The sequence below is a fragment of the Halalkalibacillus halophilus DSM 18494 genome (assembly GCF_000423105.1).
GTDB classification, from domain to species: Bacteria; Bacillota; Bacilli; order Bacillales; family Alkalibacillaceae; genus Halalkalibacillus; species Halalkalibacillus halophilus.
Genome location: NZ_KE383978.1, coordinates 171,209 through 221,134 on the forward strand (window position 1 = coordinate 171,209; position 49,926 = coordinate 221,134).

46 protein-coding genes (1 of these 46 running past the window's edge) are annotated in these 49,926 nt (G+C 38.6%); 39 read left to right on the plus strand and 7 right to left on the minus strand.

Annotated elements, in window-relative coordinates:
• From G532_RS0112675 to G532_RS0112685, 3 genes are all read left to right on the plus strand, one after another.
• Positions 1–1,010: the 3' portion of an MFS transporter gene (locus tag G532_RS0112675; protein WP_035513026.1), read on the plus strand. It extends 226 nt beyond the left edge of the window; 1,010 of the gene's 1,236 nt are visible here — the last part of the coding sequence; its start codon lies beyond the left edge, outside the window; the stop codon is at positions 1,008–1,010.
• A 100-nt stretch (positions 1,011–1,110) separates the two neighbouring features.
• On the plus strand, positions 1,111–2,937 hold the full coding sequence (typA, locus tag G532_RS0112680) for a translational GTPase TypA (protein ID WP_027965128.1): 1,827 nt from the start codon (positions 1,111–1,113) through the stop codon (positions 2,935–2,937).
• Between the two features lie 177 nt (positions 2,938–3,114).
• A complete protein-coding gene (locus G532_RS0112685) occupies positions 3,115–4,755 on the plus strand; it encodes a tetratricopeptide repeat-containing diguanylate cyclase (RefSeq protein ID WP_027965129.1) in 1,641 nt (546 codons plus the stop codon).
• 114 nt (positions 4,756–4,869) lie between these two features.
• Here G532_RS0112685 and G532_RS0112690 read toward each other — a convergent pair whose 3' ends face one another.
• Complete coding sequence (locus tag G532_RS0112690) at positions 4,870–6,666, minus strand: glutathione ABC transporter substrate-binding protein (RefSeq protein ID WP_027965130.1); 1,797 nt, start codon at positions 6,664–6,666, stop codon at positions 4,870–4,872.
• Positions 6,667–7,068: 402 nt separating this feature from the next.
• Between G532_RS0112690 and G532_RS0112695 the strand changes: the two genes are divergently transcribed.
• The 6 genes from G532_RS0112695 (at position 7,069) to G532_RS0112720 (ending at position 13,631) form a co-directional block, all read left to right on the plus strand.
• Positions 7,069–7,968 carry an ABC transporter permease gene (locus G532_RS0112695; RefSeq protein ID WP_027965131.1) on the plus strand — a complete coding sequence of 300 codons (900 nt, stop codon included), beginning with the start codon at positions 7,069–7,071 and terminating at the stop codon, positions 7,966–7,968.
• 18 nt (positions 7,969–7,986) lie between these two features.
• Positions 7,987–8,907, plus strand: a complete 921-nt coding sequence (locus G532_RS0112700; protein WP_027965132.1) for an ABC transporter permease — start codon at positions 7,987–7,989, stop codon at positions 8,905–8,907.
• Between the two features lie 24 nt (positions 8,908–8,931).
• Positions 8,932–9,966 carry an ABC transporter ATP-binding protein gene (locus G532_RS0112705; protein WP_027965133.1) on the plus strand — a complete coding sequence of 345 codons (1,035 nt, stop codon included), beginning with the start codon at positions 8,932–8,934 and terminating at the stop codon, positions 9,964–9,966.
• The gene (locus G532_RS0112710; RefSeq protein ID WP_027965134.1) at positions 9,935–10,972 is read left to right on the plus strand and encodes an ABC transporter ATP-binding protein; all 1,038 of its coding nucleotides are present in this window, start codon (positions 9,935–9,937) and stop codon (positions 10,970–10,972) included. Before G532_RS0112705 ends, G532_RS0112710 begins: the two co-directional genes overlap by 32 nt.
• A gap of 487 nt (positions 10,973–11,459) precedes the next feature.
• Positions 11,460–12,650, plus strand: coding sequence for a glycine C-acetyltransferase (locus tag G532_RS0112715; RefSeq protein ID WP_027965135.1), 1,191 nt, complete (start codon positions 11,460–11,462; stop codon positions 12,648–12,650).
• A 33-nt stretch (positions 12,651–12,683) separates the two neighbouring features.
• Positions 12,684–13,631 (plus strand): L-threonine 3-dehydrogenase, encoded by a 948-nt coding sequence (locus G532_RS0112720; RefSeq protein ID WP_027965136.1) that lies wholly within the window; start codon positions 12,684–12,686, stop codon positions 13,629–13,631.
• A gap of 261 nt (positions 13,632–13,892) precedes the next feature.
• Here G532_RS0112720 and G532_RS0112725 read toward each other — a convergent pair whose 3' ends face one another.
• Positions 13,893–14,372, minus strand: a complete 480-nt coding sequence (locus G532_RS0112725; protein ID WP_027965137.1) for a tetratricopeptide repeat protein — start codon at positions 14,370–14,372, stop codon at positions 13,893–13,895.
• 364 nt (positions 14,373–14,736) lie between these two features.
• On the opposite strand from G532_RS0112725, the gene G532_RS0112730 reads away from it, so the two are divergent.
• Complete coding sequence (locus G532_RS0112730) at positions 14,737–16,311, plus strand: BCCT family transporter (RefSeq protein ID WP_027965138.1); 1,575 nt, start codon at positions 14,737–14,739, stop codon at positions 16,309–16,311.
• 112 nt (positions 16,312–16,423) lie between these two features.
• Positions 16,424–16,954 (plus strand): acyl-CoA thioesterase, encoded by a 531-nt coding sequence (locus G532_RS0112735; protein WP_027965139.1) that lies wholly within the window; start codon positions 16,424–16,426, stop codon positions 16,952–16,954.
• Positions 16,955–16,972: 18 nt separating this feature from the next.
• On the opposite strand, the gene G532_RS0112740 is transcribed toward G532_RS0112735, so the two are convergent.
• Positions 16,973–17,905: a sensor domain-containing diguanylate cyclase gene (locus G532_RS0112740; protein ID WP_027965140.1), complete on the minus strand. Its 933-nt coding sequence runs from the start codon at positions 17,903–17,905 to the stop codon at positions 16,973–16,975.
• Positions 17,906–18,064: 159 nt separating this feature from the next.
• Here G532_RS0112740 and hutP point away from each other — a divergent pair, with 159 nt between their 5' ends.
• The 12 genes from hutP (at position 18,065) to G532_RS0112800 (ending at position 29,045) form a co-directional block, all read left to right on the plus strand.
• Positions 18,065–18,517: a histidine utilization transcription antiterminator HutP gene (hutP, locus tag G532_RS0112745; RefSeq protein ID WP_027965141.1), complete on the plus strand. Its 453-nt coding sequence runs from the start codon at positions 18,065–18,067 to the stop codon at positions 18,515–18,517.
• 93 nt (positions 18,518–18,610) lie between these two features.
• Positions 18,611–20,101 (plus strand): histidine ammonia-lyase, encoded by a 1,491-nt coding sequence (gene hutH, locus G532_RS0112750; RefSeq protein ID WP_084500779.1) that lies wholly within the window; start codon positions 18,611–18,613, stop codon positions 20,099–20,101.
• Positions 20,098–21,765, plus strand: coding sequence for a urocanate hydratase (hutU, locus tag G532_RS0112755; protein ID WP_027965143.1), 1,668 nt, complete (start codon positions 20,098–20,100; stop codon positions 21,763–21,765). The genes hutH and hutU overlap by 4 nt, the downstream gene beginning before the upstream one ends.
• Positions 21,766–23,022: an imidazolonepropionase gene (gene hutI, locus G532_RS0112760; protein WP_027965144.1), complete on the plus strand. Its 1,257-nt coding sequence runs from the start codon at positions 21,766–21,768 to the stop codon at positions 23,020–23,022. It begins immediately after the preceding gene.
• On the plus strand, positions 23,015–23,959 hold the full coding sequence (hutG, locus tag G532_RS0112765; RefSeq protein WP_027965145.1) for a formimidoylglutamase: 945 nt from the start codon (positions 23,015–23,017) through the stop codon (positions 23,957–23,959). The genes hutI and hutG overlap by 8 nt, the downstream gene beginning before the upstream one ends.
• Positions 23,960–24,055: 96 nt before the next feature.
• Positions 24,056–24,580 (plus strand): hypothetical protein, encoded by a 525-nt coding sequence (locus tag G532_RS0112770; protein ID WP_027965146.1) that lies wholly within the window; start codon positions 24,056–24,058, stop codon positions 24,578–24,580.
• Between the two features lie 118 nt (positions 24,581–24,698).
• Positions 24,699–24,881: an SE1832 family protein gene (locus G532_RS0112775; RefSeq protein ID WP_027965147.1), complete on the plus strand. Its 183-nt coding sequence runs from the start codon at positions 24,699–24,701 to the stop codon at positions 24,879–24,881.
• Positions 24,882–25,443: 562 nt separating this feature from the next.
• Positions 25,444–26,088 carry a TasA family protein gene (locus tag G532_RS0112780; RefSeq protein WP_027965148.1) on the plus strand — a complete coding sequence of 215 codons (645 nt, stop codon included), beginning with the start codon at positions 25,444–25,446 and terminating at the stop codon, positions 26,086–26,088.
• 131 nt (positions 26,089–26,219) lie between these two features.
• Entirely contained in the window at positions 26,220–27,158 is a 939-nt protein-coding gene (gene tapA, locus G532_RS0112785; RefSeq protein WP_027965149.1) for an amyloid fiber anchoring/assembly protein TapA, read from the plus strand.
• Positions 27,127–27,732: a signal peptidase I SipW gene (gene sipW / locus G532_RS15325; RefSeq protein ID WP_035513027.1), complete on the plus strand. Its 606-nt coding sequence runs from the start codon at positions 27,127–27,129 to the stop codon at positions 27,730–27,732. The genes tapA and sipW overlap by 32 nt, the downstream gene beginning before the upstream one ends.
• 28 nt (positions 27,733–27,760) lie before the next feature.
• A complete protein-coding gene (locus G532_RS0112795; RefSeq protein ID WP_027965150.1) occupies positions 27,761–28,411 on the plus strand; it encodes an LPXTG cell wall anchor domain-containing protein in 651 nt (216 codons plus the stop codon).
• Entirely contained in the window at positions 28,401–29,045 is a 645-nt protein-coding gene (locus G532_RS0112800) for a class D sortase (protein ID WP_027965151.1), read from the plus strand. Before G532_RS0112795 ends, G532_RS0112800 begins: the two co-directional genes overlap by 11 nt.
• Before the next feature lie 29 nt (positions 29,046–29,074).
• Here the strand turns inward: G532_RS0112800 and G532_RS0112805 are convergent, their stop codons facing one another.
• Positions 29,075–29,404: a helix-turn-helix domain-containing protein gene (locus tag G532_RS0112805; protein ID WP_027965152.1), complete on the minus strand. Its 330-nt coding sequence runs from the start codon at positions 29,402–29,404 to the stop codon at positions 29,075–29,077.
• Positions 29,405–29,637: 233 nt separating this feature from the next.
• Here G532_RS0112805 and G532_RS0112810 point away from each other — a divergent pair, with 233 nt between their 5' ends.
• Both G532_RS0112810 and lipA read left to right on the plus strand, forming a co-directional pair.
• Positions 29,638–30,456, plus strand: a complete 819-nt coding sequence (locus G532_RS0112810) for a lipoate--protein ligase family protein (RefSeq protein ID WP_027965153.1) — start codon at positions 29,638–29,640, stop codon at positions 30,454–30,456.
• Between the two features lie 269 nt (positions 30,457–30,725).
• Positions 30,726–31,658 carry a lipoyl synthase gene (gene lipA, locus G532_RS15330; RefSeq protein ID WP_035513028.1) on the plus strand — a complete coding sequence of 311 codons (933 nt, stop codon included), beginning with the start codon at positions 30,726–30,728 and terminating at the stop codon, positions 31,656–31,658.
• Between the two features lie 136 nt (positions 31,659–31,794).
• Here the strand turns inward: lipA and G532_RS0112820 are convergent, their stop codons facing one another.
• Both G532_RS0112820 and G532_RS15335 read right to left on the minus strand, forming a co-directional pair.
• Positions 31,795–32,100 carry a DUF3243 domain-containing protein gene (locus G532_RS0112820; RefSeq protein WP_027965154.1) on the minus strand — a complete coding sequence of 102 codons (306 nt, stop codon included), beginning with the start codon at positions 32,098–32,100 and terminating at the stop codon, positions 31,795–31,797.
• A gap of 102 nt (positions 32,101–32,202) precedes the next feature.
• The gene (locus G532_RS15335; protein WP_051189178.1) at positions 32,203–33,813 is read right to left on the minus strand and encodes an FMN-binding glutamate synthase family protein; all 1,611 of its coding nucleotides are present in this window, start codon (positions 33,811–33,813) and stop codon (positions 32,203–32,205) included.
• A gap of 222 nt (positions 33,814–34,035) precedes the next feature.
• Between G532_RS15335 and G532_RS0112830 the strand changes: the two genes are divergently transcribed.
• From G532_RS0112830 to G532_RS0112865, 8 genes are all read left to right on the plus strand, one after another.
• Positions 34,036–35,820: a cation:proton antiporter gene (locus G532_RS0112830; RefSeq protein ID WP_027965155.1), complete on the plus strand. Its 1,785-nt coding sequence runs from the start codon at positions 34,036–34,038 to the stop codon at positions 35,818–35,820.
• 441 nt (positions 35,821–36,261) lie between these two features.
• A complete protein-coding gene (locus tag G532_RS0112835) occupies positions 36,262–36,867 on the plus strand; it encodes a TRAP transporter small permease (RefSeq protein ID WP_051189179.1) in 606 nt (201 codons plus the stop codon).
• A gap of 24 nt (positions 36,868–36,891) precedes the next feature.
• Positions 36,892–38,157: a TRAP transporter large permease gene (locus tag G532_RS0112840; protein WP_027965157.1), complete on the plus strand. Its 1,266-nt coding sequence runs from the start codon at positions 36,892–36,894 to the stop codon at positions 38,155–38,157.
• 36 nt (positions 38,158–38,193) lie between these two features.
• Complete coding sequence (locus G532_RS0112845; protein WP_027965158.1) at positions 38,194–39,360, plus strand: DctP family TRAP transporter solute-binding subunit; 1,167 nt, start codon at positions 38,194–38,196, stop codon at positions 39,358–39,360.
• A gap of 375 nt (positions 39,361–39,735) precedes the next feature.
• Positions 39,736–40,545 carry a TerC family protein gene (locus G532_RS0112850; RefSeq protein ID WP_027965159.1) on the plus strand — a complete coding sequence of 270 codons (810 nt, stop codon included), beginning with the start codon at positions 39,736–39,738 and terminating at the stop codon, positions 40,543–40,545.
• Between the two features lie 64 nt (positions 40,546–40,609).
• Positions 40,610–41,701: a hypothetical protein gene (locus G532_RS15340; protein WP_035513029.1), complete on the plus strand. Its 1,092-nt coding sequence runs from the start codon at positions 40,610–40,612 to the stop codon at positions 41,699–41,701.
• 76 nt (positions 41,702–41,777) lie between these two features.
• Positions 41,778–43,016, plus strand: a complete 1,239-nt coding sequence (locus tag G532_RS0112860) for an aminopeptidase (protein ID WP_027965160.1) — start codon at positions 41,778–41,780, stop codon at positions 43,014–43,016.
• Between the two features lie 70 nt (positions 43,017–43,086).
• Entirely contained in the window at positions 43,087–44,322 is a 1,236-nt protein-coding gene (locus G532_RS0112865) for a helix-turn-helix domain-containing protein (RefSeq protein WP_027965161.1), read from the plus strand.
• A gap of 49 nt (positions 44,323–44,371) precedes the next feature.
• Here G532_RS0112865 and G532_RS0112870 read toward each other — a convergent pair whose 3' ends face one another.
• Positions 44,372–45,727: a YjiH family protein gene (locus tag G532_RS0112870; RefSeq protein ID WP_027965162.1), complete on the minus strand. Its 1,356-nt coding sequence runs from the start codon at positions 45,725–45,727 to the stop codon at positions 44,372–44,374.
• A 266-nt stretch (positions 45,728–45,993) separates the two neighbouring features.
• On the opposite strand from G532_RS0112870, the gene G532_RS16315 reads away from it, so the two are divergent.
• The 6 genes from G532_RS16315 (at position 45,994) to G532_RS0112900 (ending at position 49,616) form a co-directional block, all read left to right on the plus strand.
• Positions 45,994–46,122 (plus strand): hypothetical protein, encoded by a 129-nt coding sequence (locus G532_RS16315; protein ID WP_281170543.1) that lies wholly within the window; start codon positions 45,994–45,996, stop codon positions 46,120–46,122.
• A gap of 213 nt (positions 46,123–46,335) precedes the next feature.
• Positions 46,336–47,691, plus strand: a complete 1,356-nt coding sequence (locus tag G532_RS0112880) for a sodium-dependent transporter (RefSeq protein ID WP_027965163.1) — start codon at positions 46,336–46,338, stop codon at positions 47,689–47,691.
• Positions 47,692–47,746: 55 nt separating this feature from the next.
• Positions 47,747–48,052 (plus strand): YwdI family protein, encoded by a 306-nt coding sequence (locus G532_RS15345; protein WP_035513030.1) that lies wholly within the window; start codon positions 47,747–47,749, stop codon positions 48,050–48,052.
• 22 nt (positions 48,053–48,074) lie between these two features.
• Positions 48,075–48,446, plus strand: coding sequence for a DUF423 domain-containing protein (locus G532_RS0112890; RefSeq protein ID WP_027965164.1), 372 nt, complete (start codon positions 48,075–48,077; stop codon positions 48,444–48,446).
• A 153-nt stretch (positions 48,447–48,599) separates the two neighbouring features.
• Positions 48,600–49,010, plus strand: coding sequence for a hypothetical protein (locus G532_RS0112895; protein WP_027965165.1), 411 nt, complete (start codon positions 48,600–48,602; stop codon positions 49,008–49,010).
• A gap of 72 nt (positions 49,011–49,082) precedes the next feature.
• On the plus strand, positions 49,083–49,616 hold the full coding sequence (locus G532_RS0112900) for a YwhD family protein (protein ID WP_027965166.1): 534 nt from the start codon (positions 49,083–49,085) through the stop codon (positions 49,614–49,616).
• Positions 49,617–49,926 lie beyond the last annotated feature (310 nt).

The following is a 49,926-nucleotide window of genomic DNA, read 5'->3' on the forward strand; positions in this document are numbered from 1 at the left end:
GGGTGAATAAAGCGAGCATCATGTTTCTGTCTGATTTCACCAAAGCGTTACTCTTAATTGGGGTTGTCATCTTACTGATTGTCGGTGTTTTGAATATTTGGGTGTTAGTTGGTCTCGCCTTTTTATTTGGTTTATTAGATGCATTCTTTTGGCCGGCAAGTAATTCACTATTTCCAAGTTTAGTCGACCGCTCACAACTAACTCGAGCAAACTCCATCATACAAACAACGCAACGTTTTTCTGTAATTATTGGACCAGTCATTGCTGGTGCAGTGATTGGATTTGGTAGTTATGAAGTAATGTTCGGGCTCGTCAGTTTAATGCTTTTGGTTGCAGCAGTTGTCGACGTTTACTTAAAACGTGCGACGACAATAGAGGTGATGGACGAAGAGGAACCATCTACTGTTTGGCAGTCGATTACCTCTGGATTCCGGTATGTAAAAGAATCACCATTTCTTCTTACACTGATGATGACGTCCGTATCGATTAATTTATTTATAAGCGGTCCGTTACAAGTTGGACTGCCAATCTTTGCTCGTAATATTTTAGATGGAGATGAATTCACGTACAGTATATTAAGTGGAACATCTGGAGTAGGGATGCTCATTGGCTCAGTTACAATTGGAATTTTAAACGTAAGAAACAAGCGCGGGGTCGTGGCTATTGTTGGCATCGTGTTTTTAAGTATCTTCTTTGTAGCTTTTAGTCTATCGGGTGTTTTATGGTTGAGCATGTTATTTGTAGGGTTAATTGGAATCACTTTATCTGTGATTGATATTCCGCTCATATCTGCCATTCAGGCCCATACAGAAGAGAAATTTATTGGAAGAATCATGAGCTTACTAGCTTTCGCCTCCATTGGTCTGGTGCCTGTATCCTATTTATTAACCACTTCATTCATTTCACTCGGATTTGATATCAATGAAATTATGCTCGTATCATCGCTTTGTTTACTTGTGGTTGGGTTTACTGTGCTTCTGTTTGCGAAATCTTTAAGAACGATTGATTAAGGGATAATAGAGCTATTAACCGCTAAAACTATACAGTAGCGCTTATCTAATATATAATGACTAAGGCAGTAATTTTAATAACAGAAATGGAGCGGCTCTTATGCAACAACTAAAAGATATACGTAACATCGCGATTATCGCGCACGTTGACCACGGAAAGACGACGTTGGTTGACCAAATGCTACACTATTCAGGGACATTCCGTGATAACGAACATGTGGATGATCGTGCGATGGATACGGATGACTTAGAGAAAGAACGCGGGATTACGATCCTTGCGAAAAACACAGCGATCAATTATGAAGATACACGTGTGAATATTTTAGATACACCTGGTCACGCAGATTTCGGTGGCGAAGTAGAACGTATCATGAAAATGGTAGACGGAGTACTTCTAGTCGTTGATGCGTATGAAGGTTGTATGCCTCAAACGCGCTTTGTTTTAAAGAAGGCGCTTGAGCAAAACTTAAAACCAATGGTCGTTCTTAATAAAATTGATCGTCCAAATGCCCGTCCAGCAGAAGTAGTAGATGAAGTATTAGACTTATTTATTGAACTAGGTGCGGATGATGAGCAATTAGAATTCCCAGTAGTTTATGCTTCGGCTCTACAAGGTACTTCAGGTGATGAGGCAGACGAGCAAACAGAAACGATGGATCCAATTTTTAAAGCTATTTTGAAGAACATCCCAGCTCCAAAGCAGGATATCGAAGGTTCTTTACAGTTCCAAGTAACTTTACTTGATTATAATGACTATGTTGGTCGTATCGGTGTAGGTCGTATTTATCGTGGCCGAATGAAGGTAGGCGATCAAGTAGCAGTTATGAAGAAAGATGGTTCGGTTAAAAACCAACGTATTACCAAATTATTTGGTTTTATTGGACTGAAGCGTACGGAAATTGAAGAAGCACAAGCTGGTGACATTGTAGCGCTTGCTGGACTAGAAGATCTAAACGTAGGGGAAACAGTTTGTGACGTGAATGATCACGATCCATTACCAATCCCACGTATTGATGAACCAACACTTCAAATGAAGTTTGTTGTAAACAATAGCCCGTTCGCTGGGAAAGAAGGAAAGTATATCACTTCACGCCGAATCGAAGAACGTTTATTAACGCAACTTGAAACGGATGTAAGTTTACGTGTCGAACCAACAGAATCTCCTGATGCATGGACGGTTTCTGGTCGTGGTGAATTACACTTGTCTATTTTAATTGAGAACATGCGTCGTGAAGGCTATGAGCTACAAATCTCTAAGCCTCAAGTTATTATCAAAGAAATCGATGGCGTAAAATGTGAGCCATACGAGCGTGTTCAAATCGACGTTCCAGAAGATTATACTGGTACAGTTATGGAATCGCTTGGGGAACGTAAAGGTGAAATGCTAGATATGGCTAACCAAGGGAACGGTCAAGTTCGAATTGAATTCAAAGTACCTTCTCGTGGTTTAATCGGGTATTCAACAGAGTTCATGACTCAAACACGTGGTTATGGAATTCTAAACCACACATTTGAAGAGTATGGACCAATTGCTCAAGGGCAAGTTGGTGGTCGTCGTCAAGGTGTGCTTGTATCTCAAGAAAAAGGAAAAGCGACGAACTACAGTATCCTAGCATTAGAGGATCGTGGTGTCATCTTTATTGAACCTACTACAGATGTATACGAAGGTATGATTGTAGGAGAACACAACCGTGACAATGACTTAACTGTTAATATCACAAAAGAAAAAGCACTAACAAACGTTCGTTCCGCTAATAAAGATAATACAACGACGTTAAAAGGTACTCGTAAACTTACTTTAGAAGAAGCGATTGAGTATCTTAATGATGATGAATATTGTGAAGTAACACCTGATTCGATCCGCTTACGTAAGAAAATTTTAAATAAGAGTGAGCGCGAGCGTTCTCAGAAAAAAGCTAAGTTATAAATATATATCCTCATGTTCTGTGAAAGCAGGGTATGGGGATTTTTTTATGTAGGAAAACGTTCAAGTTATGCGAGCGCTCTTTTAACATATATAAAATATAAGTTGTATTTTGAATTTTTTGAAATTATAATTGTAGGTAATTATAATCATAAAATGGGTGGTTGGGGGGGTGGGTGTTTGATTTCAGTTGAGACAGAAATAGAAGAAGCTTTGGATCAAGCGAACGGAATCATTAAGAAGAATCCAAATGAAAGTTATGTGCTAGGGAAGAAAGCTTTAAAAATGGCTCGAGAGCATGGTTATGGTGAAGAAGAGGGACAAGCACTCTTAGTCTTAGCATTCGCCTGTCGTTCGATGACAGAGATGCAAGAATCATTCCAGTTTGCGCAAGAAGCAGTAACTATTTTTAAAAACATCGAACACCAAAGTGGGTTAGCCTCTGCTTATAATATAATTGGAATCGTTTATTTTTATAGTGCCATGTACGAAAAATCGTTAGAGTATTTCTTAAGAGGATTACATTTACTCGAGAAAACTGATGATGAAGCAACCATCAGTCGTGTAAAAAATAATTTAGGAGAGGTATATCGTGAAGCAGGTTACTATGAAGAGGCGCTTCAAGCGTATGAAGAAGCATTATTAATATGTGAAAGACACCAATTAATTACGAACAAAGCAGTTATATTAGAAAATATGGGAGAAGTATTTTTCACGCTGAATCATTTAGATTCAAGCTACGATTATTTTTACGAAAGCTATACCCTTTTATTAGAAAGAGAAGATCAGGTACCATTAGCAGAAGTGGAAAACAAAATAGGGAAAGTGTATTTTGCAAATGGGGATTATGAATCCGCTCTTCATTTTTATAAAAAGGCTTTGACACGGTTAAAAGAAGTTAATAATAAATTTTACTCTATAGACATATTGGTCAATCTCGCTTTATATGAAAAACAAACAGACCAGTCGAACTATTTAGATTACATTTACCAAGCTATTGGTTATGCGGAGGATATACAGGCGAGAAAACACCTTCTCCGGTTATATCATATATTATCGAATCACTATGAGGAGCAAAATCAGTTCGATTTAGCACTTGATTATTATAAGAAGTATCACCATGTGGAACTAGAAATAGAATCAGCCATCATTGCTCAAAAACTAGAGATTAGTAAGCTTGAACTTCAGCAAGTCCAAGCAGGAAAAGATGCCGAGGAAATGACAAAGGCAAATCAGAAGTTGAAAGACGAAATAGCCGTCCATAAACAGATGTTGGATGACTTAGAAAAAACGAATGAAAGTTTAAGTGGAGCTGTATATCAAGATGAACTGACCAGGCTTGCTAATAGAAGAGGGATACACGAACACTTAAATACGCTTTGGAAAGAGGGGCAGCAAGATTCCAAAAAAATTGCTTTCTTTATGCTCGATATCGATTTTTTTAAAAGATACAATGACTTTCACGGGCACATTGAAGGAGATCGCTGTCTGAAGCAGGTTGCGGAGTGTTTAAAGAACGTATTCAAACCTTATAAAGGTCTTACGGGTAGATTTGGTGGAGAGGAATTCGTCTGTTTAGTAGAGGACCTTTCTTTTCAAGATGCTGAAGAAATAGCTGAAAAAGCTAGAAATGAAATTGAAGAACTACCTCTTTGCTATAAGTGGGAAGGAGAATTTTATCCGGTCACCATTAGTATTGGTGGGACTTTTGGAGAAGTTAAACAATTTAATCACATGGGACAATTGTATGAGTTAGCAGATCTTGAACTGTATAGAGCGAAAGAAAGTGGAAGGAACCAGGTGCAATTGAAGGGAAAATAAAGAAAGCTTTTGGCTTAGTAAAAGTGGCCAAAAGCTTTCTTTATATGTTTAAGGAAAGTACAAAAATAGAGCAACAAAAAAACCGGCACAAGGCCGGTTTTTAAGATCGAATAATTATTCGATTGTTGCTTCGTGTAACTGGAAGATTCCTAATGGGTCTACAGAGAAACCAGAAACTTCATCACTAACACCAGTTAGGTAAGTTTGGTGGTTCAAGTAAGCCATTGGTGCCAATTCAGTTAATAATTCTTGTGCTTCAGAGTAAATTTCTTGACGTGCTTCTGGATCAGCCTCACGACGACCAGCATCAAGTAGTTCGTCTAGCTCGTCATTCTCTAGGAATGAACGGTCACCAGTAGAACCTACAGCACTAGAATGGAATAATGCATATAGACCGTAGTCCGCATCAGCAGTTACTGTAGACCAACCAAGGATGAACATGTCATGCTCTCCGTTAGCTGTACGGTCTAAGTAAGCACCCCACTCAAGTTCTTCAACTTCAACATCAATGTTGTACTCGCCAAGGATAGATTGAACGTATAGCGCAGTATCAACACGACGCTCGTTATCATTTGTCCAGATTGTAGTTTCGAAACCATCAGCGTAGCCAGCTTCTTCTAGAAGTTCTTGAGCACGCTCAGGATCGTGACCTAAACCATCAACATTTTCATCATAACCGAATACGTCTGGAGCAAGTGGCCCAATTGCAGGGATACCATTACCATCGTAAATTCCGTCAATAATTTCTTCTTGATTAATTAATAAGTTAACAGCTTGACGTACACGCTCATCATCAAATGGCTCTGATTGAACGTTGAAACCTACGTAGTTTAAGCTTACTGAGTCTTGCATATTTACGCTTACTCCGTCAGTTCCATCTACACGGTCTACGTTATCAGGACCAACATCTTGAATGATGTGAGAGTTACCAGTTTCAAGTTCTGCAATACGAGCAGATGTTTCTGGAACAACTTTGAATGAGATTGCATCAGCCGCAGCTGCTTCGCCCCAGTAATCATCATAACGAGAAAGTGTTAGACGTTCACCAGAAATACGCTCATCTACTTCAAAGTAACCAGTACCGGCAGCATTTTGAGCAACGTATTGCCCAATGTACTCACCAACTGCTCCAACAGCTTCATTGAATTCTTCTGCTTCTGCAGACTCTTCTTCAGCGCCTTCAGCAGCATCAGCTAATTCTTGTACTTCTTCTTCTGTGTAACCAGATTCTTCATATGCTTGTGCATAGTCTTCTTCAATAACATCCATACTCATCATTCCACCAGCATCGTGTGCAAGGTGTGAAAGTAGAGGAGCGAATGGATATTCAGTAGTTATGTGTAGTTCATAGTCACCAACTACTTCAACATCTGTAATCATTTCGTAAAGGAATGCACGCTCAGAAGCAACAACTGGATCTAAAATACGATCTAAGTTAGCTTTTGCAACTTCAGCTGTGAATTCTGAACCATCATGGAAAGTTACGCCTTCACGAAGTGTGAATGACCAAGTAGTTTCATCTACTTCTTCCCAATCTGTTGCTAAACCTTCAACGATTTCTAAGTCTTCGTTCTGACCAACTAATGTATCGTAAATATTAGAACGAGCATTAGATGATGGAACATCGTTAGAACCGTGTGGGTCTAGTGACACTACATCAGATGGTACTGCAATTACAAGATGGTTACCTTCTGTATCGAAGTCTGCATCTCCTTCAGCTTCACCTTCTGCGTCATCTTCTTCTGTACCTTCTTCATCATCAGTGTCTGAATCAGTATCAGTTTCTGTTGTATCTTCGCCGTCGTCGTCTCCGCCTTCCGGATCAACGTCGTCGTCGCTGGCACACGCTGCTAATACTAAAACGAATGAAAGCATTAGAGCGAAAAGCCATAACAATTTGTTTGACTTCATGTTGTGTTACCCCCTTAAAATAGTTAAAAGTTATTGAACCCTATCTTGTTTATTCGCAAGAAAGGAACTCAATATTAAATATATATTACATTTCGTTTTTTATCAAGTTAAAATTTTCTCAATAATCTTTACAAAAGGTATGTAAATATTTCCTATTAATAGTCATCTATAAAGTAGTATTATAGAATAGATAACAATACGGTTAAATAATCAAATTTTAATAACTTTTCTGAATAATATGTATACAGTAAATTTTGTTGTATTATTGAAATATACCGTTTATTATAATCCCAATAAGCACATCAACAATTGTTGAAAAATTTGCACGATAAATAGTGCGAAAAATTTAACTACATATCATATTATTATGTAGGATTCTTTTTAAATAAGGAGGTAATTAATGTGAATCAAACTGCAGGAGAAGCATCAGAGACATTAAAAGAGAAACAGGAAAATCCGAAGATTAAAAGTTTGAAAGATTTCTATAAACGTTTAAAGAAAAACATTCCAGCTTTAATAGGATTTTACACGATTGTCTTTCTAGTAATCGTTTCGATCTTTGGACCGATGCTCACAGTACATCCATACGATACTGTGAACTTATCTGATAGATTAGTTGGGCCATCTGCCGAATATTGGTTTGGTACAGACCATATGGGGCGTGATATTTTCACGCGAATCATTCATGGTATGTCATTAACACTTATGGTAGGTTTCTTCTCGGTCATACTTGGAGGAGTGGTAGGTGTTCCACTTGGAATCGTATCTGGTTATTATGGTGGAAGACTTGATAACTTAATTATGCGATTTATGGATGTTTTATTAGCTTTCCCTGGGATTCTGTTAGCGCTTGCAATTGTAAGTGTACTAGGAGGTAGCCTACAAAATGTGATTATTGCCGTAGCTATCTATGCTATTCCAGGATTTGCTCGTATTGCACGTGGTTCTACTTTAGCGACGAAAAAATTGGAGTATGTAGATGCTATTAAAGCATTAGGCGCGACGGATAACCGAGTTATTTTCAAACATATCATGCCAAATGTGCTATCACCTCTAATTGTTAACGCGACGCTTTATATCGCAACAGCAATTTTAACAGCTGCTGGACTTTCCTTCCTTGGAATGGGGGCACAGCCACCTACTCCAGAGTGGGGCGCGATGCTTAATGATGGACGTGATTATATGTATCAAGCTGGTCACATCGCATTCTTCCCAGGTGTAGCTATTGTTGTTGTTGTATTAGCGTTTAATATATTCGGTGATGGATTGCGTGATGCACTCGATCCGAAAATGAAAAAATAGAAAGTAGGTGCAATCGTCATGACAACGTTTATCATTCGTCGTTTACTCCAGTTGATACCGGTGCTAATAGGTGTAACAATTTTGGTGTTTTCTTTGATGCACCTTACTCCTGGTAACCCAGCTATGATTTTAGCAGGAGAGAACGCTCCTGACGCCACGGTTCAAGCAATTGAACAACGTCTGGGATTAAATGACCCTTTACCCATACAATATTTTAATTTTTTAGCTGATGCTATAAGATTAGACTTTGGTGTCTCCATGAGAGACAACTTACCCGTTGCAGACCATGTAATGCCTCGTTTCTGGGTAACTTTAGAGTTAGCGATTTATAGTACAATTTTCAGTATTTTCTTAGGGTTGATTGCAGGAATTGTTTCTGCAGTACGACAGTATACTATTTCAGATATTTCTATTATGATTGTTGCTTTATTCGGCCTATCCATGCCGAACTTCTGGTTAGGTTTAATGTTAATTCAGTACTTCTCTATAAATCTAGGTTGGTTCGATCCAACTGGTTGGGGAAGCCCGAATCAATTGGTTTTACCGATTATTACACTTGGCACAGCCGGGGCTGCAATCATAGCCCGTATGACCCGTTCCAGTATGCTTGATGTAATTCAACAAGATTATATTCGAACGGCTCGGGCAAAAGGTGTAAGGGAACGTTACGTTGTTTATAAACACGCCCTTAAAAATGCCTTAATTCCTGTAGTAACAGTTATCGGTTTGCAGTTCGGTGCACTTCTTGCAGGTACAGTTCTTACTGAAACGGTATTCGCAATTAACGGAATGGGACGTTTGCTAATTGATTCAATTCAGGCCCGTGACTTCCCAGTTGTGCAAGCCTGTGTACTAATTATTGCTGTAATCTTCGTACTTGTGAACTTAATTGTTGATATTTCGTATCGACTACTAAATAAACGTATTGATTTAGACTAAGCATAGAAAGCGAGGTGGCGTTCGATGAAACAAGAAGAGAATATTTTAGAGGTGAAAGATTTACGTACTTCCTTCTTTATAGAGGGAGAAGAAGTCAAAGCTGTTGATGGGGTAACTTTCGATGTACCTAAAGGGCAAACATTGGGAATCGTTGGGGAATCTGGTTCAGGTAAAAGTATTTCTGCCTTATCGATTCTTCAATTGATTGGTCACCCTGGTAAAATCGTTGGCGGTGAAATTAATTTTAAAGGAGAAAACTTGCTAGATTTCTCTGAAAAACAAATCCGTCAGATTCGTGGTAATAAGATCTCGATGATTTTCCAAGAACCAATGACTTCCTTAAACCCTACGTATACTGTAGGGCAACAAATTCGTGAAGCTTTGAAAATTCACCAAGGGCTAGGAAAACAAAAAGGAACAGATAAAGCAATCGAATTGTTGGAGCTAGTAGGAATTCCTTCTCCACAAAAACGTGTGACGCAATATCCATTTGAATTATCCGGTGGTATGCGTCAACGTGTCATGATTGCGATGGCATTAGCATGTAATCCAGAGCTTCTAATTGCAGATGAGCCAACAACGGCGTTAGACGTAACTATTCAAGCTCAGATTTTAGAATTAATTAAAGAATTACAACAAGAAATCGGTATGTCCGTTATTATGATTACGCACGACTTAGGTGTTGTAGCAGAGACATGTGATTATGTAGCTGTAATGTATTGTGGAAAAGTGGTTGAGTATGCAGACGTTCGCACGCTGTTCAAAAACCCACGTCATCCATATACCGTAGGGTTACTAAATTCACTACCACGTAGTGATGTGGACCAAGAGGAATTAATTCCAATTAAAGGAACGGTTCCTCCACCACATGATATGCCAGAAGGTTGTCGCTTTGCACCACGTTGTCCATTTGCGACAGATCTATGCCACAATCATCTACCTGAACTGAAAGATGTTGGAGATGGTGAACAAATTCGCTGTTGGATTTACACTGATGAGTGGGACGGCGATCCGGAGGTGAAAGTGTATGAGCCAGAAAGAACTTCTGAAAATAAATAATTTAAAACAATACTTCCCAATTAAAGGTGGAGTTTTTGGACGCACAGTAAATAACGTAAAGGCAGTAGATGATGTCACTTTCACAATATATGAAGGAGAGACAGTCAGTGTCGTAGGGGAGTCCGGGTGTGGTAAATCCACAACAGGCCGTGCCATCCTTCGTCTTGATGAACCGACTGCTGGAGAAGTAGAATTTGATGGAACGAATGTATTAGGTTTAAATAAAAAAGACATGCGTAAAATGCGTAAGGATATGCAAATTATATTCCAGGATCCATATGCTTCGTTAAACCCACGACAAACGGTAAGACAAACATTAGTGGAAGCAATGGACATCCAAAATGTAGTTCCTAAAAAAGACCGCGCAAACCGTGTTTCTGAATTGATGGAAACGGTTGGGCTACAGCCTCACCAAGCTGACCGTTTTCCTCACGAGTTCTCAGGTGGACAGCGTCAGCGTATTGGTATCGCACGTGCACTATCGGTTGATCCGAAGTTGATCATTTGTGATGAAGCTGTTTCTGCACTTGACGTTTCCATTCAAGCGCAAGTATTGAACCTATTGAAAAAGTTCCAGGATGAAATGAATCTTACGTATCTATTTATTGCTCACGACTTAGGTGTGGTTCGTCATATCTCTGATCGAATCATTGTAATGTATTTAGGAAAGATTGTAGAAATAGGAGATAAAAAATCTATCTTCAACAATCCACAACACCCTTATACAAAAGCATTGTTATCAGCGATCCCTGTTCCGGACCCAGATAAGAAAACGGAGCGTATCTTCTTACAAGGTGATGTACCTTCACCAATAGACCCACCTAGTGGCTGTCGTTTCCACACACGTTGTCCATTTGCAACAGAAAAATGTGTAGAAGAAACGCCAGAACTCCGTGATGAAGATTATATGGATGGTGGACACCAAGCTGCGTGTCACTATATTAGAGAAATCGAGTCTGGAGAACATAAACCAACTCGCGATACATCTAAAGTAAGACAAGTGTAACTATATAAACAGGGGGAGCAATCTCCCTGTTTTTGTTTTGGAATAAAGTTGAGGATATCTTAAGGATAATGAGGAATTATAGGTTGTAGAGGAGAGAGGATCGTTTATAGTGCTCACGCAGCAAGTTTCCTTTTTTATATAATTGCGTGCGATTAGCGGGTGAACTGATTTATGAAGTACTTGAAATTAAAATATATCCAGAAAAGTAGAGGTATATCCATAAATCTAAGCTCATATCCATAACATTTTTTATTTATCCAGAAATGTCTTGGATATATCCACGAAAGTCGAAGATATATCCAGAAGTTATAGCTTATATCCACAAAAGTCTACGGATATCCATAAATCTCATGTGTGAGCAATATTCCACTAGACTGCAAAGCAACCTGTCTCACTAAAAATCCCTTATGAAACATTCACAGCATCAATGTAAAACATGTTATGATAAAAAATGGAGAAATGATCAATAACCTTAGGAGGTCATACAATGCCAAGTAAAACATTAGAAAACTTTTTAAACGAGAATTTGCAAGAATTAAAAGACCAAGGATTATATAATGAAATCGATCCGGTGCAAGGCGCGAATGGACCGGTCATCACACTTAACGATCAAAAATTAATCAATTTATCCTCAAACAACTATTTAGGACTAGCTACAAACGACCGCTTAAGAGAAGTGGCGAAAAAAGCTATTGATACACATGGTGTCGGAGCAGGTGCTGTTCGTACCATTAACGGAACATTAGATGTCCACGTGGAATTAGAAGAGAAGATTGCTGAATTTAAAGGCACAGAATTCGCAATTGCATTCCAGTCAGGATTCAATTGTAATATGGCTGCTATTTCTGCAATTATGGATAAGAATGACGCGATCTTATCGGATGCTTTAAACCACGCTTCCATCATTGATGGGTGTCGTTTATCCAAAGCGAAAATCATTCCATTTGAACACTCTAATATGGAAGATTTACGTAAAAAGGCTAAAGAAGCAACGGAATCTGGTCAGTATAATAAAGTAATGGTTATTACGGATGGCGTATTCTCTATGGATGGGGATGTTGCAAAGCTTCCTGAAATCGTAGAGGTTGCTAAAGAATTCGATCTTATTTCTTATGTGGATGATGCGCACGGTTCAGGTGTCCTTGGAAAAGGTGCAGGTACTGTGAAACATTTTGGACTTCAAAATGATGTGGATATCCAAATGGGTACGTTATCTAAAGCAATTGGTGTCGTCGGTGGATATGTAGCAGGTAAGGAAAACTTAATCGACTGGCTAAAAGTTCGCTCTCGTCCATTCCTATTCTCAACTTCTCTATCCCCTGCAGATGTAACTGCTTGTACAGAAGCAATTAGCATGTTGATGGAGTCTACAGAACTTCATGATAAGCTTTGGGAAAATGGAGACTACTTGAAAAAAGGCCTAAAAGAATTAGGTTTTGATATCGGAGAAAGTGAAACACCAATTACGCCATGTATTATTGGAGAAGAAAAAACAACGCAACAATTTAGTAAGCGACTGCATGAAGAAGGTGTGTACGCAAAGTCGATCGTTTTCCCAACGGTACCTCGTGGGACTGGACGTGTGCGTAATATGCCTACAGCCGCTCACACGAAAGAAATGCTAGATGACGCAATTAAGATTTATGAAAAAGTAGGTAAGGAAATGGGAATTATATAGAGAGATTGAAAAGGGATTGGGGGAAACGAGTCAATGAAGAAGATTTTAATTACTGGTGCATTGGGGCAAATCGGTTCAGAGTTAACCACCAAATTGCGTGAGATTTATGGAACGGATAACGTGGTTGCAACCGATATTCGTGAAGCCGATAGTCCAGTGGTAACTGGTGGACCATTTGAAATATTAGATGTAACCGATTATGAAAAGATGTTGATGATTGCAAAGAAGTACCAAGTGGATACGGTAATTCATTTAGCCGCACTACTTTCAGCAAAAGCAGAAAATAATCCACAATTAGCATGGAATCTAAATATGAATGGACTAATGAATGCCCTAGAAGTTGCGAGAGAATTGGATACGAAATTCTTCACCCCAAGTTCAATTGGTGCATTTGGTCCGAACACACCTAAAGACCTTACTCCTCAAGACACGATTCAGCGTCCAACGACGATGTATGGAGTTAATAAGGTAGCTGGAGAACTTTTGTGTGATTATTACTATAATCGCTTCGGAGTTGATACAAGAGGAGTTCGCTTTCCTGGATTGATCTCTTATGTAACAGAACCAGGTGGAGGAACGACGGATTATGCAGTAGAGATCTATTACGAAGCACTTAAAAAAGGTAGCTATACCTCCTATATTGCAGAAGGAACCCAAATGGATATGATGTATATGCCAGACGCTGTGAATGCAATTATCCAATTGATGGAAGCTGATTCTGAAAAGCTTGTTCACCGAAATGCTTTTAATATTACAGCAGTAAGTGCTTCACCAGAAGATTTTGAAGCGGCAATCAAAAAGCAACTTCCAGAGTTTACGATGGACTATAAGGTCGACCCTGTCCGTCAAAAAATCGCTGAAAGTTGGCCGAATTCCATTGACTGTGCAGCAGCGAAAGACGAATGGGGCTTTGAAGCCAAATATGATATCGATAAAATGACAACAGATATGTTAGAAAAGTTACGAGAGAAATTAGGATAAAGAATAAAAAGACATTGCCTGCGCAATGTCTTTTTATTTCTAAGTGGCTGTGGGGTAACTCCAATCAGTGTTCAGGAGTGCCAATCAGTCGTATAAGGCTCTCCAATCAGTGTTCAGGAGCGCCAATCAGTCGTTAAGACTCTCCAATCAGTGTTCAAAAGCCCCAATCAGTTGTTAACGCACTCCAATCAGTGTTCAGAAGTGCCAATCAGTCGTTACCGCACTCCAATCAGTCTTCAATAATCATATATCCCAAACTAACTAGCTAAACGTCTCATCTAAACAACTTGCATAAAACTCAATTAACTCCTGTTCCTCTTTTAGCGATTGATCTTGGGTAGTTTCTAACAACTTTTGAATGATAATCTCCATTGCCAGGTCAGGGTCTCCTTGGTTATATAAAGCCATCGCAAAATAAACGGACATTTTATTATTCGTAGGAAACTCACTCATTCCGATCTCTAGCGTTTCAACTGCTAAATCATATAAGCCTACTGATCGGTAGCTTCTGCCTAAAGAAAGGAGGATTTCTTCCCGTAAATCTAAATTCTCCGCTTCTTCTAGAGCCTGCTTATAATATGTAATCGCTTGTGGAAACATTTCAAGTTTTTCATGTATGTCTCCCGCATGAAAATATACTTCAGAATTCTGTTCCTGTTCCAATACTTCCAAGATAAGTTTTTGCGCATCTTCCCACTGACTGTTTTCTTTAAACTTAAGAATATTTTCTAAATAATTCATGCAAACACTTCCTTTTATATACAAAATTAAACATAAATTCATATACATATATTTCTATACTCGAAATAACGCTAAATCACTTTAAATGTAGGGAAATTAACCTACATGACTATATTAGGAGTCACATGCAAGCAGATGCTACCGAATCATAGTCATACTTAGCGTACTAAAATTTTGACGTAGAGTGAACAATTATCTACAATTTTAAATTAGTTGTGAAAAATTTACGTGAAAATAGGGTAAACCTATAGTACACAACTTTTACTTAAACATGCAATTTGCTTTGAAAAGCAAGTGCTTCTATTAGACGACATAGAACGGAAGCTGAGCTTTTCCCCAACTACATTACAACAGGAGGAAAAGAATGAAGAAAAAGTATCACTCGGATGAGTATTTAGGGACGGGGGTCCAGTGGGGTTCCTTGATCGTAAGCGGTGGCTTCTTATTGCTCTTTTTATTATTAGCTTTTTTTACACCGGATTTTGCGACGAGCGCTGTAGATGCGTCTTTTAATTTCTCAGTAGAGTATTTTGGATTATATTGGCAGCTGTTAATGCTTGCTACATTAATCGTCAGTTTAATATTAATGTTTTCCCGTTATGGGCGTGTAAGACTTGGTGAACAAGCGGCACCAAAATATAGTAACTTCCGCTGGATAGCGATGATTTTAACAACATTGCTAGCTGCAGGTGGAGTGTTCTGGGCTGCTAGCGAGCCGATTACACATTATATGGATACACCTCCACTATTTGCAGGTGAAGGTATGAGCGAATGGGAGCGTGTTGTTCCGGGGATGTCACAGGCGTTTTTCCACTGGGGCTTCTCTGCTTGGGCGATCTTAGGAACAGTTGCTACGATTGTATTGATGTATGCACACTATCATCGTGGCATGCCTTTAAAACCACGTACGATTTTATTCCCTTTATTTGGCGATAAAATCTTCCGTCGCTTCCACCCATTTGGAATGCTTGCAGATATAACTTCTATTATTGCTGTTGCTGCGGGTACGATTGGTGCAATTGGGTTCCTAGGTCTTCAAGCTGCCTATGCTTTTGAAGATATATTTGGAGTACCAAGTAGTTTATTAACTCAAATTTCATTCATTTTAATACTCGTTGTTATTGCATCCATTTCTGCGATCACTGGTGTGGATAAAGGGATTCAGACCTTAAGTAGATATAATGTAAGTTTCGCAGTTGTATTAATGATCTTTATTTTGATTGTTGGACCGACCCTATTTATCTTTGATGCGTTTGTTGCAGCAGAGGCATTTCAACTTCAAAATTATCTAACCATGAGTATGACACGAGCTGACGGTGCTTGGCTTGGTTGGTGGACGATCTTCTTCTGGGGTTGGTTTATTGGTTTCGGACCAATGATGGCAATCTTTATTAGTCGAATTTCAAGAGGTCGTACAATTCGAGAACTTGTTATTGCTGTAGCATTAATTGCTCCAATTGTAAGTAACTTCTGGTTTGCAACAATTGGTGGAACAGGGATCTTCCAAGAGATCAACAATCCAGGAAGCGTTTCTGAACCGCTGAATGAAGTCGGCCAAGAAGCGGCCGTCGCAGCAATCTTAAGCCAGTTGCCACTAGGTGATATACTAGCTATCGGTTTCTTGATCATTACAGTAATTTTCGTTGCAACAACAACGGACTCGATGTCATATGCATCTGCGGTTGCTGTTACGGGTAATGATGATCCGAGCAAATATGTTCGAGTATTCTGGGCTCTTGTTTTTGGTGCTGTAGCCGTGGCATTAATTGTCATTGGTGAAAGTGACGCAGGAGCAAGTGGAGCGGTAGGTATGTTACAGAACTTCATTGTCGTAACAGCTGTTCCCGTTTCGTTATTATTGCTCCCACCAGTATGGGATTCTGTAAAAATTGCTGGGAAGCTTGCCATTGAACAAGGAATCAAGAAGAAAGACGATTAATCTTTTGATGAGTTCACCAACTTGGTGGGCTCTCTTTTTTTGCAAATGAAAATATGGTTAGGAAGAATGGTCAAGTGGTATAATAGTATTATAATAAGAAGAGGTGATTTATATGGAAGCAAAGCCATGTCTTTATTCGTTAACAGTGAAAAACTCCCACGTGTTGCCACCAGATACAAATAGTCACGGAACTTTATTTGGCGGAAAGCTGATGGCTTACTTAGATGATGTAGCAGCAATTGCAGCAACTCGACATGCGCGCATGCCTGTTGTTACCGCTTCTACTGACTCAGTCGACTTCTTAGCACCAGTAAAATCAGGACACACGATTTGCTTAGAAGCTTTTGTTACGTGGACACACCACACGTCTATGGAGATTTTTGTGAAAGCCATTACCGAAAATTTATTAACAGGTGAGCGTAAAGTATGTACAACAGCATTCATGACAATGGTTGCTGTGAACGAAAGTGGAAAACCAGTTGAAGTGCCATCTGTATATCCCGAAACGGATCAAGAGAAATGGCTACATGAAGGTGGGCCAAAACGTGCAGAACACCGTAAAGAACGAAGAGCACATTCGAAAGAACTAGCAGAACGATTTGGAACGTATTTCCCGTGGGATACACCATTAAATGAATCATAAGAAAAAGCACCCAAACTTCTAATTGGGTGCTTTTACTATTTCTCGACTTACTACTATATTCTTCCCTTGCTGCTTCGCTTGATAAAGTAACTGATCGACTTCATGGACCAATTGATCTTTATTGGTATCTTGAGTTGGATGCGTAGTGATTACACCAGCACTTATAGTAATGGATTTCTTCAACCCAGGTTGTACAAGAAAGTTCAATTGTTCTAAGTTTGTGCGGAATTTTTCTGTAATCGCAACCACGTCGGAGTGATCCATATTTGATACGATGAACATGAATTCTTCTCCCCCGTAACGAGCAGCTTGCATTGGCAAATCGTAGATTACGTCATTCATTAATTCTCCAATCACTTGGATACATTCATCTCCTTTAGGGTGACCATATGTATCGTTGAAGGTTTTGAAATTATCTATATCAAACATTACTAATGAAATAGAATTACTCTTGCTCCATTCAGATTCTAATGTATGATCGAATCCACGTCGATTTAGCACCCCACATAAGGGATCAAGGTATGCATATTTCTCCATTTTGCGATTTAGCTTCTGAAGTTTTTCCTCTGCTAATACTCTTTCCGTAATGTTCACATGGGAAATGACAGCACCTTCAATTTCACTCGATTCTTGGTAAAGAGGAGTGACATCCATTTGAAACCATCGTTTTTCTTCTTCTGAATGGCAAGGGTACTGCTTACCAAAGTGGGTATGTTCTCCGGTTAAAACCGATTGAATCCCATTATATATATCCTGTGTAGTTTGATGATTAACGACACTTAAGTAATTTTGTTCAATAATGAAAATATGCTTTCCTTCTGGTGTATTTTCATTCGTAAACTTGTTCCAAGCATCGTTCGTTGAAATAATAATTCCGTTTATGTCTATGATCGCTATTTGATAAAGGATCGAATCAATGATGTTTTGATAAAATTTAGGGTTTGTTTTCATGCGCGTACCACCTTCTGATGTGTTTTATCTACACTGTACCCTATTTTAATAACTAATAATTAAGAATTAGGAAAAAAGTCTAATAAATCTCAAATTGACTTAAAATTCGAAAAAGGATAAACTGAAATTAGAAACTAAATTAAAAAAGTTGGTTTTCAGATGGTAGATGAAAAGCAAGATACTCGAATTGGAAAGCGGGCCCTACAGTTAGTATTAGCCAATAGTGAGGAGATCAAGGTGCTTGAGCAACAATTCGAACAGGAAAAATTGCAGTATTGTACTGGAAAAACAGGATCGATGGATTTGCAGAAAGTTGTTTCCGCCATGGAGACGGCTGCAAAGCGTAACGGTTTAATTGAAGAAGGATTGTATCGTGAAATGCACGCGCTGTATCATGCAATTCTAGAAGCCGTCCAAGGAGTTACTCGTGGTCAAGTGCAATTAGGCGAAGTGATGCGAACTGTTGGGCTACGATTTGCGATTGTGCGTGGTAGGCCTTATCGAAAAGAAGCAGAAGGTGAATGGATTGCTGTTGCGTTATATGGGACGATTGGTGCGCCGATTAAAGGTCTCGAACATGAAACAGCAGGTCTAGGAATCAATCATATATAAAATATTTTGCCCATAGCGAATAGACAATAGGGGGCTTGTTCTTAGTAATGCCTAAGAACAGGTCCCTTTTTGTGTGGAAGGAGAGGTGAGCGTGTGGAGTTAAAAGGATATGGTTTAACCTTACAAGAAGTACAAGAGGTCGTTTATAACTATGAACATGTGACGATCTCTGATGAAGCGTTGGAAGGCGTGCGGGATAGTCGCAGACTTGTGGAGGAAAAAATCGAGCAGCATGAAGTTATCTATGGAATCAATACGGGGTTCGGAAAGTTCAGTGATATCGAAATTAACGCTTGTGATGTAAATGAATTGCAATTGCATTTAATTCACTCACATGCGTGTGGTGTTGGAGAACCTTTTAAAGAAGAAGTAAGCAGGACAATGTTATTACTCCGTGCCAATGCGTTACTTAAAGGGTTCTCAGGGGTTCGTCCAGTCCTGATTGAAAGGTTAGTAGATTTCTTAAACTATAAAATACATCCAGTGATCCCCTCACAAGGTTCATTAGGAGCTAGTGGGGACTTGGCGCCGCTAGCACATCTAGCTTTAGTCTTGATTGGGGAAGGGGAAGTTTTTCAAGATGATAAAAGGGTGAAATCTGGAACTGTACTGGCACAGCATCAATTAGAGCCGATTCAATTACAGGCAAAAGAAGGATTAGCGTTAATTAACGGAACCCAAGCAATGACTGCTATAGGTGCCCTTAATTATCTACAGGCGGAGCGATTGTTCTTTCAGTCCGAACAAATTGCAGCCATGACGCTTGAGGGACTACGCGGTGTGATGGATGCATTTAATGAAAAGATTCATCAAGCCCGTGGGTTTAAAGAACAAATCGATGTTGCGGCAAGGATACGTGGTTACGTCAGGGGCAGCGAGTTAGTAACCAGACAAGGGGAGATTCGTGTGCAAGATGCGTATTCCCTTAGGTGTATCCCTCAGGTTTTAGGTGCAAGCTTACAAACACTAGCTTATGTGAAAGATAAGTTGGAGATTGAGATCAATGCGGCGACAGATAATCCATTAATTTTTACAGATGATGGTGAAATTATTTCTGGTGGAAACTTTCACGGGCAACCGGTAGCGATCGCGATGGACTTATTAAAAATTGGAGTAGCCGAAGTAGCGAACATATCAGAACGAAGGATTGAAAGACTGGTGAACCCGCAGTTAAATGATCTACCACCATTTTTAAGTCCGGAACCAGGCTTGCAATCTGGTGCGATGATTATGCAGTATACGGCTGCATCTTTGGTTTCTGAAAATAAAACATTGGCGCACCCAGCTAGCGTGGACTCGATTCCCTCTTCTGCCAATCAAGAAGATCATGTCAGCATGGGTACAACGGGAGCGAGACATGCAGATCAAATCATTCAAAACGCACATCGAGTGATTGCGATCGAGCTCATTTGCGCTTTACAAGCTGCGGAGATTCGGGGGATTGAGAAGCTAGGAACGCATTCCAGGAAGTTGTATCAAGAAGCACGTGAAATAGTGCCATCGATTACGAAAGATCGTGTATTTTCAACGGATATTGAATCGTTAACGAGTTGGTTAATCAATAGAAAGGGAGCGATGGAATGAGTGAAAAAGTAAAAGGTATTCGTGCACCAAGGGGAACGGAACTAAATACGAAAGGGTGGGTGCAAGAAGCGGCTCTACGCATGTTGATGAATAACCTAGATCCGGAGGTTGCAGAGAATCCAGATGACCTCGTTGTTTATGGTGGAATTGGAAAGGTTGCGCGTAACTGGGAAAGCTATCATGCAATCGTTCGTACGTTAAAGGAACTGGAGTCCGATGAAACCATGCTCGTGCAATCAGGGAAGCCAGTTGCTGTATTTAAATCGCATGCTGATGCGCCACGTGTATTACTAGCAAACTCTAATTTAGTACCTGCTTGGGCGAATTGGGATCATTTTCGTGACTTAGAAAAACGAGGTCTCATGATGTTTGGTCAAATGACAGCAGGGAGTTGGATCTATATTGGTACACAGGGGATTTTGCAAGGGACCTATGAAACATTCGCAGAAGCCGCGCGACAACATTTTAATGGAAGTTTAAAAGGGACGTTAACGGTAACTGCTGGCCTTGGTGGCATGGGGGGAGCTCAACCACTTGCTGTAACAATGAATGATGGGGTCGCTATCGTGATAGAAGTCGATGAGAAGAGGATTAAAAGACGGATCGAACATAAATATTTACACACTATGACGGATTCACTAGATGAAGCTTTAACTATGGCGGAAGATGCGATGAATAAAGAGGAAGGGCTCTCGATTGGGTTACTTGGGAATGCGGCTGAAATTTTGCCTGATCTGGTCGAACGAGGAATCACACCAGATTTGGTTACGGATCAAACTTCTGCACATGACCCACTGAATGGCTATTTACCAGTGGGATATTCATTAGAGGAAGCGGTTGGTTTTCGTGAGGCCACTCCGGATAAATTCATTCAAGATGCACAAGCAAGCATGAAACAGCACGTCGAGGCCATGGTAGCATTGCAAGAACAAGGTGCTGTCACTTTTGACTATGGAAATAACATCCGTCAAGAAGCTTATGATGCAGGATTTAAGGAGGCATTTAGCTTCCCGGGGTTTGTCCCAGCGTTTATTCGCCCACAGTTTTGTGAAGGAAAAGGACCATTTCGCTGGGTAGCTTTATCTGGTGAGGAGTCTGACATTTATAAAATAGATGATGTGTTACTAAAAGAATTCGCTGATAATGAACATTTATGTAAGTGGATTAAGATGGCGAAAGAGAAAGTCGCTTTTCAAGGATTACCTTCTAGAATATGTTGGTTAGGATATGGAGAGCGTGCTCGTTTTGGAAAAATTATTAATGCTATGGTTGCCTCAGGAGAATTATCTGCTCCAATCGTAATCGGAAGAGATCACTTGGATTGTGGTTCCGTAGCTTCGCCGAATCGCGAAACAGAAGCGATGAAAGACGGAAGTGATGCAGTTGCCGACTGGCCGATTTTAAATGCGCTAATCAATAGTGTGAATGGAGCTAGCTGGGTATCGATGCATCACGGTGGTGGAGTCGGTATGGGATATTCGATTCATGCAGGTATGGTCATTGTTGCTGATGGAACAAAAGAAGCGGCGGCACGATTAGAACGTGTCTTAACATCAGACCCAGGCATGGGAGTTGCAAGACACGTAGATGCAGGCTATGAACTAGCGGAAGAAACAGCTAAAGAAAAAGGCGTCCAGATCCCGATGATGAAAGGAGATCAATAAATGCATACAACACTTTTATATAATATTGGTCAACTACTAACGATGGACCACCATAACGGTCAAGCACATGGAAAAGCAATGCAGGAACTACCTGTCTTTGAAGACTACGCGTTATTTATGGAAGATGGGAAAGTAAGTAAAGTCGGTCCTTCTGATGAGTTAGAGAAGCTTCAAGCAGACGAAAGAGTCGACTGTGAAGGAAAGCTTGTCACACCAGGTATAGTAGAACCCCATACCCACTTAGTCTTTGGTGGCTCTCGTGAACACGAAATGGCCTTAAAACAACAAGGCGTCCCTTATTTAGATATTTTAGCCCAAGGTGGGGGGATTTTGTCGACTGTAAAAGCTACCCGAGAAACGAGTGAGGAAGCGCTGTATGAAAAAGCGATGTTTCATTTAGACCGGATGGCTAGTTATGGGATTACAACAGTGGAAGCAAAGAGTGGCTATGGAATGGATGAAGAAACGGAATTGAAACAGTTGCGAGTTGCTAAAAAAGCAGGGGAGAATCATCCATTAGATGTAATTTCCACCTTTCTCGGCGCCCATGCGATCACAAAAGAATTTAAAGAAAATCCACAAGCGCTTCTAGATGAAATGGCGCGGCTTTTTCCAATTATTAAAGAAGAAGGATTAGCGGAGTTTGTTGATATTTTCACCGAAGAAGGTGTGTTTTCTGTTGAACAATCTCGAGATTACTTACAAAAGGCAAAAGAGCATGGATTTGATGTGAAACTTCATGCGGATGAAATTGTGCCACTTGGCGGAACGGAGCTAGCAGTTGAATTAGATGCACGTTCAGGTGATCATTTGGCCGTAGCATCTGATGAAGGAATCCAAGCACTTGCTAAATCAAATACAATTGGAGTTTTGCTTCCTGGGACGATCTTTTATTTAGGAAAAGGAGACTTCGCAAGAGCACGGGACATGATTGAAGCTGGCGCAGCTATAGCAATTTCTACAGATTTTAATCCAGGAAGCTCGGTGACAGAAAATATTCAGTTGATTATGTCCCTTGCAGCTTTAAAAATGAAAATGACTCCAGAAGAAATTTGGCATGCGGTTACGGTCAATGCTGCCCATGCGATTAATCGTGGAGAGGAAGCTGGTCAGATCAAAGTCGGACGAAACGCAGATGTCGTCATTTGGGACGCACCGAATTATATGTACATTCCATACCATTACGGAGTCAATCATGTGAACACGGTTTATAAACGTGGGAAGAAACTGTATGAACGGGGGAGTTTACATGGATAATCATTATTTAAAACTAGCCGGTCAAGCCAAATTTGTAGATTCCAACGTCACGAAGTTTAATGAAATATTGAAAGGAGCAGATGGACAGAAACGCCAATTTGGATTGGTAGGTGCGCCTTTATCAAAACCGTCAATTAGTCATTCAGGTGCCTCCTTTGCTCCAGGGGCAATTCGCGAGGCCATGGCAAGTTACTCTACGTATTCTAATGAGAGTGGTTATGATTTTAAAAATGATGAGATTACTGATTTCGGTGATATTACAATGCACCCAACGGATATAGTAGCTTCGCAGGAACGCATATTTACTAGCGTGCGAGATATTTTAAGTCGAGAAGAAGCGGAATTTCATATTGTTTTAGGTGGAGATCATTCCATTAGTTATCCCGCGATCAAAGCTTTTCAAGAGAAATACGGAAGGGTGGGATTGCTTCAGTTTGACGCCCACCATGACTTAAGAAATTTAGAAGACGGTGGACCAACAAATGGAACTCCATTCAGGCGTGCGATTGAAAATCAGGTTTTATTAGGGGAAGATATTGTCCAAATTGGTATTCGCGACTTCACCAATGCCAAAGCGTATGACGATTACGCGCATAATCACGGGGTGTCCGTGCATACAATGGAAGATGTAGAAAAAGGTTCAATTGATGAGCTGATCGATAAAGAAATGAGTCGACTTGCTGAAAAAGTAGATTTCATCTATATTACTGTAGATATCGATGTATTAGATCAGGCTTATGCACCAGGCTGTCCAGCGATTGGACCAGGAGGCATGGATAGTAAAACATTACTTCAAGCGATTAAAGTTGCGAGTAAGCACCAAAAAGCTCAAGCAATTGATTTTGTAGAAATTGATCCGACATTAGATTTTCGTAACATGACCAGTAGAGTCGCAGCTTACGGCATATTTCAATTTATTAAAGCAAAAATTTTATAAAGGAAAAGCAGGATATTAGGCGTTTGTGTGGAATGGTATATAATGGCCAACTTTTGTGCATGCTGCAGATAGAAAATATTACGGGGGAAAGAGCGCATGAGAAAGTATATCTGGCTTATTATAATAGGTGTAATAGTTGCCGTAGGGCTGACAGGGTACTTTGTGGTTGAAGCGAAAGACCAACCAGGTAGCTTTGAACGAGTTAGCCATACAAACGCGAAAGCTGCTCTTTTTGATAAATACAATGACGTATATATCGGGAGTAAGATCGTGTGGGATGGAGATAGCAAGCCACTCATTCGTCACATAGAGATTATAAAAGATGACGGCACACCATTAAGCCAAGAAAATGAAGCAATTCATGTAGAGTTATACATTGATGAAAGCAACGAGACGAATGTTCTTTACGGATATAATCCCCAAATGCGCCAAATTGTCGGGGATTATCACCGAGTAAATAACTATGAATTAAAGCAGCCAATTTTTACATTAGTATTAAAAGTATCCTTATTACAATCCAACTACCAATTCGACCTAAAAGAACTACATATTACGTACGAAGAAAATGGCATGGAAAAAGAACAAACCCTTCCATTGCGAAACTTCGTCTTTCATCATTAAACCAAACTCTAGCCAGAAGTACTGCGAACGAGAACGCAGACTTCTGGTATTTATTTTGCTTGAAACAATAGCCCGCACTGTTTACAATGAAATCGAACCTACAAATGGAGTGATAACAATGACTAAAGAGGAAATACAAGCAGAGATCAATCAAGTAAAGAACGATTACATTCGCATCCAAGGCGATTTAGATAAACTAGAAGCAAACGGCGGGAACATTGCGAAGTTAGAGGAACAGCTTAACCAGATGGAAGATCAGTTGGCTGAGCTCCGTAAGCGGAAGGCAGAAGCGGAAGAGTAGAAAAAACGAGAAAAACGACTGCAGAGTGCAGTCGTTTTTTTAACTATTGGAAAAAAGAGATTTCTGGATATAAAAAAATTCTCGTGGATAAGCGAGGAGAATTCCGGATATAAAGCTGCTTTTCTGGATATCTCTCCAAATGTAAGTGTTAGGGACCAGGCTTGATCACCTCCTCTTATAAAGTACATCCCATCCTACCTATTCTATGAGAAAAAAATCTAAAATATTACCTCGCAAAAACGCATTGTTCGTTATAACGAAGAAAACAGGAGTAATTTTATAAAAAACACATATAATTCTTAATAAAGAACGAAATATGTTCTTAAATAAGAATATTTTGACCATTTTCAGGTTTTGCTTATTAAAATTTACAAGCTATACTGTGTTTATGTTCTTTATAAAGAACAAAAACAGAAAAACAGTTCTTTTTAAAGAATTAGCGACATATGCTCACAGGGTGGGTGTTGTTACTCAGGTATTAGTAGGGTTGCCTGGCCAGCAATCTTATTAAAATAAAAATTGTTCACCTCGAGTTGGGGTAGAAAGAGGAGGAAATTATTTTATGAGTATTAAAAAGAAATTAGGAGCAGGAGTATTAGCAGGAGCGTTAGGTTTATCAATGGTAGGTGGAGGAACATTTGCGTACTTTAGTGATACTGCAGAAACTACAAATACATTCGCTACTGGTACTTTGGATTTATCAGTTGATCCTACTGAAATTATTGAGGTAGATAACCTCAAACCAGGAGATTTTATGCCTCGAGCATTTGAGCTTATAAATGGAGGTACATTAGACATCTCTAGTGTAGATTTACACACAAGCTATGATGTTGATTATGGTGATAAATACAATGGTGGTGACTTAGGGGAGCACATAATTGTTCATTTCATGACTAATATTGATAAAAACGGAATTGGTAACGTTGTTAATCTTGATCCAAATAATGTAATTACTTCAACGACATTGGCAGAACTGAGAGATGCTAATGGTTTGCCAGATGCTGTAAAGAATGATTTATATGTGAACCTACCTTTCTTTGGTGAGACTAGAGGGGAAAAAGCTGGTTTAGAGGCTGGAGATAGTGATGATCTAGTAGTATTTTTTGAATTTGTAGATAATGATGAAGATCAAAATACATTCCAAGATGCTAGTTTAACTCTTCAGTGGGATTTCGAAGCTCAACAAACTGAAGGTGAATTAAGATAATAGGTACAATTCGGAAAGGTGAGTCCTCTCACCTTTCCACCTATTTATTTTCTATCATAAACCTACAAATACAATTGTATGTTCATGATAGAAAATAAATCTATTGCGCATTAATTGAAGGGGGAAGATCCTTGAGATCATCACGAATGAAAAAATATCGGAAGAAATACAAGAAGTTATTTATAATCTTACAGGTAGTTGCAATTTGGTACGCCATGGTGTTATCAGTCTCGCTAGTTACTACAAATACGGCAGCCTATTTCAGTGATAAAAATACCGCTACTACTGAAATTACTACTGCTCCATATTGGTGGGATAAAAGCGAGTTGAAGTTCATTGGTAAGAACACTCAGAACGTGAAAGAGTGTGCCCTGCATGAAATCAGCGTAGAAATTAAAAACATTGGTTCTGATATGACTGGGGAAACAGAGTATGAAGTATTATACACGGATAAAGGAAACCCTTCTAATCCACATGGCCAAAAGGTAGCAGAAGGTAAATTCGGTCCATTGAGTGAAAACGAAATTTTTGAATTGTCTCATGAAGCACAAGAAGATGGCTTTTATAAGTTCAAAGCATTCCAAAGAGATGGCTTTAAAGATAATTATGATAAGCGAGTTGAAATTTGGAGTGAGAAAGTTCATCTAAATTGTAACGCTGCTAAAAAAGCAGATGAAGAAGTAGAAGAAGAAACAGACGAAGCAGAAGAGTTGGAAGAAGATAAAGAAAATAAAAATGATAATAAAAAAGATAAGAAAGAAAAGGATGAAAATAAAAAAGGTAAAGGATCTGACGACAAAGTTTCCACTAGTGAAAGTAATGAAGAAAAGAAAGACGATGAAGAAGTAAACCAGATAGACGATGAAAAGGCAGAAGAGGAATCAGTGGATGAAGCTAAGGACTCGGAAGCTAAGAAGAAAGAAGATGAATCAAAAAATAAAGACAAAAACGAAGAGACAGAAACTGAAAAAGAAGTAAATAAAGGAACAGGTGAAAAAGAGAAAAATACTCATCCCGAAGTAGAGGAAGGGGAAGAAGATGAAAAAGATAATGAATCTAAGAACAATTAAAAAGGTTGTTAGCTCAACAATAAGCTTTGTACTCATTGCAGCATTAGTGTTATTAACGTTTACAGTAATTTCCGTAAAAGCTTCTGGTGGAGAGCCAGAAGTATTCGGTCACCAAGTGAAAACTGTGCTCTCAGGATCGATGGAGCCGGAATTTAAAACTGGATCGATCATTGCTGTTAAGCCTGGTGGGGATATGGAAAGGTTCCAAGAGGGTGATGTCATTACATTCATGGAGGAAGATATTCTAATCACGCACCGAGTGGTTGATGTTGTTCAAAGTGGAGACAATGTGATGTACGAAACAAAAGGCGATAATAATAATGCTGCAGATCGTGATTTAGTGTTATCTGAGAATGTTGTTGCCGAATATGCTGGATTTACGATTCCATATGTGGGGTATGTAGCTAGTTTTGCGCAGTCTCAAACAGGTGGAGCATTAATGTTAATTATTCCTGGTGTGTTATTGATTATTTATGCTGGATTTACGATCTGGCAGGGAATCGGACAATTGGATCGTTCTTCCTCAAAGAATGAATCAACGGACCAACCTAAGGAAGCGAAGAGTTCCATTTAAGGAAAGTTAAGAAACGGTAGGTGATTAGATGAATATTTCATTCACAAAGGCGACGGCAGTAATCTCGATGATTCTATTATTGTTTGTTGGAATTTTCGCTCCTTCACATGTTCTTGCGGACGGGGAAGAGGAACAAAATCAAATCTCGATCTCGGTTTCTCCGAGTGATATGTTGTTCGATGTGGATAATATAAAGCCAGGGGATATTTTCGAAAGAACCTCAGTAATTAAAAATGATGGCAGACAAGATTATTATTATCAATCTGCAGCTAATCAATTGAGTGGTTCGGAGAAATTATATAATCAGCTAGATTTAACTGTACTAGATGCTGGTGAAGAGGTTTTATATGAAGGCAATTTATCTGATTTTGATGGATTCTCACCAAGGTTTTTAGGTAGTGGGGAAGAAGAAGAAATCACCTATTTAGCTGAATTTCCATGGGAGTCAGGTAATGAATATCAAGGTCTTGAAACGGATTTTTCTATTGTAATGTGGGCGGATGCGGAGCCAATTGAACCTGGGGAACCGAATGAAGATTCGATTGTAGGGGGTCTTTTACCACAAACAGGGGAAGAAGTTCCATGGACATATTATGTAATTGGCATAGCCTTAATTGTATTAGGGGGTACTGCTTTATTATGGAAGCAGAAACGGATCGTAAAACAAAATGAAGAGTAACAAAATCGGTGCATTATTAATTCTTTTGGGGATTGCAGCACTGTTTTACCCTAAGCTTGAAACCGTTTATTTGGACTCACGGGAACAGGCAGTGATTGAGGCGTTTGAATCACTCGATCGAATGGCTATTGCTGAAGAAGTTGAAGACGATGAAGATGAGGAAATGGATCAACTAGTAGATGTAGATGAATTGGAAGAAATAGAAGAAGCAGAATCGCACCAAGCAGAGGCAGAAAACAGTGCAGTCGGAATTATTGAAATTAATGCAATTGAGTTGAAGTTACCGATTTTCTCTGGGGTGAGTGAAGACGAGTTAAAACTTGGAGCTGGATTACTTTCTTTAGATAAAAATGTATTTGAATCTAAAAATATCGGAATCGCTGCTCATCGAAGTCACACATTTGGACGGCAATTTAACAGACTGGATGAATTAAAAACGGGGGATCACATAGACGTGCAACTTCGTAATCAAATAGAAACTTACGAAGTTTTTCAAACAGAGATTGTAGAACCAAATGATTTATCTGTTCTTCAACCGGATGAAGAGGAAGAAGTTATTACTTTAATCACCTGTGAGCCAATGGTTAATCCCACTCATCGTTTAATCGTACAGGCAAAGAAACATTCAGACTAACCGTTCATATTGGGCGGAAGTCTGAATGTTTATTTTTGATCTTTTTTCCACTTGTTGAACTCAAGGAACTCTTTGAACTCTTCTTTTGATACGCCGGAATTCATTGCTTCTTTGACGAGGTCTTCCCAATCATTATCCAAAGTTTCTTTCTCGTTTTCAGGAGTCGATTCATATAAAAGTTGGTCGATCGAAACGTTTAGTACATCTGCAACTTTTTCTAGAAATTGAATCGACGGGTTTTGCTGGATATTTCTTTCTAATGCACTTATGTAAGACTTCGCTACGCCTGCTCGTTCAGCTAACTCTGTTAAGGTTAAGCCTCGGTCTTTACGATATTTTTGTACGCGTTCACCAATCATCGATGACTCTCCTTCATAAAAACGTATGTCTATATAAATATAGCATAAAATATGCTAATACATGTTATTATTATGGCGTTTTTAGTGGAAAATCATACCTTCGTATGAGAATTCTGAAATTCTGAAAAGTGAATTTACACAAAATGGGGAATCTGATATGCTATAGATGTTCATATTAGCCAATTAACGTAGTAAAACATAAGGAATAAATATCACTTGAAGAGGATGTTTTTATGGATGATTCATGGTATTTCATTCATTCCAAAGCTCATACCCCAGCTTATAATATGGCGTTGGATGAATGTTTATTGGACTGGCATAGTAAAGGAGAGATTCCACCAGTATTACGCTTTTACACATGGGAGCCAGCGGGTGTTTCTTTAGGATACTTTCAGCAAATAGACGGAAAAATACATACGGAAAATATTCAGAAGTACGGGTTCGATCTTGTTCGCCGTCTAACTGGGGGACGAGCAGTCTTACATGATCAAGAATTGACCTATAGTATCATCATTTCTGAAGATCATCCGTTCATGCCAGCATCTGTAACAGAAGCGTATAAGGTAATTTCACAAGGATTATTAGAGGGCTACCGCTTACTAGGCTTAGAAGCAGAATTAGCAATTCCAGAAGGGGAGTTGAATCAGACAGGTTCTGCGGTTTGTTTTGATGAACCATCTTGGTATGAGCTCGTGATTGGAGATTTAAAAGCTGCTGGTAGTGCGCAAACTAGACAAAGAGGAGTCATTTTACAACATGGTTCTGTGCCAGTTTCAACAAATGTAGATGAGCTATTTGACATGTTTGTTTATCCGAATGAGGACACAAAGAATCGAGCAAAAGAAGTTTTCAAGAAAAAAGCAACGTCGATTGAACAAGCATTAGGTCGTAAACCAGACATTCGAGAAATAGAAAAAGCTTTTTATCATGGATTTGAAAAGGGCTTGAAGGTAGAATTAGAGCCTTATCAATTAACGGATGAACAAACAGAAGAAGTAGAGAAGCTAGCGAGAGAAAAGTATAGTTCTGATCAATGGAATTATAAACGTTAATAGAAATCCCAAATTAGTATTATTAATAACTTAATATTAGGTTTTATTATTTTTATAAGTTGATGTGATTTTGGAAACCTCTTATAGAGGAGAGTTGCGTGAAGCGGGGACGCCTGTGGGATCAGCGCAGTCCGAAAATCCATTTTTCTGCAATGCCAATGGAAGAAAAATTAGTTGAGGCAAGCCCTACGGCAAGCTTCCGCTTCTAAGCAATTCGACAGTATCAACATAGAGCTTTAACAAAGAAATAAATTTAAGGGGCTGTTTATATGACTGAAAAAAAAGAACGTGTCCGAAAGCCGGAATGGTTAAAAATCAAATTAAACACCAATAAAAACTATATTGGTTTAAAGAAAATGATGCGGGAGAAAAATTTACATACAGTATGTGAGGAAGCTCGCTGTCCGAATATCCATGAGTGCTGGGCAGTTCGTAAAACAGCTACCTTCATGATCTTAGGGAAAGTCTGTACCCGTGGTTGTCGCTTTTGTGCTGTCCAAACTGGCCTACCAACGGAGTTAGACTGGGGCGAGCCAGAGCGTGTTGCGGAGTCTGTAGAAATCATGGGTCTACGCCATGCGGTTGTTACTGCCGTTGCGCGTGACGACTTAAAAGATGGTGGTGCAGCAATTTTTGCTGAAACGGTAAAAGCAATTCGAAATCGTAATCCAGGAACAACAGTTGAAGTTCTACCTTCTGATATGAAGGGTGATTATGAAAATATTCGCTTGTTAATGGATGCGGGACCGGATATTTTTAACCATAACGTCGAAACAGTTCGTCGCTTAACTCCTACTGTCCGCTCACGTGCAACCTATGATCGATCGTTAACCTTATTAAAACGCGTAAAAGAAATTGCACCTGATACACCAACGAAATCCAGTATCATGGTCGGGTTAGGGGAAACGAAAGAAGAACTTCTAGAAACGATGGACGATCTATTAGCACACGATGTGGATATTTTAACAATCGGTCAATACTTACAGCCTACTAGAAATCATCTAGAAGTAGTCCGTTACTATGAACCAAAAGAATTCGCGGAACTAAGAAAAATCGCCTTTCAAAAAGGGTTCCAGCATTGCCAATCTGCACCTTTAGTACGCTCTTCGTATCACGCTGACGAACAAGTAAGTGAAGCATCAAAGCGTCGTCGAGAGCAGTATGAGGAGAATTATATTCAAAATCAACCAGTAACAAAATAAGACACTAAAAAACCTCCGATGGCTATGTAGCTTTCGGAGGTTAGTTTATATATCTAATGTTATGAAATCCCTTTAAAACCTGTCGATCGCTTCTCGCTTAAATTCGCTCTTTTTCACGATCGTATCATTCCGTTTTTTAGTTGTTCGTGCGGTCGGTTAGCTTTACTAATACATGTGCGATTTTATCGCGCTCATCTTCATTTGCTACGTTCCACATTTCATTTAATAGATACTCTTCACGGTTTCTAGGTACTTCGTTCTTTGCAAGGTAATCAGCGATCTTCTTAGCGTATTTAGTTAAGGAAGAGTCGTCCATTCCTAACTTCTCGCCTTTTTCAACCTTGTCACCTAAATAATCCTTGAAATATTGGAAGTTTTCCATTAATTCATCTTTTTTCTCTTCTTTCATCTTACTTACTTTTTCTTCTGGATTTTCAGCCACTGCCTAAACTCCTTTCAAATTTATTTCCCAACTGCGTCTAATAAATGGGTACCCGACACACACAATGTTAAACATCAACTGATTTGGGAATGTTTAAAAAAATTACGTTTCTCTTCCTTCAGAGTCTTGGCCGAGGACAGATTTTTCTTTATTGGTATTTAAATGATTTTCATAAATAACATCGTGCACATCTTTATAGGAAACTTGCTTGTCTGTTATTTGGGTCGGTGCTTCGAGTCCTGTTGCAGCAGCAATATTGAATAATCCTTCACGCATTGCAACAATAAAGTTTGTCACACGGTATGATTTTTCTTCTACATATAAAGCTTCCTGTAACTTCGGATCAGTTGTTGCAACACCAACCGGACAGTTATTGGTATGGCAAACCTGCGCCATTATACAACCGACTGTGATCATGAAGGCTCTGGCTACTTGTACTAGATCTGCTCCTAAAGCAAGCGCAATTGCGACTTTATCAGGGGTGAATAGTTTACCAGAAGCAATTATTTTTAATTGATCACGTACGCCTTCTTCCACCAATGCTTCATGTAAAATAGGGATAGCTGATCTTACCGGAAAGCCGACACTATCTGCTAACTCTTGGAAACTAGCTCCTGTTCCGCCTTCTCCACCATCAATACTAATGAAGTCTGGTGAAATTCCGGTTTCCTTAATTGCTTTTGCTAGATTACGTACATCTTTGACTTGTCCAATTACAATTTTGATTCCTACTGGTAGGCCAGAAACATCACGAATCTTTTCTATAAAATCTAACATGGAATAGACGTCATCAAATTCCTTGAATCTATTAGGACTGTCTACAGATTGCCAAGGTTCAATATTTCGCATTCTAGCAACTTCAGGATTTACTTTTCTAGCTTCTACGTGACCACCACGTGTTTTTGCACCTTGTGCTAGCTTTAGTTCGAAAGCTTTAACTGGTTCTAAAGCAGATTTACGTTTAAGCTCTTCCCAAGAAAATTCTCCTTCTTTCGTACGAACACCAAACAGGCCAGGACCAATTTGCATGATTAAGTCGACATTTCCTTCTAAATGATAGTCGGAAATTCCACCCTCTCCGGTATTCATCCAAGTTCCACCTGCTCTTGCTAAACCTGTGGAGAGAGCACTTATGGCTCGGTTACCTAACGCTCCATAACTCATTCCACCCATACCAACAATTCCTTTTACGCGAAATGGATTGCGTGTACTTTCTCCAATAACGACCTCGTGTTCTTCATCTAATAAGAAAGGGTCGTAATCTGTTTCTTGTCGATGCTCTTTTCTTGAAAATAAGTATTCTTTATCAATATGATAAACAAAGGAAGAAATCGTGTGCTCTTTAGAGATTGCAAGTTCTGTAGTTAATTTTGGGAACATAGAGTTCTGAATAAAGTACCCAGGCTCATTAAAATCTCTTTTGGAACCAAAGCTGACCATTCTTTTTCGGTATTTTGCCGGTAAGACAATGTCCATGTAATCTTTTCTTGAAAATGGTTTTCCATCATTATCTCCAGTAAATAAGTACTGTCGAAGTTCTGGACCCATGTTTTCAAATAGGTAACGTAATCTTCCTACTACAGGGTAATTATTAAGTACGGAATGTCGCTTTTGATTCCGATCGACGAAAAAAGAATAGGCTAAGAAAATCCCTGGTATGACAAGGATAATTAAGATGATAATTAATAATATGACAGATGTAATTTCAGCCATTGACTCCCCTCCAATTCGTTATTATAATTGCTAGATGATTTGCGCCAAAAATAATTGGTAGCATACTTTAGTTACATATACCACAAATGAAAGATGTTTAAGCTGGAATTTTTTGTGTTGTAGGCAAATGGAACGATAAAAAATAAACTATCGTGTAAGATATAGGTCTAGCATGTGAAAAGATGCACGAAATAGCCAGGAGCTTTGTAAGGGGGTTTTAAAATGGATAATTTACTAATGGTTTTAATGTTGATCGGGTTCTTAGGTGTTGCCTCACAATGGATGGCCTGGCGTTTTCGCCTCCCTGCTATTGTAATGATGTCGATTGTTGGTTTATTGGCAGGTCCTATATTAGGGGTAATTAATCCGGAGCAAGAATTGGGTGATCTTTATGGTCCGATGATTTCGATTGCAGTCGGGATTATATTATTTGAAGGAAGTCTAAATCTTGATTTTCGAGAAATTAAGGGAATGCGTAAACCAGTTTATCGAATCGTAACAATTGGAGCATTTCTAGCTTGGATTTTTGGATCATTGGCTGCTCACTATGTTGCTGGGCTTTCTTGGGCAGTGGCGTTTGTTATTGGTGGTATTTTTATTGTTACAGGTCCAACTGTAATCCTACCGCTACTTAGACAGGCAAAACTGAAGCCGAGAGCTGCTGCGGTGCTTAAATGGGAAGGGATTATTGTAGATCCTTTTGGTGCGCTTCTAGCAGTATTTGCTTTTGAATTTATTAAGTTTCTAACCATGACAGATGTTACTTATATCGCAGTTCTTCTTTTCTTAGGAGCGTCTGTGATTGCCGCTATTATTGGAGTGATATTAGGGTATGGAATTGGTTGGTCATTTGAAAATGGTTTAGTACCAGAATTTCTAAAATCACCGGTTGTGTTAGTTGCGGTAATTCTTGCTTTCGCGTTGAGTGATTTCATTATGCACGAAACAGGATTATTAGCTGTAACGGTGATGGGGATGACGATTGCCAATATGCATATAACCTCGATTGGTGATATGCGTCACTTTAAAGAGAATATATCTATATTGCTGATTTCTGTTATCTTTATTATGCTAACTGCATCCTTAACAAGAGAAACATTACTTTCGATTTTTACATGGGAAATTATCGTGTTCATTCTAATGATGTTGTTTGTTATTCGACCGTTGACAATTTTCCTGTCGACAATCGGAACCAATTTAGAATTCAGGGAAAAGTTATTAGTTGGTTGGATTGCACCTCGGGGAATCGTCGCACTCACTGTCTCTGCATATTTCGCAGGAGTGTTAACGGAAGCTGGTTTTGAAGATGCTGAAATTTTAACATCACTTACATTCGGGTTGGTGTTTAGTACTGTAGTTGCTCACGGTTTCACAATCGGATGGTTATCGAGAAAATTAGGGTTATCCACCGAGAGTAAACCGGGAGTGTTAATGGTAGGTTCTAATAAATTCTCAGCTAACTTAGCGAAAACACTGAAAGAGTTAAATGTACCGGTGTTAATTATGGATGCTTCTTGGAGTAGACTCTCACACGCGAAAAGGTTAGATGTCCCACATGAATATGGAGAGATTTTATCTGAACAAACGGACTATCAAGTGGATATGACGCCTTATGAATATATTATAAGTCTGACAGAATATGATTCATATAATACGTTAGTGAGCTCCACATTCAAGCCAACGTTTGGGCGCGAGCATTTGTTCCAATTGCCACTCCAAATTAATCAAGGGGACACACTAGAGGATGTAAGTAAACACATCAGTGGTAATACCTTGTTTGACGGAGAAGTAACATGGACGAAACTGAACGAAAAAATAAATCAAGGATATAAATTTAAAAAGACTACTATTACAAAAGACTATCCTTATAAGAACTTTTTAGCTGATCGAGAAGAAGAGGATGTACTGCTTCTAATTATTCGAAGTGGAGGCGGCCTCGATTTCTATTCACCAACAGTAGAGATGGTTGCAGACCCTGGTGATCAGGTAATTAGCTTATCCAAATAATAAAGAAGCCTCCAGTTAGTTAGAACTAGCTGGAGGCTTTATTTATTGCCCTGAAGCCAGATTTATGCTAAAATTTTTGTATAATTCAGAAAAAAGTAATCACTTTGACATTGTTCTGTAATACGTTATCATAAGTGGACAACTGGTCATTATATTTTTTAAATATATTAATAATCGGTGTTACTTGAGTTGAAAATGAAAGTCAAACTGCAAATTTAAAGGATTCATCATTATTTGCAAGCAAAGAAAAAGATAAAAGAGAATAATAATAACTATTTATACTTGAGTATCGCATAAGGCAAATAATTGTATTATTTGTAACAATACACGACTTGTAGCCCCTTGCAATTATTAGGTACGATTAACCTGATACATTCTGCGCTATAATAACTAAGCATTCCATTTCGTGCTTCATGTCTTAAGTGACAAAGGAGGAACACGGTGAAAAATCAGTCGATCTTTAGCAATCCTTTTTTTCAAACAGTAGGAAAAATCATTCGAGCAATTGACAAAGGACTATTGAAGTTAGAAGAATTTATTTTGAGTGCAGCAGTGATTGTCATAGCTGTGATGATTGCCGGAAATGTCATAAGCCGAGAAATTTTTGGACCGAGTATTTGGTTCCATGCAGAGGTTTCTAGATTTGCGGTAGTTATTGCAACATTTATGGGAATTAGTTATGCCGCACGCAAAGGTAGACATATTAGCATGTCAGCAATTTATGACACCGTTCCGTTTAAAGTCAGGAAAGTAATGGCGATCTTCATTCCAGCGCTTACAGCGGTAGCATTATTTTACTTAAGTTACGTATCCTTTATTTACGTACAATCGGTTTTTGAAACAGGAAGAACTACTACTTCTTTAGAAGTTCCATTGTGGTGGATGTACATGTTCATCCCACTTGGTTTCTTTACTGGGGCAATTCAGTTTTTACGTAACATGATTGTGAATTTAACAAACGAAGAAGTTTACATTGGTACAGACGTAAAAGATTACAACGATATAGAACCAGAAAAACGTGAGCTTGACGACAACTTGCAAGCATAAAAATAATAAAGCGAGGAAAAAATCATGTTAACAGCATTGTTAGGAATTATGTTCGTTCTCCTGATGCTAAACTTCCCAATGATGATTCCGCTAATCATAGCACCGTTTATCGTGGTGGTCTTTTATTCACCAATGTTAGATGCATCTATTATGGTGCCTCAGTTAATAACGGGAATTGAAACATATGAGTTATTATGTGTGCCGTTATTCATTTTTGCGGCGGATATTATGACATCTGGGAGAACTTCCGAACGATTACTAGATTTCATTGGATCATTTGTACGACATATCCGAGGAGGTTATGCAGTAACAACTGCAGCCGCTTGTACGATGTTTGGTTCGATTTCAGGTTCCACACAAGCAACAGTTGTAGCAATTGGCCGTCCAATGCGCGAAAGACTACTACGTGTTGGCTATAAAGATTCCAGTTCCATGGCTTTAATTATTAATGCCAGTGACGTGGCATTATTAGTCCCACCAAGTATTGGGTTAATTATTTATGGGTTGGCAGCAAATGAATCAATTGGTGATTTATTTATTGCAGGGATTTTACCTGGTGTCATGGTATTCTTAGTCTTTTCCCTATACAGCATGGGTTATGCAAAATGGAAAAACATACCTTTAGCACCGAAAGCTGATTGGAAAGAACGATTTGATACATTTAAAAAAGCAATACTACCTCTTGGGTTCCCGATTGTAGTTATTGGTGGTATATATACTGGTACCTTCACAGCAACTGAGGCTGCAGGTATCTCCGTGATGTATGCACTTATACTTGAAGTTGTTATTTATAGATCTGTTCATTTGAAGCAACTGCCAGGAATTGCACTATCTACAGGTTTAGTTACATCTGCAGTATTTATCTTAGTTGCTGGTGGACAAGTGTTTACATTCTTAATTAACTTGGAAAATATTCCGAGAATGCTAACAGAATCTGTATTAGGTACAGATCCAACAGCATTATATGTTTTAGTTATTGTAAGTATTTTCTTCTTCCTCGGGTGTATGTTTGTTGACCCGATTGTAGTAATACTAGTACTTACACCAATTTTCTTACCTGCAGCAGAAACAGCAGGGATTGATCCGATTCATTTAGGAATCATTATTACCTTCCAGGCGGCGTTAGGATCTGCAACTCCACCATTTGGGGTCGATATATTTACCGCCAGTGCCGTATTTAACCGGCCATACATGGAAGTTATTAAAGGAACACCGCCATTTATCATAATGATGGTGTTAATGAGTATTTTACTAATTCTGTTTCCACAGATTTCTCTTGCATTATTGTAAGGGAAAACTTAACTATAAAATATATTACAGGGGGTAATGACCATTTTTAACAAAAAGATTTTTTGGTTAGCGTTAGTTTTATTCTTAACGTTAGGTTTATTAGCAGCATGTGGAGGGGACGATTCTGACGATGGTGCAGAAGAGTCTGATGAAGATACAACAGAAACAAGTGGTGACGATGAAGAAGGTAGTGAAGACGATGCTGAAGCTGATGGTGGAAGCGGAGACTATTCTGCTGAAGACATGGAGGAAGACACTTGGCGTTTTGTAACAGAAGAAGTTCAAGGACAAGTTCAGTATGTATATGCTGAAGAATTTGCAGATAGAATTTCTGAGAAGTCTGATGGAAAAATTACAGTTGAACCATATGAGTTCGGTGGTTTAGGAAGCGAAACAGACCAGGTTGATCAACTTCAACAAGGTACTGTAGAAATGGCAGTTATGTCTCCAGGTTTCACTGGTAACATGGTTGCTGAAGGACAGTTATTCGCATTACATTTCCTATTCCCAGATGATTTAGAAGTAACGCAAGAGATTTTAAATAATAGTGAAGCAATCAATACAGATCTACGTGAGCGTTATGAAGAATTCAACATTTCGCCACTTTCATTCTGGACAGAGGGTGCGATGCAGTGGACTTCAAGCGGCACTGAACTAAGAACTCCAGATGATTTTGAAAACTTCCAAATGCGTGTACAAACATCACCATTAATCATGCGTTCTTATGAGCAGTATGGTGCAAACCCACAAGAAATGAGCTGGGGTGAGCTTTACACAGCATTGGATCGTGGAACAGTTGACGGTCAAGAAAATCCAATTTTCTTCATCGCTGATGCGTCATTCCATGAAGTACAAGATTACATGACTGTTTCTAATCACAATAACTACGTAGCTATGACTACAGTAAATACAGATTGGTACGATGGTCTTGATGACAACACTCGTGCAATGGTTGATGAAACTGTAGAAGAAATGCAAGAATGGGTATTTGATGAGCAAACGCGTCAAAACGAAGAATTCTTATCTGTTATTGAAGATGATACAGATAACCCAACTGAAATCATCGAGCTAACAGAAGAAGAGCGCGATGCATTCCGTCAAGAAGCTATGGAAGTGCGTGACTACTATAGAAATGAAATTTCTGAAGTAGGCGGCGACATTCTAGATAAGCTTGAAGGCGAAATTGAAGAACACCAAGAATAATTAGAAATCTGTGGATTAAAGGCAGTGCCGCTTGCGGTGCTGTCTTTTTGTGTTTTAGATAGTGGTATAATTGTAATAATATGCCATTCTTCTTTTATAATGGGGAGATGGTGGAAGGCATAGTATTCCGGTGTAAGTCAGTTTGAATCGGGCGAACAAGAGTCGTATGCCGGCAACCAATCGGATTTGCAGGTGTAAAAGTCCGAATGCCGGCAACCAAATGAGTTTGCCGGCATACAGCTAGTAACCTTTAACATCCCAACACATATTTTAGGAAGATCAATAAAATCACCGTGTAAGATTGTTGCTCATTTATAAGTATTCAATTTAATCCTGGGTATGCTAAGAAAAGAAATTGTACGAGGAGAGATTACCATGGATACAGCTTTAATATTGGAGTATGGTTGGGTACTTATTTTATTAATTTTATTAGAAGGTGTACTTGCGGCGGATAATGCGTTGGTATTGGCAATCATGGTCAAGCATTTACCGGAAAAGGAACGGAAGCGTGCGCTATTTTATGGATTGTTCGGTGCATTTGTGCTTCGAATTGGCTCGCTGTTCATTATTTCATTTTTAGTAGATGTGTGGCAGGTGCAGGCGTTAGGGGCGCTGTATTTATTGTTCATAGCTTTAAATCATTTATTTAGGAAATTTATCATTCATAGTGAAACCAAGCGCTCGAAAAAAGCTGAAGGCAAGGAAAAGGAAGGTGCTGGTTTTTGGACTACCGTGTTGAAGGTGGAACTAGCAGACATAGCATTTGCGGTTGATTCTATATTAGCGGCAGTTGCCTTAGCGATGGCGCTCCCAAATACGGATCTACCTCAAATAGGTGGAATGGATGGTGGTAAATTTCTCGTAATTTTATTTGGGGGATTAATTGGTGTCATTATTATGCGTTTTGCGGCTACGTATTTTGTAAAACTAATTAAAAAGCGTCCAGGACTGGAAACCGCTGCATTTTTAATTGTTGGTTGGGTAGGGGTGAAGTTAGTGATTATAACATTATCTCATGAAGATATTGCTTGGATCCCAGGGGATTTCGCTCATTCAACTACGTGGAAAATTATATTTTATAGTGTTCTCGTCCTAATTGCCGTAGTTGGTTGGTTCTCATCTAGTAAACAAGAGCTTGATGACGAAACGGAAGACTTAGTTGGTGAGATGAAAAAGGATCATTAAATGATCGTTCTTTTTATCAATTGCCCTTCATATAGTGTCATACGACTTCATAAGGAGGGCATCTATGCTTATAAAACGTTATTTCATGAGTGGAACAACTGCGAAAGGGTACGTACATTTTTATGAAAATGCCATAGAACAGTTGGAGAAAGTGGTTTATTTAGAAGGTTCTTATCCTACTATAACAAGTCCGGTCTTACAAAGGTTAGTAAATCAATTAGAAGATGAGCCAGTGGAATATATTCACCATCATTTAAAGCCGGATTTAATTGAAGGTGTAATTTTTCCTCAATTAAATGTCGGGATATTTGACAGAGGTAAAATGAATATAGGAAAGATAGCTTATCCTGCGCTCTATGAAAAGTTAGTCTATTTTGGTGAGTGTTACCAAGCAGAACTTATACAGAGTAAAGAATCCCTTTTAAGAGAACATCGAAAAGAAGTGAAGAAGTATTATGAGCAAGCAATTGGACATTTTAAACAAGCGTTAGAAGTACACCATAAAGTAGAAGGAATTTATAAAAAATACTTAAATATCGAGAGGGCTAATCAACAAACCGAAGATCTACTGAAAGATATCCTACTCGATATCCATTTATTTAAACCGTCTGAAGTGAAGCATCGTTACTTAGGAGCAGCGACACCTGATGGGGCTGTCGATTACGTGTTAGATCTTACTCGAGATATAAAAAGAAGAGTATTTATAAAAGGTAGGGCAGGAACTGGGAAGTCGACGATGCTAAGAAAGATCGCTCGAGAAGCTGCAGATCGTGGATTAAACGTAGAAATCTATCACTGTGGATTTGATCCAACTAGTTTAGATATGGTGATCATTCGAGAAATAAGCTTTGCGATTTTTGATGCTACAGCTCCACATGAACATTTCCCTACGAAACAAACAGATGAAGTATTTGATGTGTATGAACGCTGGGTAGATGGAAGACCTGATCAACATCATGAAAAGGAAATACTTGAGTTGAAAGAACAGTACCATCAAGAGATGAAGCTTGCAATTTCAGCACTTAAAGCAGTAGAGAGTCACCAAATCCCTTTTGAAGAAATTTATCAACAAGCAATTAATTATGATTTTTTGGAAGAAACAGAAGGGGAAATTTTAGAGTTTTTAACCCAGCAAAAAAAGCAGAAAAAACGCTAAAATTCTGTGTATAGCTTTTTATATTGAAAAGAGTATGAAATAATATACAGTAGAAAAGTCGATAAGGAGTGTAATAATGATACCAACAGAAGAACAACTAACGAAATATGCAAACTTAGCAGTTCAAATGGGAGTAAATGTTCAACAAGGGCAAGCACTATTTATTAATGCACCAATTGAAGCACGTACGTTTGTTCATTATGTCGTAGAAGCGGCTTATGAAGCAGGCGCAGAAAATGTTCAGGTGAACTGGTCTGATGAAGTATTGACTCGTAAACGTTATGAAAAAGAACCAGACCGTGTCTTGGAAACCGTTCCTGCATGGTTAGTAGACCGTCAAGTGGGCCATGTCAAAAACGGTGGGGCTGTTTTATCAATTTATGCTCCGAATCCTGATCTATTAGAAGGAATTGATGCTAGCCGCGTTGCTAAAGCAGCAAAAGCAAGTGGGGAAGCGTTAAAAGAATATCGTAAATATATGATGAGCGATAAAGTGCAGTGGTCCATAGTTTCTGTTCCAACAGAAAAGTGGGCGGACAAAATTTATGGTGATCGAACAACGGAAGATGCTGTCAACTCTCTTTGGGAAAAAATATTCCAAATTGTTCGTGTAGATCAAGAAGATCCAGTAAAAGCATGGGAAGCTCACAATGATACATTATATAAAATTCGTGATTATTTAAATGAACAACAATATGATGCATTAGAATATAAGTCTGAAACCGCTGATCTTACTATAAAGCTTCCGGAAGGTCATATATGGGCTGGAGGGGGAGCAGTTGCAGAAAATAACGCTTCCTTTAACCCGAACATGCCAACCGAAGAAGTGTTCACTGCCCCACATCGTGAAGGTGTAGATGGCACAGTAAAGAATACGAAGCCGCTAAATTATAATGGGAATTTAGTGGATGATTTTGAGCTAACATTTAAAGATGGAAAAGTAATTGATTATAGTGCTGGCAAAGGGTTCGATACCCTTAAACATTTATTAGAATCAGATGAAGGAGCAACACGTTTAGGTGAAGTGGCGTTAGTTCCACATTCTTCTCCTATTTCTCAGTCAGACTTAATTTTCTTTAATACATTGTATGACGAAAATGCATCTTGTCATTTAGCTCTTGGTTCTGCTTACCCTACCAATGTAAAAGATGGAGAAAAGCAGTCCGATGAAGATCTTAAATCGATGGGAATTAACACTAGTTTTATTCACGAGGATTTCATGATGGGTTCTAAGGATCTTACTGTTTACGGTGTGAAAAGTGATGGTACGAAAGAAGCTATTATTGAAAATGGTGAATGGGCTGTTCCGAAATAAAGTGGCCTGAAGAAACGGTAGCAATTGTTACCGTTTCTTTTTTGAATTTCATATGAAAGGGGGGAGTGGAATGACTTTAATTGGGCGAACTATTAGGTGGTACCGTGTAAATGCGGGGTTCACGCAAGAGTATATTGCAGATGGTATTTGTTCGTTGACGTATTTAAGTAAACTTGAAAATGATCAGGTAGAAATAAAAGAGGAAGTAGTTAAAGAGATTTCTGAACGTCTAAAGCTACCCTCCCAACTATTACTTGGAGAAGTGGACGAGTCCTTGAAAGGAAAAATAGATCGCTGGCTAAATTATATCCATATTTATCACGAACCACAGGCGATAAAAAGACATGCCCAACTAAAGCATTTATTTGAAGAAGACCTCCCTGTAAAGTTAAAGAGTCAGCTTCAAATTTCACGGTTTGGTTATTATTTAATATCCGACCAATTGAAAAATGCGGATACATTAATGGATGATATCGTTAGTAAACAGCCGATTTACAGTAGGGCAGATCCGTTTAGTTATCACAAATTTGTGGGGATGTACTACCGAAGAAAAGGCATGTACATCAATGCGGTTGAACATTTAGAAATTGCCGAAAAAGAGTTAGCTGAAGAGAATGATCCAGAATTAATGCTCGTTTTGGCAAATGTGTATAGTCGTTTAAATGAAATCTTAGTTTCTAACAAATATGCACAAAAAGCTTTTCAAGCGTATCAAAAGAAAATGTATTATATTCGTATGATTGATTGTCAGATTGTAATTGGAATTAACTATTGTTTAGTGGGGGATTTTTATTCTGCTGAAGTATATTTTAATCGCCTACTTGATATTGATGGAAAACATTTATTAGATAAGACAAGGGCAAACATCCATCATCATATTGGATTTGTCCAATTTGAAAAAGGAGATTATGAAAAAGCGATACACTCATTTAATAGAACGCTTGAATTTGATATGAATGATAGTGACTTTTTAAATACGAGATATTTATTAGCGTATATCTTTAATCAACAAGGAAAAAGCAAAGAGACAACGCATATGATAGAAGAAGGTCTCGAAATCGCCAAAAAATATCAACATCAAAGGTATGTGTTCAAATTCAATGTTCTAAAAATGCGAATCGATCAAGATCTGTCTCCATTAATTGATTACTTAGAACAGGAGGTCATTCCATTTTTCAAAAGTAACGGAGAGGCCACTGAATTGAAGCATTATTATTATTTGATGGGTCAACTTGTATATGAAGATAGGAAATATAAAAAATCCGCTCAATACTTCATGTTAGCAAAAGATAATTTCATGGTATAAAAAATGCTTCGGCTCTAGATGGCCGAAGCATTTTAATTTGTTTATGAAATTAGTAGATCAAGTGTGCAATTGCGATGATGATCGGAAGTGTGATAGCTGTACGTAAAAGGAAAATAGCTAATAATCTGCGGAAATTAATTGGAATTTTCGAAGCTAATAGTACACCACCAACCTCAGATAAATAAATTAACTGGACAACACTTAATGCAGCAATAATAAAGCGTGTCATTTCACTTTCCACACCAGAGATAATTAAAGCTGGCAAGAACATATCAGTGAACCCGATTAATACGGTTTCAGCAGCTGCCTGTGCTTCCGGGACTTGTAACAGATCTAATACAGGTACAAATGGAGCCCCTAACCAGGTGAATAAAGGAGTCGTTTCCGCAACGACAAGCCCTAATGTACCAATCGCCATAACAATAGGTAGTACGCCGACCCACATATCTAGGACATTTTTAAGGCCTGCTTTGAAATAGCCCTTAACCCCAGGGGATTTGGATGCACGTTTAACGGCTTCGTGGTAACCCCATGTAAAAGCGTTATAGTTTTCAGGAATCGATTCATCCAGCGCTTCTTGGTCAGGTTTTATATACTCATCTTTAATCGTAGATAAAGGTGGTATGCGCGGCATGATTAAAGCCGCAATCAGACCAGAAGCAAGGATCGTTCCATACAAGGGTAAAAACATATGCATGAGATCAACTTCTTGAATAATTGCGATGGTAAACGTAATCGATACAACAGAAAAGGTAGACCCTATTACTGCCGCTTCACGTTTTGTATAAAATCCTTCTTCATACTGCTGATTCGTTAAAAGAACACCGATTGTTCCATCACCAAACCAAGAAGTTAAGTTATCAACAGTTGAACGTCCTGGTAAAGTGAAAATCGGGCGCATTACTTTTGTAAGTAGTGCTCCAATTAACTCAAGTAAACCAAAACTAAGTAACATTGGTAATAATAAACCTGCAAATAGGAATACGGCTAGCAAGAAGACAAGTAGCCCACCATCTCCTAGAAGTAAACCTCCCGTATCTGCAGAATAAATCCCTTCCCAACCAAACTGGAAATAGGTCATCAGTGCAAAAATTGCACCGAGCACCCGAATGGCCACCCATACAGGTGAAACAACAAATAGCGATGTGAATAGGTCATTATTGGATAAATTTGACCCACCACTTTGATCTTTAAAGTAAGCAATGACTGTAATAATTGCTGTTGCAGTGATTAAAAGTAAGACGAGTAAGGGAGCAAATGCCCCAAGTAATGCTTCTAATCCATTAGCTAAAACAGCTACTGGAATACTCGTTTCTCCATCGACTGTAATGGGAGTCATGAATAAGAAGATCCCAAGTAACGATAGAATAATAAATTTAACGTGGTACGAGATAGAATAGCCCATTGTATTACCTCCTTTAATTGCATATATATTATCACATAGTTATGTTTATACAACAAATTTTATACAAGCAATTTAGTTCGGTTTCCTAAGGATAATGTTATACAAATATAATTGTGAGAAATTTCAAAAAACTATTTACTTTTTTCTATTATACCTTATAATAGTAGTTGATTGCATTTATTTAGTTATAAGCACACATATTTGGCATTTCAGCACATATGATTGTAGAAATTGTTTTAAATTGTGTTAGGAGGAATTATAAGTCCATGTATGAAAAAGAAGAGAAATTATTTGTAGAATTTGAAGCGCAATTAGGTAGAGACCTTTGTAGTGAAGAGAAAGAATTAATCGATTGGATGATTCACGAAAAAGAGACTGTATATACAATTAAATAGTAACGTACATACACTGCTTTTTAGGCAGTGTTTATTTTTTCTAATTTTGGTCAAGTTTTTCTGAAATTTTTTTCATAATTAATTATCTTTTTACAAATAATAGTAGGGAAAGTAATTTTTTTTATGATTTTTTGCGAAAAATCAATGTTTTTCTTTAGTGAAAGCATTTTCATGTGGTATAGTGTTCAAAATATCATAAAGAGGTGAATAAGCATGAATGATGCAAGTGGCATTGGCAATGACCAATGGAAAACTAGATTTGGATTTATGTTAGCTGCAATGGGTTCAGCAGTAGGACTTGGTAATATATGGCGTTTCTCATATGTTGCAGGTGAGAACGGCGGGGCAACATTCTTGTTTGTGTACCTAGCTTTCATTCTATTAATCGGTATTCCATTACTATTAACAGAAACGAGTATAGGTAAGGCTGGAAAGATGGACGCAGTAGGTTCATTTAAAAAATTAGCTCCTAATACAAAATGGCACTTAGTAGGCTTAATGGGTGTATTCGGAGGAATACTAATCTTAAGCTTTTATATTGTCGTTTCGGGTTGGTCTTTATTTTATTTATATCAATATATAACCGGAGCTTTTTGGACGGAACCAGATGGTGGTTTTGGCCAAGCGTTTGAAAGTTGGATTTCAAATCCGTTTGCACCATTGTTTTGGCAAGCACTTTTCCTTGGAATAACCTTGTTAATTGTTATGAATGGGATTAGTAAAGGGATTGAACGCGCTAATAATATTTTTATGCCAGCTTTAGCAATTTTAATGATTTTTATGGCGATCTATGGTCTGACTTTAGATGGAGCATCTGAAGGATTGGCTTTCTTATTTACTCCAGATTGGTCACAATTAGGAAACCCATCGATTTATGCAATGGCACTAGGTCAAGCATTCTTCTCCTTAAGTTTAGGGATTTGTGGGATGCTAACGTACAGTAGTTATTTAAAAGAAAAAGATCGTTTACCAGGAGCAACAGTCGGTATAGCGCTAATGGATACTGTGTTTGCGGTTATCGCTGGTATTATGATTTTTACCGCTGTATTTAGTTTTGAAGTAGATACTGCTTCAGGCCCTCCATTAGTGTTTATTATCTTACCGAGTATCTTTGAAGGCATGCCAGCAGGTAATTTGATCGCAATAGTATTCTTCGTATTATTGACGATGGCGGCATTTTCTTCTGCTTTATCTTTATTAGAACTGCCGGTTGCTTACGTTCATCGTACGTTAGGATTATCACGTAAAGCAGCAACGTTTGTGTGTAGTGGAATTATCTTCACACTAGGAATTGCCTCTTCTCTTGGATTTGGTATTTGGAGTGGCGTAGAATATAACGGAAATAACATTTTAGATATGATCGACAACTTTACGGCAAACCTGATCTTACCACTGGGTGGACTCTTAATGGCCATTTTCGTTGGTTGGTATGTCAAGCGTGATCAAGCCATTCAAATGAGTGAACTGCAATCAGCAGGGCTTCAAAATATCTGGTATACACTTGTTAGATACGTTATTCCAGTAGTAATGGCATTTATCTTATTTGCATCCTTGTTCGGATTTATGTAAGAGCTAATGTGTATGTTATAATTTATTTGAACAAATTTAGAGGAGACGGTTACACATGCCAGTATCTTATCAAGCCATTGTGCAAAAAATGAAAGAAGAATTAGCTGAGATTTCTTCTGATGCAACAGATGAGGAAGTAATCAAGCAATTTTACGCGATTCGCTCCCTTGCTGATGTCGTAATAGGTAGCTCAGGTCAGGAATTTAGACAGACTACTTACAAAGGCAAGCAAGAGAGTAGTAGCGAAATCTCTAATTTAGAAGCTGAAAAAATGGGAATCCCAAAAAAGGATACACCAGAGCAAAATAAAAACCGGCTTGATGCAGATGATGCAAATGGCGATTCCTTGTTCGATTTTTAAGAGATAGAAAAGGGAGTTTGTAATGAAATTATTATTAATGATCGGTGCGATTAGCGGCTTTATTACAGTTGCTCTAGGCGCATTCGGTGCTCACGGTTTAGAAAATCGGCTAAGTGAAAAGATGCTACAAACATGGGAAAAGGCAGTACAGTATCAAATGTTCCATACCATGGCAATTTTTATTGCAGGGATTTTACTGATTAGAACAGAAATCGGAATGTTTCAGGGTGCCGCGTGGGCATTCTTGATCGGAATTGTGCTTTTCTCAGGAAGTTTGTATATCTATTCCCTTACAAGTGCAAAGACGTTTGCGATGATTACACCAGTGGGAGGCTTAGCCTTCTTAGTTGGTTGGGCGATCTTAGCCTATGGAATTACGCGAATGACTTTATAGAGTTCAAGGCTACTGACCTTTATGGTGAGTAGCTTTTTTTGTCTGGTAGATAGTAAATTTTTGCTGGTTGTTCACGTTTTTATGTAAAATGAATCGTATAATGATGTAAAATAAAATTAATAGCGTTACATAGAATAGAAAGGAAGTTACTAGATGAAACGTTTATTCATGCTAATACTTGTCGGGACTTTATTATGGAACATGTCATTGTCAGCTAGTGCAGACGAGGTGATGGATTATCGAATTGCGGTAGAAGATCATTGGTATGTCGTCCAAGATGATTATGAATATATTAATTTACATTATGTCTTATTCACAATGGACGCTGTTTTTACGGAAGATGAAGCGGAGCGTGAACAGTGGACAAGCCAAGTGGACGAGACGGCAGCTGAGGAATTACATGAATTTTTCTATGCAGAAGAACTGGATAACTTGGAATATACAGAAGAAGTAAGGGACTATTTAGAAGCGAACTTTGATGTAGAAGAAGATGAAGGTGGATTTTTCAGTGCCATTGGAGGTTTCTTTCGATCGATTGGAAATTTCTTTGCTAACTTATTCTAAAGGTCTCAGCTTTTCATTGAATTTTGAATGTGGCACAATAGAACTGATGAAAGCTTAAAGGAGGTTCACGTCATGAAAGAATTTAACACGAATGATCAAAGTGGAGATAAAAAAGATAATCAATTCACGATTATGAAAGACGATCCAATTGACGGACACCCTGGTTATAGTGGTGGAGGAGCATTTAGTTTAGAGAACTTGTCCCCATTAATCGTGGATCCGAATGAAGATAAAGTGTGGGTCGACATGGGTGCGATGCATGCGAGAAGTGAAGTAGAGAAGCGAATTAAATTCGTCACAGATAAAGAAGAAGTTCCAAATGGCTTACCATATTGGATCGTTTGGGTTACAACAGAACGATCAGAGAAAGGCCCTTACTATTACGGAGTTGCTGCTAGCTATTTAGAAGTTGACCGACCGGCAAAACGTGGGTACAAAATCTTAGCAGAACACGTGAATGGAATGGACAAATCTTTAAAAGGGCGTCATGTATTAGATAAAATTGATCCTCACTCCAAGAAACTTTTACGTGAATTCTTACAAGAGTTCAACCCACAATACTGGGAACTAGCAAGTGATGAGTTAAAAGCACTATTAGCTGACTAGAAAATGGGTGAGATTTTGTCTTATTTGTGAACAATTCAAGTAAGGATTGTACTTTAAATAAATCCTTTGTACAATGAAATCAAACATGCGGTTTTATTCATGTTTTATTAGGACAGATAAACGCGGTTGGCGAACCTGGAAACGCCAACCGTGTTTATTTTTTTATGTGGAAGTGGGTAGGTCGCGCTGCAATCAGTCGTTAACGCGATTCAATCAGTTGTTAGGAAGTCCAATCAGTTGTTAAAGCGATTCAATCAGTGGTTAGCACGGTGCAATCAGTTGTTAGGAAGTCCAATCAGTCGTTAGCACG

Bases quoted from the DNA above. Each gene is read 5' to 3' on its own strand.
- typA (WP_027965128.1), top strand. From the start codon at position 1,111: ATGCAACAACTAAAAGATATACGTAACATCGCGATTATCGCGCACGTT.
- G532_RS0112690 (WP_027965130.1), bottom strand. From the start codon at position 6,666: ATGAAGTCAAACAAATTGTTATGGCTTTTCGCTCTAATGCTTTCATTC.
- G532_RS0112700 (WP_027965132.1), top strand. From the start codon at position 7,987: ATGACAACGTTTATCATTCGTCGTTTACTCCAGTTGATACCGGTGCTA.
- G532_RS0112705 (WP_027965133.1), top strand. From the start codon at position 8,932: ATGAAACAAGAAGAGAATATTTTAGAGGTGAAAGATTTACGTACTTCC.
- G532_RS0112710 (WP_027965134.1), top strand. From the start codon at position 9,935: ATGAGCCAGAAAGAACTTCTGAAAATAAATAATTTAAAACAATACTTC.
- G532_RS0112715 (WP_027965135.1), top strand. From the start codon at position 11,460: ATGCCAAGTAAAACATTAGAAAACTTTTTAAACGAGAATTTGCAAGAA.
- G532_RS0112720 (WP_027965136.1), top strand. From the start codon at position 12,684: ATGAAGAAGATTTTAATTACTGGTGCATTGGGGCAAATCGGTTCAGAG.
- G532_RS0112725 (WP_027965137.1), bottom strand. From the start codon at position 14,372: ATGAATTATTTAGAAAATATTCTTAAGTTTAAAGAAAACAGTCAGTGG.
- G532_RS0112730 (WP_027965138.1), top strand. From the start codon at position 14,737: ATGAAGAAAAAGTATCACTCGGATGAGTATTTAGGGACGGGGGTCCAG.
- G532_RS0112735 (WP_027965139.1), top strand. From the start codon at position 16,424: ATGGAAGCAAAGCCATGTCTTTATTCGTTAACAGTGAAAAACTCCCAC.
- G532_RS0112740 (WP_027965140.1), bottom strand. From the start codon at position 17,905: ATGAAAACAAACCCTAAATTTTATCAAAACATCATTGATTCGATCCTT.
- hutP (WP_027965141.1), top strand. From the start codon at position 18,065: ATGGTAGATGAAAAGCAAGATACTCGAATTGGAAAGCGGGCCCTACAG.
- hutU (WP_027965143.1), top strand. From the start codon at position 20,098: ATGAGTGAAAAAGTAAAAGGTATTCGTGCACCAAGGGGAACGGAACTA.
- hutI (WP_027965144.1), top strand. From the start codon at position 21,766: ATGCATACAACACTTTTATATAATATTGGTCAACTACTAACGATGGAC.
- hutG (WP_027965145.1), top strand. From the start codon at position 23,015: ATGGATAATCATTATTTAAAACTAGCCGGTCAAGCCAAATTTGTAGAT.
- G532_RS0112770 (WP_027965146.1), top strand. From the start codon at position 24,056: ATGAGAAAGTATATCTGGCTTATTATAATAGGTGTAATAGTTGCCGTA.
- G532_RS0112775 (WP_027965147.1), top strand. From the start codon at position 24,699: ATGACTAAAGAGGAAATACAAGCAGAGATCAATCAAGTAAAGAACGAT.
- G532_RS0112780 (WP_027965148.1), top strand. From the start codon at position 25,444: ATGAGTATTAAAAAGAAATTAGGAGCAGGAGTATTAGCAGGAGCGTTA.
- sipW (WP_035513027.1), top strand. From the start codon at position 27,127: ATGAAAAAGATAATGAATCTAAGAACAATTAAAAAGGTTGTTAGCTCA.
- G532_RS0112795 (WP_027965150.1), top strand. From the start codon at position 27,761: ATGAATATTTCATTCACAAAGGCGACGGCAGTAATCTCGATGATTCTA.
- G532_RS0112800 (WP_027965151.1), top strand. From the start codon at position 28,401: ATGAAGAGTAACAAAATCGGTGCATTATTAATTCTTTTGGGGATTGCA.
- G532_RS0112805 (WP_027965152.1), bottom strand. From the start codon at position 29,404: ATGATTGGTGAACGCGTACAAAAATATCGTAAAGACCGAGGCTTAACC.
- G532_RS0112810 (WP_027965153.1), top strand. From the start codon at position 29,638: ATGGATGATTCATGGTATTTCATTCATTCCAAAGCTCATACCCCAGCT.
- lipA (WP_035513028.1), top strand. From the start codon at position 30,726: ATGACTGAAAAAAAAGAACGTGTCCGAAAGCCGGAATGGTTAAAAATC.
- G532_RS15335 (WP_051189178.1), bottom strand. From the start codon at position 33,813: ATGGCTGAAATTACATCTGTCATATTATTAATTATCATCTTAATTATC.
- G532_RS0112830 (WP_027965155.1), top strand. From the start codon at position 34,036: ATGGATAATTTACTAATGGTTTTAATGTTGATCGGGTTCTTAGGTGTT.
- G532_RS0112840 (WP_027965157.1), top strand. From the start codon at position 36,892: ATGTTAACAGCATTGTTAGGAATTATGTTCGTTCTCCTGATGCTAAAC.
- G532_RS0112845 (WP_027965158.1), top strand. From the start codon at position 38,194: ATGACCATTTTTAACAAAAAGATTTTTTGGTTAGCGTTAGTTTTATTC.
- G532_RS0112850 (WP_027965159.1), top strand. From the start codon at position 39,736: ATGGATACAGCTTTAATATTGGAGTATGGTTGGGTACTTATTTTATTA.
- G532_RS15340 (WP_035513029.1), top strand. From the start codon at position 40,610: ATGCTTATAAAACGTTATTTCATGAGTGGAACAACTGCGAAAGGGTAC.
- G532_RS0112860 (WP_027965160.1), top strand. From the start codon at position 41,778: ATGATACCAACAGAAGAACAACTAACGAAATATGCAAACTTAGCAGTT.
- G532_RS0112865 (WP_027965161.1), top strand. From the start codon at position 43,087: ATGACTTTAATTGGGCGAACTATTAGGTGGTACCGTGTAAATGCGGGG.
- G532_RS0112870 (WP_027965162.1), bottom strand. From the start codon at position 45,727: ATGGGCTATTCTATCTCGTACCACGTTAAATTTATTATTCTATCGTTA.
- G532_RS16315 (WP_281170543.1), top strand. From the start codon at position 45,994: ATGTATGAAAAAGAAGAGAAATTATTTGTAGAATTTGAAGCGCAATTA.
- G532_RS0112880 (WP_027965163.1), top strand. From the start codon at position 46,336: ATGAATGATGCAAGTGGCATTGGCAATGACCAATGGAAAACTAGATTT.
- G532_RS15345 (WP_035513030.1), top strand. From the start codon at position 47,747: ATGCCAGTATCTTATCAAGCCATTGTGCAAAAAATGAAAGAAGAATTA.
- G532_RS0112890 (WP_027965164.1), top strand. From the start codon at position 48,075: ATGAAATTATTATTAATGATCGGTGCGATTAGCGGCTTTATTACAGTT.
- G532_RS0112895 (WP_027965165.1), top strand. From the start codon at position 48,600: ATGAAACGTTTATTCATGCTAATACTTGTCGGGACTTTATTATGGAAC.
- G532_RS0112900 (WP_027965166.1), top strand. From the start codon at position 49,083: ATGAAAGAATTTAACACGAATGATCAAAGTGGAGATAAAAAAGATAAT.